The sequence below is a fragment of the Kaistia sp. MMO-174 genome, assembly GCF_037147815.1.
GTDB lineage: Bacteria > Pseudomonadota > Alphaproteobacteria > Rhizobiales > Kaistiaceae > Kaistia > Kaistia nematophila.
Genome location: NZ_JBBCUO010000009.1, coordinates 1 through 55,093 on the forward strand (window position 1 = coordinate 1; position 55,093 = coordinate 55,093).

The 55,093-nt window shown below is 66.0% G+C and carries 55 protein-coding genes, 1 tRNA gene and 1 pseudogene; 24 read left to right on the top strand and 33 right to left on the bottom strand.

All coding sequences use genetic code 11. The annotated features are described in order from the left end of the window. The first annotated feature begins 175 nt into the window (after positions 1-175). The 3 genes from WFK98_RS26250 to WFK98_RS26260 all read left to right on the top strand — a co-directional run bounded on the left by WFK98_RS26250 (position 176) and on the right by WFK98_RS26260 (position 3,037). Positions 176-1,606, top strand: coding sequence for a homospermidine synthase (locus tag WFK98_RS26250; RefSeq protein ID WP_266340157.1), 1,431 nt, complete (start codon positions 176-178; stop codon positions 1,604-1,606). Positions 1,607-2,010: 404 nt separating this feature from the next. Continuing rightward, the gene (locus WFK98_RS26255; protein WP_336802369.1) at positions 2,011-2,163 is read left to right on the top strand and encodes a DUF1127 domain-containing protein; all 153 of its coding nucleotides are present in this window, start codon (positions 2,011-2,013) and stop codon (positions 2,161-2,163) included. Positions 2,164-2,674: 511 nt separating this feature from the next. After that, entirely contained in the window at positions 2,675-3,037 is a 363-nt protein-coding gene (locus tag WFK98_RS26260) for a hypothetical protein (protein WP_336802370.1), read from the top strand. A 73-nt stretch (positions 3,038-3,110) separates the two neighbouring features. Here WFK98_RS26260 and WFK98_RS26265 read toward each other — a convergent pair whose 3' ends face one another. The 12 genes from WFK98_RS26265 to WFK98_RS26320 form a co-directional block, all read right to left on the bottom strand. Beyond that, positions 3,111-4,094, bottom strand: coding sequence for a WD40 repeat domain-containing protein (locus tag WFK98_RS26265; protein ID WP_336802411.1), 984 nt, complete (start codon positions 4,092-4,094; stop codon positions 3,111-3,113). A 119-nt stretch (positions 4,095-4,213) separates the two neighbouring features. Further along, on the bottom strand, positions 4,214-5,296 hold the full coding sequence (locus tag WFK98_RS26270) for a CobW family GTP-binding protein (RefSeq protein ID WP_266340159.1): 1,083 nt from the start codon (positions 5,294-5,296) through the stop codon (positions 4,214-4,216). Between the two features lie 291 nt (positions 5,297-5,587). Then, the gene (locus tag WFK98_RS26275) at positions 5,588-6,574 is read right to left on the bottom strand and encodes a dipeptide ABC transporter ATP-binding protein (RefSeq protein WP_266340160.1); all 987 of its coding nucleotides are present in this window, start codon (positions 6,572-6,574) and stop codon (positions 5,588-5,590) included. Continuing rightward, on the bottom strand, positions 6,571-7,578 hold the full coding sequence (locus WFK98_RS26280; protein WP_266340161.1) for an ABC transporter ATP-binding protein: 1,008 nt from the start codon (positions 7,576-7,578) through the stop codon (positions 6,571-6,573). Before WFK98_RS26280 ends, WFK98_RS26275 begins: the two co-directional genes overlap by 4 nt. 1 nt (position 7,579) lies before the next feature. After that, on the bottom strand, positions 7,580-8,485 hold the full coding sequence (locus WFK98_RS26285; RefSeq protein ID WP_336802371.1) for an ABC transporter permease subunit: 906 nt from the start codon (positions 8,483-8,485) through the stop codon (positions 7,580-7,582). Further along, positions 8,475-9,485 carry an ABC transporter permease subunit gene (locus WFK98_RS26290; protein WP_266340163.1) on the bottom strand — a complete coding sequence of 337 codons (1,011 nt, stop codon included), beginning with the start codon at positions 9,483-9,485 and terminating at the stop codon, positions 8,475-8,477. Before WFK98_RS26290 ends, WFK98_RS26285 begins: the two co-directional genes overlap by 11 nt. A 182-nt stretch (positions 9,486-9,667) precedes the next feature. Continuing rightward, on the bottom strand, positions 9,668-11,257 hold the full coding sequence (locus WFK98_RS26295; RefSeq protein ID WP_266340164.1) for an ABC transporter substrate-binding protein: 1,590 nt from the start codon (positions 11,255-11,257) through the stop codon (positions 9,668-9,670). 146 nt (positions 11,258-11,403) lie between these two features. Next, on the bottom strand, positions 11,404-12,330 hold the full coding sequence (locus tag WFK98_RS26300) for an NAD(P)-dependent oxidoreductase (protein ID WP_336802372.1): 927 nt from the start codon (positions 12,328-12,330) through the stop codon (positions 11,404-11,406). A 117-nt stretch (positions 12,331-12,447) separates the two neighbouring features. Continuing rightward, the gene (locus tag WFK98_RS26305) at positions 12,448-13,254 is read right to left on the bottom strand and encodes a creatininase family protein (RefSeq protein ID WP_266340166.1); all 807 of its coding nucleotides are present in this window, start codon (positions 13,252-13,254) and stop codon (positions 12,448-12,450) included. Between the two features lie 102 nt (positions 13,255-13,356). After that, a complete protein-coding gene (locus WFK98_RS26310) occupies positions 13,357-14,712 on the bottom strand; it encodes an 8-oxoguanine deaminase (protein ID WP_336802373.1) in 1,356 nt (451 codons plus the stop codon). A 60-nt stretch (positions 14,713-14,772) separates the two neighbouring features. Further along, complete coding sequence (locus WFK98_RS26315) at positions 14,773-16,128, bottom strand: 8-oxoguanine deaminase (protein WP_336802374.1); 1,356 nt, start codon at positions 16,126-16,128, stop codon at positions 14,773-14,775. An 83-nt stretch (positions 16,129-16,211) separates the two neighbouring features. Further along, a complete protein-coding gene (locus WFK98_RS26320) occupies positions 16,212-16,601 on the bottom strand; it encodes a RidA family protein (RefSeq protein WP_336802375.1) in 390 nt (129 codons plus the stop codon). Between the two features lie 366 nt (positions 16,602-16,967). On the opposite strand from WFK98_RS26320, the gene WFK98_RS26325 reads away from it, so the two are divergent. The 8 genes from WFK98_RS26325 (at position 16,968) to WFK98_RS26360 (ending at position 25,036) form a co-directional block, all read left to right on the top strand. Continuing rightward, positions 16,968-17,975 carry an ABC transporter substrate-binding protein gene (locus WFK98_RS26325; RefSeq protein WP_266340337.1) on the top strand — a complete coding sequence of 336 codons (1,008 nt, stop codon included), beginning with the start codon at positions 16,968-16,970 and terminating at the stop codon, positions 17,973-17,975. Between the two features lie 139 nt (positions 17,976-18,114). Continuing rightward, positions 18,115-18,933, top strand: a complete 819-nt coding sequence (locus tag WFK98_RS26330; RefSeq protein WP_336802376.1) for an ABC transporter ATP-binding protein — start codon at positions 18,115-18,117, stop codon at positions 18,931-18,933. Then, the gene (locus WFK98_RS26335; RefSeq protein ID WP_442907482.1) at positions 18,930-19,808 is read left to right on the top strand and encodes an ABC transporter permease; all 879 of its coding nucleotides are present in this window, start codon (positions 18,930-18,932) and stop codon (positions 19,806-19,808) included. Before WFK98_RS26330 ends, WFK98_RS26335 begins: the two co-directional genes overlap by 4 nt. Before the next feature lies 1 nt (position 19,809). Continuing rightward, a complete protein-coding gene (locus WFK98_RS26340; protein WP_336802377.1) occupies positions 19,810-21,123 on the top strand; it encodes a cytosine deaminase in 1,314 nt (437 codons plus the stop codon). A 2-nt stretch (positions 21,124-21,125) separates the two neighbouring features. Then, entirely contained in the window at positions 21,126-22,541 is a 1,416-nt protein-coding gene (locus WFK98_RS26345) for an FAD-binding oxidoreductase (RefSeq protein WP_336802378.1), read from the top strand. Position 22,542: 1 nt separating this feature from the next. Then, the gene (locus WFK98_RS26350) at positions 22,543-23,124 is read left to right on the top strand and encodes an NAD(P)H-dependent oxidoreductase (protein WP_336802379.1); all 582 of its coding nucleotides are present in this window, start codon (positions 22,543-22,545) and stop codon (positions 23,122-23,124) included. Between the two features lie 4 nt (positions 23,125-23,128). Further along, positions 23,129-23,716 (top strand): NAD(P)H-dependent oxidoreductase, encoded by a 588-nt coding sequence (locus WFK98_RS26355; RefSeq protein ID WP_266340174.1) that lies wholly within the window; start codon positions 23,129-23,131, stop codon positions 23,714-23,716. Between the two features lie 699 nt (positions 23,717-24,415). Next, positions 24,416-25,036 carry an ankyrin repeat domain-containing protein gene (locus WFK98_RS26360; RefSeq protein ID WP_336802380.1) on the top strand — a complete coding sequence of 207 codons (621 nt, stop codon included), beginning with the start codon at positions 24,416-24,418 and terminating at the stop codon, positions 25,034-25,036. A 163-nt stretch (positions 25,037-25,199) separates the two neighbouring features. Here the strand turns inward: WFK98_RS26360 and galU are convergent, their stop codons facing one another. Next, positions 25,200-26,078 carry a UTP--glucose-1-phosphate uridylyltransferase GalU gene (gene galU / locus WFK98_RS26365; RefSeq protein WP_266340176.1) on the bottom strand — a complete coding sequence of 293 codons (879 nt, stop codon included), beginning with the start codon at positions 26,076-26,078 and terminating at the stop codon, positions 25,200-25,202. A 148-nt stretch (positions 26,079-26,226) separates the two neighbouring features. Here galU and galE point away from each other — a divergent pair, with 148 nt between their 5' ends. From galE to WFK98_RS26380, 3 genes are all read left to right on the top strand, one after another. Continuing rightward, entirely contained in the window at positions 26,227-27,219 is a 993-nt protein-coding gene (gene galE / locus WFK98_RS26370) for a UDP-glucose 4-epimerase GalE (RefSeq protein WP_266340177.1), read from the top strand. 95 nt (positions 27,220-27,314) lie between these two features. Then, entirely contained in the window at positions 27,315-28,568 is a 1,254-nt protein-coding gene (locus WFK98_RS26375; protein ID WP_336802381.1) for a lytic murein transglycosylase, read from the top strand. Between the two features lie 59 nt (positions 28,569-28,627). Next, positions 28,628-29,935: an SGNH/GDSL hydrolase family protein gene (locus WFK98_RS26380; protein WP_336802382.1), complete on the top strand. Its 1,308-nt coding sequence runs from the start codon at positions 28,628-28,630 to the stop codon at positions 29,933-29,935. 229 nt (positions 29,936-30,164) lie between these two features. Here the strand turns inward: WFK98_RS26380 and WFK98_RS26385 are convergent, their stop codons facing one another. Then, on the bottom strand, positions 30,165-31,586 hold the full coding sequence (locus WFK98_RS26385) for a glutamate synthase subunit beta (protein ID WP_266340180.1): 1,422 nt from the start codon (positions 31,584-31,586) through the stop codon (positions 30,165-30,167). Between the two features lie 10 nt (positions 31,587-31,596). Next, positions 31,597-36,282 (bottom strand): glutamate synthase large subunit, encoded by a 4,686-nt coding sequence (gene gltB, locus WFK98_RS26390; RefSeq protein ID WP_442907483.1) that lies wholly within the window; start codon positions 36,280-36,282, stop codon positions 31,597-31,599. 696 nt (positions 36,283-36,978) lie between these two features. On the opposite strand from gltB, the gene WFK98_RS26395 reads away from it, so the two are divergent. Further along, a complete protein-coding gene (locus WFK98_RS26395) occupies positions 36,979-38,037 on the top strand; it encodes a threonine aldolase family protein (protein WP_336802413.1) in 1,059 nt (352 codons plus the stop codon). A 57-nt stretch (positions 38,038-38,094) separates the two neighbouring features. Here WFK98_RS26395 and WFK98_RS26400 read toward each other — a convergent pair whose 3' ends face one another. Beyond that, positions 38,095-38,559 carry an Hsp20 family protein gene (locus WFK98_RS26400; RefSeq protein WP_266340182.1) on the bottom strand — a complete coding sequence of 155 codons (465 nt, stop codon included), beginning with the start codon at positions 38,557-38,559 and terminating at the stop codon, positions 38,095-38,097. Positions 38,560-38,822: 263 nt separating this feature from the next. Between WFK98_RS26400 and WFK98_RS26405 the strand changes: the two genes are divergently transcribed. Beyond that, positions 38,823-39,227, top strand: a complete 405-nt coding sequence (locus WFK98_RS26405) for a hypothetical protein (RefSeq protein ID WP_266340183.1) — start codon at positions 38,823-38,825, stop codon at positions 39,225-39,227. Between the two features lie 205 nt (positions 39,228-39,432). Beyond that, positions 39,433-40,377 carry an alpha/beta hydrolase gene (locus WFK98_RS26410; protein WP_336802384.1) on the top strand — a complete coding sequence of 315 codons (945 nt, stop codon included), beginning with the start codon at positions 39,433-39,435 and terminating at the stop codon, positions 40,375-40,377. Here the strand turns inward: WFK98_RS26410 and WFK98_RS26415 are convergent. Then, positions 40,374-40,868, bottom strand: coding sequence for an Lrp/AsnC family transcriptional regulator (locus WFK98_RS26415; RefSeq protein ID WP_266340185.1), 495 nt, complete (start codon positions 40,866-40,868; stop codon positions 40,374-40,376). The genes WFK98_RS26410 and WFK98_RS26415 overlap by 4 nt on opposite strands. A gap of 128 nt (positions 40,869-40,996) precedes the next feature. Here WFK98_RS26415 and WFK98_RS26420 point away from each other — a divergent pair, with 128 nt between their 5' ends. The 3 genes from WFK98_RS26420 (at position 40,997) to WFK98_RS26430 (ending at position 43,440) form a co-directional block, all read left to right on the top strand. Continuing rightward, the gene (locus WFK98_RS26420; protein WP_336802385.1) at positions 40,997-41,314 is read left to right on the top strand and encodes a DUF1330 domain-containing protein; all 318 of its coding nucleotides are present in this window, start codon (positions 40,997-40,999) and stop codon (positions 41,312-41,314) included. Positions 41,315-41,368: 54 nt separating this feature from the next. Beyond that, positions 41,369-42,616 carry an aminotransferase-like domain-containing protein gene (locus WFK98_RS26425; protein ID WP_336802386.1) on the top strand — a complete coding sequence of 416 codons (1,248 nt, stop codon included), beginning with the start codon at positions 41,369-41,371 and terminating at the stop codon, positions 42,614-42,616. An 86-nt stretch (positions 42,617-42,702) separates the two neighbouring features. Next, positions 42,703-43,440, top strand: a complete 738-nt coding sequence (locus WFK98_RS26430) for an SDR family oxidoreductase (RefSeq protein ID WP_266340188.1) — start codon at positions 42,703-42,705, stop codon at positions 43,438-43,440. A gap of 92 nt (positions 43,441-43,532) precedes the next feature. Here the strand turns inward: WFK98_RS26430 and hisN are convergent, their stop codons facing one another. Together hisN and WFK98_RS26440 are read right to left on the bottom strand one after the other, a co-directional pair. Further along, positions 43,533-44,318, bottom strand: a complete 786-nt coding sequence (hisN, locus tag WFK98_RS26435; RefSeq protein WP_266340189.1) for a histidinol-phosphatase — start codon at positions 44,316-44,318, stop codon at positions 43,533-43,535. 368 nt (positions 44,319-44,686) lie between these two features. Continuing rightward, positions 44,687-45,577, bottom strand: coding sequence for an N-formylglutamate amidohydrolase (locus WFK98_RS26440; protein ID WP_442907484.1), 891 nt, complete (start codon positions 45,575-45,577; stop codon positions 44,687-44,689). 236 nt (positions 45,578-45,813) lie between these two features. Here WFK98_RS26440 and cpdR point away from each other — a divergent pair, with 236 nt between their 5' ends. Both cpdR and WFK98_RS26450 read left to right on the top strand, forming a co-directional pair. Next, entirely contained in the window at positions 45,814-46,176 is a 363-nt protein-coding gene (gene cpdR / locus WFK98_RS26445; RefSeq protein WP_244670002.1) for a cell cycle two-component system response regulator CpdR, read from the top strand. Between the two features lie 101 nt (positions 46,177-46,277). Next, positions 46,278-46,352 (top strand) — tRNA-Val (locus tag WFK98_RS26450). Positions 46,353-46,376: 24 nt separating this feature from the next. Here WFK98_RS26450 and WFK98_RS26455 read toward each other — a convergent pair. The 13 genes and pseudogenes from WFK98_RS26455 to WFK98_RS26510 form a co-directional block, all read right to left on the bottom strand. Then, positions 46,377-47,405 carry a tyrosine-type recombinase/integrase gene (locus WFK98_RS26455; RefSeq protein ID WP_336802388.1) on the bottom strand — a complete coding sequence of 343 codons (1,029 nt, stop codon included), beginning with the start codon at positions 47,403-47,405 and terminating at the stop codon, positions 46,377-46,379. A gap of 14 nt (positions 47,406-47,419) precedes the next feature. Next, positions 47,420-47,563: pseudogene (locus WFK98_RS27420) on the bottom strand (helix-turn-helix domain-containing protein); the annotation flags it as partial. Positions 47,564-47,926: 363 nt separating this feature from the next. Beyond that, on the bottom strand, positions 47,927-48,196 hold the full coding sequence (locus WFK98_RS26460; protein WP_336802389.1) for a hypothetical protein: 270 nt from the start codon (positions 48,194-48,196) through the stop codon (positions 47,927-47,929). A gap of 4 nt (positions 48,197-48,200) precedes the next feature. After that, the gene (locus tag WFK98_RS26465) at positions 48,201-48,521 is read right to left on the bottom strand and encodes a hypothetical protein (protein WP_336802390.1); all 321 of its coding nucleotides are present in this window, start codon (positions 48,519-48,521) and stop codon (positions 48,201-48,203) included. Further along, a complete protein-coding gene (locus WFK98_RS26470; RefSeq protein ID WP_336802391.1) occupies positions 48,518-48,817 on the bottom strand; it encodes a hypothetical protein in 300 nt (99 codons plus the stop codon). The genes WFK98_RS26465 and WFK98_RS26470 overlap by 4 nt, the downstream gene beginning before the upstream one ends. Further along, positions 48,807-49,670, bottom strand: a complete 864-nt coding sequence (locus WFK98_RS26475; RefSeq protein WP_336802392.1) for a hypothetical protein — start codon at positions 49,668-49,670, stop codon at positions 48,807-48,809. Before WFK98_RS26475 ends, WFK98_RS26470 begins: the two co-directional genes overlap by 11 nt. 1 nt (position 49,671) lies before the next feature. Beyond that, complete coding sequence (locus WFK98_RS26480) at positions 49,672-49,884, bottom strand: hypothetical protein (RefSeq protein WP_336802393.1); 213 nt, start codon at positions 49,882-49,884, stop codon at positions 49,672-49,674. Between the two features lie 2 nt (positions 49,885-49,886). After that, a complete protein-coding gene (locus WFK98_RS26485) occupies positions 49,887-50,045 on the bottom strand; it encodes a hypothetical protein (RefSeq protein WP_336802394.1) in 159 nt (52 codons plus the stop codon). Beyond that, a complete protein-coding gene (locus WFK98_RS26490) occupies positions 50,042-51,391 on the bottom strand; it encodes a DUF4942 domain-containing protein (RefSeq protein ID WP_336802395.1) in 1,350 nt (449 codons plus the stop codon). Before WFK98_RS26490 ends, WFK98_RS26485 begins: the two co-directional genes overlap by 4 nt. After that, positions 51,384-51,605, bottom strand: coding sequence for a hypothetical protein (locus WFK98_RS26495; protein ID WP_336802396.1), 222 nt, complete (start codon positions 51,603-51,605; stop codon positions 51,384-51,386). The genes WFK98_RS26490 and WFK98_RS26495 overlap by 8 nt, the downstream gene beginning before the upstream one ends. Positions 51,606-52,103: 498 nt before the next feature. Continuing rightward, positions 52,104-52,418, bottom strand: a complete 315-nt coding sequence (locus WFK98_RS26500; protein ID WP_336802397.1) for a hypothetical protein — start codon at positions 52,416-52,418, stop codon at positions 52,104-52,106. Beyond that, positions 52,415-52,735 (bottom strand): hypothetical protein, encoded by a 321-nt coding sequence (locus tag WFK98_RS26505; RefSeq protein ID WP_336802398.1) that lies wholly within the window; start codon positions 52,733-52,735, stop codon positions 52,415-52,417. Before WFK98_RS26505 ends, WFK98_RS26500 begins: the two co-directional genes overlap by 4 nt. Further along, the gene (locus WFK98_RS26510) at positions 52,735-52,977 is read right to left on the bottom strand and encodes a hypothetical protein (RefSeq protein WP_336802399.1); all 243 of its coding nucleotides are present in this window, start codon (positions 52,975-52,977) and stop codon (positions 52,735-52,737) included. Before WFK98_RS26510 ends, WFK98_RS26505 begins: the two co-directional genes overlap by 1 nt. Before the next feature lie 324 nt (positions 52,978-53,301). Between WFK98_RS26510 and WFK98_RS26515 the strand changes: the two genes are divergently transcribed. Next, positions 53,302-53,562, top strand: a complete 261-nt coding sequence (locus tag WFK98_RS26515) for a hypothetical protein (RefSeq protein WP_336802400.1) — start codon at positions 53,302-53,304, stop codon at positions 53,560-53,562. On the opposite strand, the gene WFK98_RS26520 is transcribed toward WFK98_RS26515, so the two are convergent. After that, positions 53,563-54,216, bottom strand: a complete 654-nt coding sequence (locus tag WFK98_RS26520; RefSeq protein WP_336802414.1) for a S24 family peptidase — start codon at positions 54,214-54,216, stop codon at positions 53,563-53,565. Between the two features lie 435 nt (positions 54,217-54,651). Between WFK98_RS26520 and WFK98_RS26525 the strand changes: the two genes are divergently transcribed. Next, positions 54,652-54,795 (top strand): hypothetical protein, encoded by a 144-nt coding sequence (locus tag WFK98_RS26525; RefSeq protein ID WP_336802401.1) that lies wholly within the window; start codon positions 54,652-54,654, stop codon positions 54,793-54,795. Positions 54,796-55,093 lie beyond the last annotated feature (298 nt).

Sequence of the window (55,093 nt, forward strand, 5' to 3'; positions counted from 1 at the left end):
GGGGGTGCCCCGCCGGGGGGGGCTGGCCCTACTCGATCCGCGCCTCTGGTTTTTCGCCGTGTTCGGTGGTGGGGTATGGGGGGGCTGCCGCCCCACCCTCCCCGACTGTTTGTCTGTCACGAAGGAAGGGTACGGTACCCCACTTGTTGATTTCGACTTTGAGGAGTGTCTCGCTATGACGAATTGGCCTGTCTACGGTCGCATCAACGGCCCCGTGGTCATCATCGGCTTCGGTTCGATCGGGCGAGGTTTCCTCCCGCTGATCAAGCGCCACTTCGCGCTGGACCAGCCGCAGATCACGGTCATCGAGCCGAGCAGTGAAAACGTCGGACTGATGGCCACCTATGGCGTGAAGCACGTCAAGGTCGCGCTGACGCGGGAAAACTACCGCGAGATCCTGACGCCGCTTCTCGGCGCGGGCGGCTTCTGCGTCAACCTCTCGGTCGACACCTCCTCGCTCGACATCATGAAGCTGGCCCGCGAGATCGGCAGCCTCTACATCGACACGGTGATCGAGCCGTGGCCGGGCTTCTATTACGACCACAAGGCCGATCCGGCCTCCCGCTCCAACTATGCGCTGCGCGAGGAACTGCTGGCCGAAAAGCGCGCCAGCCCGGGCGGCCCGACCGCGGTTTCCTGCTCGGGCGCCAATCCGGGCATGGTATCGTGGTTCGTCAAGCAGGCGCTGCTCGACGTGGCGCGCGACCTCAACATCGAGCATGACGAGCCGAAGACGCGGCGCGAATGGGCGGCGCTGATGCAGGCGACCGGCGTCAAGGGCATCCACATCGCCGAGCGCGACACCCAGCGCGCCCGCGTCGCCAAGCAGCTCGACACCTTCGTCAACACCTGGTCGGTCGAGGGCTTCATCTCGGAGGGCCTGCAGCCGGCCGAGCTCGGCTGGGGCACGCATGAGCGCTGGATCCCGGACCATGCCCGCACGCATGACACCGGCTCGGGCGCGGCGATCTTCCTGCTCGGCCCCGGCGCCGATACGCGCGTGCGCTCCTGGTGCCCGACGCCCGGTCCGCAGCTCGGCTTCCTCGTCACCCACAATGAGGCGATCTCGATCGCCGACCATTTCACGGTGCGCGAGGGCGGCGAGGTCGTCTACCGGCCGACCTGCCACTATGCCTATCACCCGTCGAACGACGCGGTGCTGTCGCTGCACGAGATGTTCGGCCGCGCCGGCCAGCGCCAGTCGAAGCAGCACATCCTCTCCGAGGAAGAGATCATCGCCGGTCGCGACGAACTCGGCGTGCTGCTCTATGGCCACGCCAAGAACGCCTACTGGTATGGCTCGCGGCTGACGATCGACGAGGCGCGCGAGAACGCGCCCTACCAGAACGCCACCGGCATGCAGGTGACGTCGGCGGTGGTCGCCGGCATGGTCTGGGCGCTCGAGCATCCGAACGCCGGCATCGTCGAGGCGGACGAGATGGACTATCATCTCTGCCTGCGCATCCAGCGGCCCTATCTCGGCACCGTCGAGGGCATCTACACCGACTGGACGCCGCTCACCGATCGGCCGGGCTTCTTCCCGGAGGATATCGACGAGAGCGATCCCTGGCAGTTCCGCAACGTGCTGGTTCACAACCTCGGCTGATCGCCGTTTCGCAACGCTGTTCACTATCGAGACCGGGCCACTGGCCCGGTCTTTTCTTGTGCGCTCGACGGAGCGGGGCGGGCGCGGCGTGCGCATCGCCCAGGAAATGGGCAGGCGGCCGTCGTGCCTCGACATGCGCCAGCGTCATGTCTTGACCGATTTGGCGCCCGCCTCCCGGCGCAATCGGCAGCCAGGTGCCGCAATCCGGCCATATCGCTTAATGGTGCGGCGCAATATGACACGAGAATTAATGCTGCTCTGCGTTGCGCGCATCGCTGGCATGAGCAATTTCGCAGTGCTCAATCCGGAAGCAGCAGCCTATATCAGCGTCAACAAGAACGGCGACAGAGAAATCCGGCGCCAGTTCGACAGAGATCACACCCTATCCCAAAAGGACGTCCGAAATGGCTATGAACATCCTCGCTTCCTACAAGACCTGGCGCAAGTTCCGCGAGACCTACAACGAGCTTTCCCGCCTGAACAACCGCGAGCTTGCTGACCTCGGCATTCACCGCGGCGAGATCGAGCGGGTCGCCAAGCAGGCTGTCGGCTACTAATACTTCCGACACCGAGCGATACTTCAGACTGCAAGGAATTCGCAGGGATCTTCCTCCCCTCCATGTCCCTGCGATCGGCGCCGAGCTGACCTCCTCCCCGGCAAGGCGCCACCCTTAAAACGCCCGTCGACCTCCTCCCCGACGGGCGTTTCCTATTTGACGCCATGCGTCAGACGCCGGCCGACGCGACCGAGTTCAGAGCCTTCTCCTTCGGCTCCCGGTCGCGCGCCGGCGTCATCTTTTTCGGCCTCCGCCTTTTGCCCTCGCGCGCATCCTTCGGGGCCTCCCGACTTCCGCCACCCGCCGATCGGCCAGATTGCTGATTGCGCCGAGGCGAAAGCATCGTCCAGGGGTTGAGGGCACGATCTTCCTGGGATCGACTGTCGATCTTCTTCCTTAGAATGATTTTGACTTGGCTTCCGTTACGTCGTAACCGCGTTCGGGGGGCCAGAGCCAAGAACGAGTCGGCCCCGTTTCGTCGGAGGGGTTCGACATGCCAAGAATAAGCCAGATGTTTATCGGCACGGCCGTGATCTATGTCATCGTCGGCATGATCGGCGGCATCATGATGGGCGCCAAGCAGGACTTCACGCTGGCCCCCGCGCACGCGCATCTCAATCTGATCGGCTGGGTGTCGCTTGCGCTGATGGGCTTCTACTACAACGCCAATCCCGCCAAGGCGGCGAGCCGGCTAGCCCTGATCCAGTTCTGGGTGTCGACGATCGGCCTCTGGATCATGATCCCGGGCCTCGTGCTGACGCTGAAGGGACTGCCTCCCGGCGAGGGAATCGTCATTCTCGGCTCGCTGATCACGCTGATCGGCATGGTGCTGTTCGCCGTGTCGATCTTCCGCCCGGTGCCCAGCACGCGCTGACGCGCAGGGCGCACTTCCTTAGCTCTCCCGGAGGGAGAGGTGAAGAAAGCCACGGACAAGCGCCTTGCCGGCCTCAGCCGGCGAGGTCGATCACGCCGGCTTCGCCGCCCTCGGTGCCGAAGGCGAGGCGGACGCCCTTCCGGTCCCAGGCGAGCGCGCTGACCGGGCCGCCCTCGGCCGGCTTGCGCAGGATCGCCTCGTCGCTGTCGGCGAAACGCACGGCCAGAACCATGCCGTCCTTGTAGCCGATCGCCACGACCTCTTCGGTGGGGTGACAGGCGACGAAGGTGACGATCTGGTCGCGGGTGCCGAGTTGCAGCGGCTGCTTGCCCATCGGGCCGTCCTTGAAGTGGAACGGCCAGAGCACGGCCATTTCCGCGCCCGACGTCGCCAGGAAGCGGCCCTTGGCCGACCACGACATCGACTTCACCTTGCCGGGATAGCCGGACATGCGCATGTGGCCGCCGCCATCGGCGACGCGCCAGCCATGCAGCGAATTCTCCTGCATCGAGGTGATGACGTTCTTGCCGTCCGGCGAGAAGGTGACGCCGAGATGCGAGCCCTTCCATTCGAACTCGGTCGGCTTCGCCTCCGTGCCGATCCACCAGAGCGACACGCCGTTGTAGCGCGCCACGGCGAGACGAAGCCCCTTCGGCGCAAAGGCGAGGCCGGCGGCGGTGCGCTCATGCTCGAGCACGCGCTCCTTGCCATTGGCGAAGCGGACGAAGACCTGGCGGCCGCTCGCATAGGCGATGACGCCGTCCGGGCCGCAGGCGACCTGGTCGATCCACTTCTTCGGCTGGACGGCGATTTCCTCGACATGGCCGCTGGCGTCGATCGCCATGACGCGGCCGTCATCGCCGGTGGTGATCAACCGCTCGCCATCCTGCGTGCGGGCGGCGGCGAGCAGGCCGCCGGAATGCACGCCGACCTTCTCGGCCGCGGGGCCGTCGACCCGCGCGACATGGCCGTCGCCGAGCGCAAAGACCGGCTCGTGACCGAGGAAATCGGCGGCGACGACATAGGCGCCGAGCGGGAAGGACTGGATGGTGGGCAAGAGACGGTTCCGGTCGATGTCGGGCGTGGTGTGGCGAGTGGTCATCCCGGCGGGCCGGGATGACGAAATGCTCGGGCCGGCGCGGAGTGCGCGCCGCCCCTCATGCCGGGCGTTCCGCCTCAGGCGGCGACGAGGCAGTCCTCGAAGCTCTTGCGAAGGGCTGCCTCATTCAGCTTGCGGCCGATGAAGACGAGGCGGCTCTCGCGCTTCTCGCCCTCGGCCCAGGGACGCTGGTGCGTGCCCTCGATGATCATGTGGACGCCCTGCACGACATAGCGGTCGGGGTCCTTGTCCATCGACAGGATGCCCTTCAGGCGAAGGATGTTCGGGCCTTCGGTCTGGGTGATTTCCTGGATCCAGGGGAAGAACTTGTTCGGATCGAGCGAGCCGCCGCGCAGCGAGACGCTGAACACGGATTCGTCGTGGCGCGGATGATGGTGGTGATGATCGTGGTCATGATGATGGTGGTGATCATGGCCATGATGGTCGTGGTCGTGATGGTCGTGACCGCAGCCGCAATTCTCGTCATGGACGTGATCGTGGTCGTGATCCTCGCCCTCGAGGAATTCCGGGTCGAGAGTCAGGATGCGCTCGAGATCGAAGGCGCCGCGATCGAGCACCTTGGAGAGGTCGATGGCGCAGCGCTCGGTCCGGTAGATCGTCGCATGCGGATTGATGTCACGGATGCGGTGCTCGACGGCGGCCAGCTTCTCGGCGTCGACCAGGTCGGTCTTGTTGAGAAGGATCACGTCGGCGAAGGCGATCTGCTCCTCGGCCTCCGGCGCGTCGTCGAGCCGGGTCAGCAGGTTCATCGCGTCGGCGACGGTGACGACCGCGTCGAGGCGCGACTTGGCGCGGACGTCGTCATCCATGAAGAAGGTCTGCGCGACCGGCGCCGGATTGGCGAGGCCGGTGGTCTCGACCAGGATGCCGTCGAAGCCGCCGGGGCGTTTCATCAGGCCCTCGACGACGCGGATCAGGTCGCCGCGCACCGTGCAGCAGACGCAGCCATTGTTCATCTCGTAGATCTCTTCGTCGCTCTCGACGATGAGGTCGTTGTCGATGCCGATCTCGCCGAACTCGTTGACGACGACGGCGTATTTCTTGCCGTGGTTTTCCGAGAGGATGCGGTTCAGCAGCGTCGTCTTGCCGGCGCCGAGATAGCCGGTGAGCACGGTGACCGGGATCTGGGTTTCCGTCATGAAATGTCTCCGGCGCGGAACGTCAGCCCGCGCAAAAGGGGGAAGAGGTTGCCGCCTGATATAAGGGATGTCGGCGCCGATTGCGATGGGGTGGAACGGATGCGGCAAAACGAGGGCCCTCACCCCGGCCCTCTCCCGCGAGCGGGAGAGGGGGCGCTGACGATCGGCCGCGAGGTCGATGACGGGGGCCGTTGGGCCGGCGTGACCGACAGCGTTGAGACGGGGCGCCATGGGCTCCCTCTCCCGTACCCGGGAGAGGGTTGGGGTGAGGGGCTCGTACCTCGTCGCCACCTATGAAGCGGCGGCGTCGCGTTCCACCGCCCAGCAGGCGACCTCCGTGTCGCCGTGGAAGCGCAGTTCCGGCCGGTCGACGCGGCATTTGTCGAAGGCGAGCGGGCAGCGCGGATGGAAGGCGCAGCCCTTGGGCGGGTTGAACGGGGATGGCAGCTCGCCCTTGAGGCGGATCCGTTCGCGCTGGCGTTCCGGATCGGCCATCGGCGTCGCCGAGAGCAGCGCCTGCGTATAGGGATGCAGCGGCTGCTCGAACAGCTTTTCCCGCGGCGCGCGTTCGACGACGCGGCCGAGATACATGACGAGGATCTCGTCGGCCATGTGCCGCACGACCGACAGGCCGTGGCTGATGAAGAGGTAGGACAGGCCGAGATTTTCCTGCAGCTCGACCAGCAGGTTGAGCACCTGCGCCTGCACCGAGACGTCGAGCGCGGAGACGGGCTCGTCGAGGACGAGAATCCTAGGCTTCAGCATCAGCGCGCGGGCGATCGCGATGCGCTGGCGCTGGCCGCCGGAGAACATGTGCGGATAGCGGTCGGCGTGTTCGGGACGCAGGCCGACCCGCTTCAGCATGTCGAGCACCGCCGTCTTGCGCTGGTAGGCGTTCATCTCCTTGCGGTTGATGATCAGCGGCTCGGCCAGCGCATCGAAGATCTTCTGGCGCGGATTGAGCGAGCCATAGGGGTTCTGGAAGACGATCTGCACCTCGGTGCGCAGCTTCCGCAGAGCCGCCTTGTCGGCGCCGACGATGTCCGTGTCGCCGATCACCAGCTGGCCGGCGCTCGGTTCCTCGATCATGGTGACGAGGCGGGCGAGGGTCGACTTGCCGCAGCCGGATTCGCCGACGACCGCCAGCGTCTTGCCGGCCTGAAGCGTGAAGCTCGCCTCGGCGAGCGCCCGGACGGTGGCGGCGGGCTTGAAGGCGCCGCGGGCGACCGAATAGTAGCGGGCCAGCTTGCTGGCCTCCAGGATGACGGGCGCGTTCATGCCGCGACCTCCCTGCCTTCGGGATGGGGATGGCCGATCGGGCGGCCATGCGTCAGCGGATAATGGCAGAGCGCGAAGCCCGCCATCGCGCCCTGGCGCGGCGGCGCCTTGGTGCGGCAGCGATCGGTGGCGAAGCGGCAGCGCGGCTCGAACAGGCAGGCCGGCGGCCGGTCGAACTGGCCGGGCACGACGCCGGGGATCGACGGCAGATGCCTGCCGGTCGCGCGCTCCGGCAGCGCCGCGAGCAGCGCCGCCGTGTAGGGATGATGCGGATCGGAGAACAGCGGGCCGACCGGCTGCTCCTCGATCTTCTGCCCGGCATAGTGGACGGAGACCCGCTCCGCCGTCTCGGCGACGACGCCCATGTCGTGGGTGATCAGCACGAGGCCGGTGTCGGTCTCGCGCTGCAGCGAGACGAGCAGCTCCAGGATCTGCGCCTGGATGGTGACGTCGAGCGCCGTCGTCGGCTCGTCGGCGATGATCAGCTTCGGCCGGCAGGCGAGCGCCATGGCGATCATCACGCGCTGGCTCATGCCGCCGGAAAGCTGATGCGGGAAGGCGGAAAGCCGGCGCTCGGGATCGGGAATGCCGACGGCGTTGAGGAGCTCGATCGAGCGCTGGCGGCGCTCGCTCTTCGACAGGCCGAGATGCACCTTCAGGCTCTCGCCGATCTGGTAGCCGACCGTGAAGCACGGATTGAGGCTCGACATCGGCTCCTGGAAGATCATCGCCATGTCCTTGCCGACCAGCCGGCGCCGCTCGCGCGGCGAAAGCGTCAGCAGGTCGCGGCCGTCGAAGGCGAGCGTCCTGGCGGTGACCGTGGCGGTCCAGGGCAGGAGCCCCATCACCGCCAGCATGGCGACGGACTTGCCGGAGCCCGATTCGCCGACGATCGCCAGGATCTCGCCGCGATCGACGGTGAGCGAGACGTTGTCGACGGCGCGGAACTGGCCGCCGGCGGTCTTGAAGTCGACGGAGAGGTCGGAAATTTCGAGAAGCGGCATGTCAGCTCCTCCGCATCTTCGGATCGAGCGCATCGCGCAGGCCGTCGCCGACGAGGTTGATGGCAAGCACGGTGATCAGGATGGCGAGGCCGGGTTCGGTGACGATCCAGGGCGCCGATTGCAGGAATTCGCGCGCCGAGGCGAGCATCGCGCCCCATTCGGGCGAGGGCGGCTGGGCGCCGAGGCCGAGGAAGCCGAGAGCCGCCGCCTCGAGGATGGCGTTCGAGATGGTGAGCGCCGCCTGCACGATGATCGGCGCCATGCAGTTCGGCAGCACCGTCCTGAACATGATGCGAACCGTGCCGGCGCCGCCGACGCGGGCCGCCGTCACATAGTCGCGTGTCTTCTCCTGCAGCGCCGAGGCCCGCACCAGGCGGACGTAATAGGGCAGGTAGACGACGGTGATGGCGATGATCGTGTTGGTCAGGCTGGGGCCGATGATGGCGACGATGACGATGGCGAGCAGCAGGCTCGGCACCGACAGGATGACGTCCATCGCCCGCATGATAACGATTGAAGGCCAGCCGGGGGCGAACGCCGCGACGAGGCCGAGCACGATGCCGACCACCATCGAGGCCAGCACGACGGAAAGGCCGATGAACAGCGACAGCCTGGCGCCGAAGATGAGGCGCGAGAGCATGTCGCGGCCGATCTCGTCGGTGCCGAGCAGGAAGGCGCGGTTGCCGCCTTCGACCCAGGCGGGCGGTATGCGGGTGAACTCGCGGAACTGCTCGGTCGGCGAATAGGGCGCCAGGAAGTTGGCGAAGATGGCGACGAAGACGAGCAGGCCGAGGATGATCAACCCGACCAGCGCGGCGCGGTTCTCCGAGAAGTCGCGGAAGAAGCTGGCGAAGGGGCCGGGCGGCGCCTTCGGCGCGGCGAGGGCGGCGGTTTTCTCAGCGGGCATGGCGGATCCTCGGGTTGAGCACGCCGTAGAGAAGGTCGACGATGATGTTGATCACGATGACGATGCCGGAAACCAGCAGGATGCCGCCCTGCAGCACCGGATAGTCGCGGCGCTGGATCGATTCGATCAGCCAGGAGCCGATCCCGGGCCAGGAGAAGATGTATTCGGTCAGCACCGCGCCGGCCATCAGCGCGCCGACCTGCAGGCCGATCACGGTGACGACGGGGATCAGCGCGTTGCGGAGCGCATGCACGCCGACGACGCGGAACGGCGACAGTCCCTTGGCGCGGGCGGTGCGGACGTAGTCCTCGCCGAGGATCTCGAGCATGGCCGATCGGGTCATGCGGGCGATGGTGGCGAGCGGGATGGTGCCGAGCACGATGGTCGGCAGGATCAGGTGCGACACGGCCGAGGCAAACGCGCCTTCCTCGCCGGACAGCCAGCTGTCGATCAGCATGAAGCCGGTGACGGGCTCGAAATAATAGAGCAGGTCGATGCGACCCGAGACGGGTGTCCAGCCGAGATCGACCGAGAAGAACAGGATCAGCAGCAGGCCCCACCAGAAGATCGGCATGGAGAAGCCGGTCAGCGCCGCGCCCATCAGCGTGTAGTCGACGAAGGAGCCGCGCCGCGTCGCCGCGATCACGCCGGCCGGAATGCCGAGCACGGTGGCGAAGATCATGGCGCAGATGGCGAGTTCCAGCGTCGCCGGGAACAGCGTCGTGAATTCGGTCAGGATCGGCGTCTGCGTCGAGATCGACGTGCCGAAATCGCCATGCGCGATCTGCCAGAGATAGTCGAGGAACTGCTTCCAGACCGGCTGGTCGAGACCGAGCTCATGGCGGAAATAGGCGAGGCGTTCGGCCGAGATGCCGCGCTCGCCGGTACGGGCTTCGACCGGGTCGCCGGGCACGAGCCGGATGGCGACAAAGGTCAGGAAGGCGATGGCCAGGAAGGTCGGGATGACCAGGAGCACGCGCCGGACAATGAAACTGAACATGGTGTTTACCGCCTGGAAGGCGAGGCAGGGAGCCGTGTCACTGCCGTCATCCCCGCGCGAAGGCGGGGATTCATCCGGCCCCGCGCGGGGCCGGATGAATCCCGGGGCAAGCGATCGCCTCAGCCATCGCCTTGTCCCGGGACGACGGAGGTGTGGTGCGCCTCCGTCCTCGTCGTCGCTTGCTACTCGAGACCGACTTCCGCGAATTCGCGGCGGCCGAGCGGGCTGACCTTGTAATTCGTCACGTTCTTGCGGATCGGTTCGTAGACGACCGAATGCGCGATGTTGAAGACCGGCGCTTCTTCATGCGCGATCACCTGCATCTGCTCGTAGAGCTTGGCGCGCTCGGCGACGTCGAAGGTCGACTTGGCCTTCTGGAAGAGTGCCTCGAAGTCCTTGTTGCACCACTTGGACAGGTTCTGGCCGCCGGGACGGGCGCCCTCGCAGCCGAGCAGGAAGAAGAAGTTGTCGGGATCGCCGTTATCGCCGCTCCAGCCGAGCTGGCCCATCTGGTGCTCGCCGGCCTGCATGCGCTTGCGGTATTCGCCCCATTCGAACGAAACGAGATGGGTCTTGATGCCGACCTTCTCGAAATCGGCCTGCATCAGCTCCGCGACGCGCTTGGCGTTGGGGTTGTAGGGACGCGTGACGGGCATCCACCACAGGTCGCTCTCGAAGCCTTCCTGGACGCCGGCGGCCTTCAGCATTTCCTTGGCCTTGGCCGGGTCGTACTTGTAGGGCTCGATGGCGTCGTTGTAGCTCCAGATCGTCGGCGGAATGAAGTTCTTGGCCGCCTGGCCAGCGCCGCCATAGACGTCCTTGATGATCGTCGCCTGGTCGATCGCCATCGTCAGCGCCTGGCGCACTTCCTTCTTGTCGAAGGGCGGCTTGGTCACGTTGAAGGCGAGATAGGCGATGTTGAGGCCGGGCTGCGACAGCAGGTTGACGTTCGGGTCCTTGCCCATGGCGTCGAGGTCGGCCGGGTTCGGGCCGATCATAACCTGGCACTCGTTCTTCTGCAGCTTGGCCCAGCGCGCCGTCGGATCCTTGGTGATCGCGAAGACGAGGTCGTCGATCTTGGCCTTCGGGCCCCAGAAGTCCGGGAACGCCTTGAAGCGGATGACGGCGTCCTTCTGGTAGGCGACGAAGGTGAACGGGCCGGTGCCGATCGGCTGCTGGTCGACCGTCTCGGGCTTGCCCGCCTTCAACATCTGGTCGGCATACTCGGCCGAATGGATGGTGGCGAAGTCCATGCCGAGATTGGCGAGGAAGGGTGCGTTCGGCTTGGTCAGCGTGAACTTGACCGTGTAGTCGTCGAGCTTGTCGATCGACTTCAGCAGCGTCGGCATCTCCATGTCGTTGAAGTAGTCATACGCGCCGCCCGACACCTTGTGGTAGGGATTGTCTTCCTTCCACATGCGATTGAACGAGAACAGCACGTCGTCGGCGTTGAAGTCGCGCGTCGGCTTGAAGATCTTCGACGAATGGAACTTCACGCCCTTGCGCAGATGGAAGGTGACTTCCATGCCGTCGGGCGACACTTCCCAGCTCTCGGCGAGGCCGGGGCGGATCTTCGTGGTGCCCGGCTCGAACTCGACGAGCTGGTTGAACACCGGCCGGGCGGCGTCGAAGGACGTGCCGGTGGTATTGACCTGCGGATTGAAATTCTCGGGGCTGCCTTCCGAGCAATAGACCAGCGTCTTGGCTTCCGCCATCGAAGCGATGCCGGTGACAAGCATGGTTGCCGCCAACAGGCGGGCAAATTTCTTCATTCCTCAACTCCCCTGGCACGCGCCATCCAAAGCGCTTTCAGCCCGCCCTGCAGTCGGGTTCCTTTTGCTGGAACCTCGGTTTGGCGGGAAAGCCCCAATCCAGCCGAGGCGCGTCACTATTGCAAGAGGGATTTTTTGCCGGATGATCAAGGACCGAGCGCGCCGCGCACCTTGGCGACGATCGCGGCCGAGGAGCGCAGGTGCGATTCGAGCGTCAGGTCGGCGATCCTCGGCGTCAGGATCAGGTTGGGGACGGCGGCGAAGATCGACCCGGCCTCGCTGTTGAGCGGCTCGATCTCGAAGCCGTCGAAGGCGGCGCCGCGCAGGCGGCCGATGGCGAGCATGTTGGCGACGGCCGCCTCGTCGACGACGCCGCCGCCGCCGACCGAGATCACCACCGCGCCCGATTTCATCCGCGCCAGCGCGGCTGTGCCGATCCGGCCGACGAATTCCGGCCGCGCCGGCAGATGCACGCTGACGACGTCGGAATCGCCGAGCAGGTCCTCGAAATCGACCCGCTCGACCTCGTTCCAGACCGGGTGCGCCGGCTTCAGGAACGGATCCCAGCTGATGACGCGCATGCCGAGCGCGCGGGCGCGGAGCGCGGCGGCGCGGGCGCCGAAATCGAGCCCGACCAGGCCGAGCGTCCGGCCGCCGATCTCGCGGCCGACGAGATGGCCGCGCGGCCACTTGCCCTGCATCACGTCGCGGGTGGCGAAGAAGGCGCCGCGCGTCAGCATCATCGCGCTGGCGACGACATATTCGCCGATGGCGTCGGCGATCATGTCGGGCGCGCGGACGATGGCGACGCCGCGCGCCTCGCAGGAAAGCATGTCGATATTGTCGGAGACGGGGCCGACCTGGCCGATGACGCGCAGGTGCAGCGCCTTGGCGATCAGCGGCACGTCGACCACTGTGCGGTCTCGGATGATCAGCGCGCGCGCCTGGCGCACCAGCCGCGACAGGCCCGTCAGGTCGCTGCCGAGCGTCGGCTCATAATGAACCTCGAAGTCGCGGGAGAGATCCGCGACCGCGTTCTTGTGGATGAATTCGGAAATGACAATGTCGACCACGCCCGCCCCCGGGACAAACGCTGGGGCCGATGCCGTCGCGCTGCGCCTTCATGCTAGCAACAGACACGGGACATTCCCAAGCGTTTTCCCGAGTGTTTTCGGTCGAATTTCGTCGTGTCAGGCAGGCGCCTTCCAGAGTCGGCCGAGGTCGAAACGCGCCATTTCCTCGAGCAGCTCGACGAAGGCCGCCGCCTGGTAGTCGACCATCTGCCGGCCGCGATCTGCGGTTGCCCGCGTGGCGTTGCCGACCGCGCCCTTCGGGTTCAGATCCTGCGCCTTCCAGGCGGCGCGCGCCGGCGCGCCGTGGAAACGCAGGCGCTTGAATTCCTTCAGCAGGTCGAGCTGGGTCGAGCGGAAATCCTCGGCCTTCGACATGTCGACCAGGTCGGGGCGGAAGTGCAGCATGATCGAGGTTTCAACGTCGCCGCCATGGATGCCGTAGAGATATTCCTCCTCGGGCACCATGCCTTCCGGCTCGCCGACATTGGTCCAGCCGGTCGAGACGACCAGCATCTCGTACTTGATGCGCAATTCGCGGGCGAGGATATCGGCAACCGGGACATTGCCGCCATGCGAGGTGACGATGACGAGCTTGCGGACGCCGGCGCGGGCGATGCTGTCGCCGATCTCCATCCACATGCGGATGGCGGTTTCCCACGTGAAGGTGAGCGTGCCGGGCGAGGAGATGTGCTCGTTCGACTTGCCGATCGACTGCAGCGGCAGGAAGGTCGCCGGCAGGCCGTCGGGCAGCATCTCGACGACGCGCTTCACCATGCCTTCGCCGATGCAGGCATCGGTGAAGACGGGCAGATGCGGGCCGTGCTGCTCGATGGCGCAGACCGGCAGGACCGCGATCCAGTCCTTTTCACCGCCCTGGAAAGCCGGGGCCTGCATCTCGTGCCAATAGGGGCGGGGAAGGGTCATTCCGATGGTCTCTCTCAAGGATCGTTTCGCGGCGGCGTCTAGCCGTGCGCTGCGGTTAGGATCGGGGACGGGCCGGGTGGCCGTCGGCAGGGATGCTTGCTGTCATAGCGCTTCCAGGAAGGCGCGCGAAGCCTGATGATGCTCGTGGCGCAGCCTTGCGACGTCGACGCCGACCGGCGCGCCGTCCTCGACCCGCCATTCGCCCTTGACCATGACGCGGTCGGCGGCATGGGCGCCGCAGAGCACGAGCGCGGCGATCGGGTCGCCGGCGCCGGAGAAGCGCAATTCGTCCAAGGACCAGAACGCCATGTCGGCCTGCCTGCCGACCGCGATCGCACCGATATCGTCGCGGCCGAGGCAGCGGGCCGAGCCGGCCATGCCCCAGCGCAACGCATCGAGATGGGTGACGCTGGCGGCGTCATATTTGAGCCGGCCGATCATCAGCGCGTGGCGAACGGCCTCCATCAGGTTGGAATTGTCGTTGGACGCGCCGCCATCGACGCCGAGGCCCACCGCCACGCCGGCCGCTTCCAGTTCCTTGGTCCGGCACATGCCGGAGGCGAGCACCATGTTGGAGGTTGGGCAATGGCAGACGCCGACGCCGTGGCGGCCGAGCTTGGTGATCTCCGCATCGTCGAAATAGATGCCATGCGCCAGCCAGGTGCGGTTGGAGAGCCAGCCGCAATCCTCGAGATAGTCCACCGCCGTCATGCCGTGCTTGTCGCGGGCGAAGTCGGCCTCCTGCTTCGTCTCGACGAGGTGGGTATGCAGGCGGCAATCGTGCTTTTCGGCAAGCGCCGCCGTCTCGCGCATCAGCCGCTTGGTGACGTCGAACGGCGCGTTGGGGGCGAGCGCGACGCGGGTCATCGCCCCGTCGGAAAGGTCGTGGTAGCGGCCGATGATGCGCTCGCAATCGGCGAGGATGACGTCGTCGTCCTGGATGGCGCCGCCGGGGGCGAGCGCCTGGCTGTCCTCGGCGCCGGAGAGATCGAGCGCGCCGCGCGTCAACGTCATGCGCAGGCCGATCCGCGCTGCCTCCTCCGCCTCGATGTCCATCGCGTCCTCGAGGCCGCGGGGAAAGAGATAGTGGTGGTCGGAGGCGCAGGTGCAGCCCGACATCAGCAGTTCGGTCATGGACAGGCGGGCGGCGAGGCGGAAATTCTCCGCGTTCACGTATTTCGTCCAATAGGGATAGATCGAGGCGATCCACGGCCAGAGCGACTTGTTGATCGCCGCTGGATGCGCCCGCGTCATCGTCTGGAAGAAGTGGTGATGCGTGTTGACGAGGCCCGGCGTGACGACATGGCGCGAGGCGTCGAAGATCTTCTGCACGGGATGGACGGGCTCGGCGCCGCGGCCGACGCCTTCGACGATCCGGCCGCCTTCCACGACGACGCCGCGCTCGGCGCCTTCGGCGAGGATGGCGATGGGGTCGCGGATCCAGATGCGTTCGGTCATGGCGGACTGCCTATCCCTTTCCCGCCAGGCGGGAGAGGGTGGGGTTGAGCTCGATGCCACCTATAGCGACTCCAAGAACGCCTTCGCCGCCTCGCCATGCTCGTAGCGAAGCTTCGCGAGGTCCATGCCGACGGGCACGCCGTCCTCGACGCGCCAGTCGCCCTTCACCATCACGCGGTCGGTCTTGTAGGCGCCGCAGAGCACGAGGGCGGCGAGCGGGTCGCCGGCGCCGGAGAAGCGCAGTTCGTCGAGCGTGTAGAGCGCCATGTCGGCCTGCTTGCCGACGGCGATCGCGCCGATGTCGTCGCGGCCGAGGCAGCGCGCCGACCCTTCCGTCGCCCAGCGGAACGCGTCGAAATGGGTGACGCTCTCGGCATTGTAGGTGAGGCGGTTGATCATCAGGGCGTGGCGCACGCCCTCCATCAGGTTGGAGTTGTCGTTCGAGGCCGAGCCGTCGACCCCGAGGCCGACCGGCGATCCCGCCGCTTCCAGTTCCTTGGTGCGGCACTGGCCGGAGGCGAGCACCATGTTCGAGGTCGGGCAATGCGAGACGCCGACGCCGTGGCGGCCGAGCCGCATCACCTCCTCGTCGTTGAAATGGATGCCATGCGCCAGCCAGACCCGGTCGTTGAGCCAGCCGCATTCCTCGAGATAATCGACCGGCCGGTAGCCGAAATGCTCCATGCAGTAGTCGTTCTCGTCGCGAGTCTCGCCGAGATGGGTGTGCAGCCGGCAGCCGCAGCGCTCGGCCAAGGCCGCCGTCTCGACCATCAGCCGCTTGGTGACGTTGAAGGGCGCGCAGGGGGCGAGCGCCACCTGCAGCATCGCGCCTTCCGACCGGTCGTGGTAGCGGCCGATCACCCGCTCGCAATCGGCGAGGATGACGTCGGTATCCTGCACGGCGCCCTGGTCGGCATTGCCGCCTTCCGCGGTCGTGAGGTTGAGCGCGCCGCGCGTCAGCGTCATGCGGACGCCGAGCTTGCCGGCTTCCTCCGCCTGGATGTCCATGGCGTCGTCGAGGCCGGGCGGGAAGAGATACTGGTGGTCCGAGGCGGTGGTGCAGCCGGAGATCAGGAGTTCGGTCAGGGCGAGGCGGGTGGCGAGGCGCAGATTGTCGGGATTGACGTTTTTCGCCCAGATCGGGAACAGCGCCTGCAGCCAGGGGAAGAGTTCCTTGTTGATCGCCGCCGGATGGGCGCGCGTCAGCGTCTGGAACATGTGGTGATGCGTGTTGACGAGGCCGGGCGTCACGACATGGCGCGAGGCGTCGAACACCTTGTGGACCGGGTGGCTCGGCTCGGCGCCCTTGCCTACCAGCTCGGTGATCCGGCCGTCCTCGACGACGACGCCGCGCTCGGCCCCTTCGGCCAGCACGGCGATCGGATCCTTCAGCCAGGTTCTTTCGCTCGTCGTCATGTCGCTCCCCGTCCTGTCGCGCGCCGTCCGGCGCAGGCTGTCGGCTGCGAGGCTCGCAAGATGCGCGCCAGCGCGCCCGGCCTTCAGTCCGCCTTGGCGGCCACGGCCTCGATCTCGACCAGGAATTCCGGCCGGGTGAAGCCGGTGACGATATAGAGCGTCGAGGCCGGCAGGGGCTCGCTGACGAAACGGTCGCGGACGTTCATGTAGCGGCGCATGTCCTCGCGCCGGGTGACGAAGGCGTTGAGGCGGACGATGTCGGAGAGTTCCATGCCGCCGGCGGTGAGGATCGCGCGGATGTTCTCGAAGCAGATCTCGGCCTGCTCCTCGACGCTGTCGGGAACGCTGTCGTCGGCGCGGACCCCGAGCTGGCCGGAGGTGTAGATGAAGCGGCTGCCGGCCGGCGCCCCGACACCGTGGCTGTAGCGGCCGAAGGGCGGGCGGATGTCCTTGGGGGAGAGCGGCTGGTTCACCGTGCGAAGCTCCGGGGCTGGAATGAGATCCCGGAGGGTAGGGGGCGGATGGCGGCACTGGCAAGGCCGGGCGGTCGCGCCGCGCGCCTGTCAGCGGGCGCGTTTTGCCGGGAATGCTCAATTTCCTGGCCGCTGCCGCTATCTTGAGCAGGGTTCGTCGCATAATATGGCGCCACTTCCCGAAATCGGGGCGGATGGCTAGGCGGCGGGCGGATGGTGGCGCTTCGCAGGGCGCCTTGGCATATGTCTTGCGAATGGGAAGCTCGATTTCAGGCCAGGGAGGCCGCGAACCGAGGCAATGCGGTTCGGGAGAAACGCGTTTTGGCGACCGCGGGGGCTGTCGCGACAAGGAAAGGCGGAGTGTTTATGACTTCCATCCGGACGAAGTTCATCGGCTTGGCGGCCGGCGCGGCGGCAGTGGCCTTTTCCGGCCAGGCCTTCGCGCTCGACGAGGTCTCCTTCGGCACCAACTGGCTGGCGCAGGCCGAGCATGGCGGCTTCTACCAGGCCGTCGCCGACGGCACCTACGAGAAGCACGGCCTCAAGGTGACGATCGTGCAGGGCGGCCCGCAGGCGGCCAACCGCCAGCTGATGCTGGCCGGCAAGACCAACTTCAACATGGCCGGCAACCTGGTCGAGACCTTCGCGGCCGCCGACGAGGGCATTCCGCTGGTCGAGGTCGCGGCGATCTTCCAGAAGGAGCCGCAGGTCATCATCGCCCACCCGCAGGTGGAGAAGTTCGAGGACCTCGCCAAGCTCGACACGCTGCTGCTGTCGAAGGACGGCTATGCCTCCTATTTCCAGTGGATGAAGTCGGCCTTCCCGGGCTTCCGCGACGAGCAGTTCAAGCCCTACACCTTCAATCCGGCGCCGTTCCTGGCCGATCCGAACTCGGCCCAGCAGGGCTACATCACCTCCGAGCCGTTCGAGATCGCCAAGCAGGCCGATTTCAAGCCGAAGCTGTTCCTGCTTGCCGATCAGGGCTTCAGCACCTATTCGACGCTGATCGAAGCCACGCAGGAATATGCCGAGGCGAACCCGGATATCGTCCAGCGCTTCGTCGATGCCTCGATCGAGGGCTGGTACAACTATCTCTACGGCGACAACTCGGCCGCCAACGCCCTGATCAAGAAGGACAATCCGGAGATCACGGACGAGCAGATCGCCTATTCGGTCCAGACCATGAAGGATTACGGCCTGGTCGATTCCGGCGACACGCTGGAGAAGGGCATCGGCTGCATCACCGATGCGCGCGTGCATGATTTCTACGACAAGATGGTCAAGGCGGGCGTCACCAAGGCCGGTCTGGACCTGTCGAAGGTCTACACCACCAAGTTCGTCTGCAAGGGCGTCGGCAAGGACCTGAAGAAGTAAGATCGCGAAAAGGGAGCCGCGCGGCTCCCGGCATTGCCGGGCTCGTCCCGGCAATGCCATTTCCACTTGCCGGCCGCGGCTGATAGGGCCGGGCCGGGATCGTGGCATGCCAGGCCACGCAGTTGAGGAAACGGAATACTTGTCTCTCGCAACCAGCAGCCCGCCTTCCGCTGAGTCCGGACGGCCCATCGTGCGTCTCGAGCATGTCTCGAAGACGTTCTCGAACGGCACCATCGCGCTGAAGGACATGTCGCTGTCGATCCGCGCCGGCGAGTTCATCAGCCTGCTCGGTCCGTCGGGCTGCGGCAAGTCGACCGCGCTCAGGATGCTGGCCGGGCTCGGCGAGCCTTCCTCCGGCAGCATCGTCTGGCCCGACGGCTCGCATGTCCCCGGCGACAAGAAGGGCGGCGACATCGGCTTCGTGTTCCAGGAGCCGACGCTGATGCCCTGGGCGACCGTGTTCAAGAATGTCTGGCTGCCGCTGCGGCTGAAGGGCATCTCGCAGGCCGAGGCGCGGCCGCGCATCATGGAAGCGCTGGAGATGGTCGGCCTCGACAAGTTCGCCGATTCCTATCCGCGCGAGCTTTCCGGCGGCATGAAGATGCGCGTCTCCATCGCCCGCGCGCTGGTGACCCGGCCGCGCATCCTGCTGATGGACGAGCCCTTCGCGGCGCTCGACGAGATCACCCGCCAGAAGCTCAATGACGACCTGCTGCGGCTCTGGGAACAGTTCGGCTGGACCATCGTCTTCGTCACCCACTCGGTTTTCGAATCCGTTTACCTGTCGAGCCGGATCGTCGTCATGGCCGCCCGTCCGGGCCGCGTGATCGACGAGATCGAGGTCGATGCGCCGCATCCGCGCGGCATCGGCTTCCGCACCTCGCAGGCCTATGGCGACTATTGCCGCCGCGCTTCGGAATCCCTTCTTTCCGCTATCGGAGCGGCTGACCACCTATGACCAGCATCGATCACGGCCCCGCGGCGGGCGACACAGCCGCGCCGGCGGCGCACCAGGACGCCGCGCCCGTTCCCGCGCCGGCGATGCCGGTCAGCGAGCGCGTCCTGCGCGTGCTCATCCCGCTCGTCATGCTCGCCATGCTGATCGGCCTCTGGGCCTGGTATGTCGCCGCCTACAATATCCCGAAATACATCCTGCCCGGCCCGAACCTGGTGGCGCAGTCGCTCGTCAACGACTGGCCGATCCTCGGCATGGCGCTGCTGGTGACGCTGAAGATCACCTTCGCCGCGCTTGCGATCGCGCTGGTCGGCGGCGTGTCGCTCGCGATCCTGCTCACCCAGTCGAAATGGATCGAGCTGGCGCTGTCGCCCTACATGGTCATCCTGCAGGTGACGCCGGTCGTCGCCATCGCGCCGCTGATCCTGATCTATGCGCCGTCGACGCAGGCGGCGCTGCTGATCTGCGCCTGGATCGTCGCCTTCTTCCCGGTCCTGTCGAACACGACGCAGGGCCTGAAGAGCACCGACCACAACCTGCTGAACCTGTTCGAGCTCTACGGCGCCAGCCGCTGGCAGACGATGATCCACCTGAAGCTGCCGGCGGCGCTGCCCTATTTCCTCGCCGGCCTCCGGATCGCCGGCGGCCTCGCCCTGATCGCCGCCGTGGTGGCGGAGTTCGCGGCCGGCTCGGCCGGCGCCGGTTCCGGCCTCGCCTTCCGCCTGCTTGAATCGCAGTATCGCCTCAACATCCCCCGCCTGTTCGCCGCCCTCATCCTGCTGTGCGCGACCGGTGTCGTGATCTATGGCGCCACCAGCCTGATCTCGCACCTGCTGCTGCGCCGCTGGCACGAGAGCGCGATCCGACGGGAGAACTGAGATGGCGAAAGGCTTCGCCGCGATCCCGGAGGCGGATCGCTATGTGCTCGCCAACGCGACCTTGCCGGCGGTCACGGTCGACGGGTTCGACGGACAGGACGTCGGCGAGGGCCTGATGCGGGCCGACATCGTCGTCGCCGGCGGCAAGATCGAGGCGCTCAAGCCGGCAGGCAGCGTCATCGATGCGCCCGTCGTCGACATGGACAAGGGCCAGGTCTGGCCCTGTTTCGTCGACATGCACACGCATCTCGACAAGGGGCATATCTGGGCCCGCCGTGAAAACCCCTCGGGCAGCTTCGCCGACGCACTAGCTGCCGTCGATGCCGACCGCGACGCCAACTGGACCACGGCCGATGTGCGGGCGCGGATGGAGTTCTCGCTCCGCTCCGCCTATGCCCATGGCACCAGGCTGATCCGCACCCATATCGACTGCGTGCCGCCGCAGTTCCCGGCCTCGTGGCCGGCCTTTGCCGAGGCGCGCGATGCCTGGGCCGGCCGCGTCGACCTGCAGGCCGTGGCGCTGTCGCCGATCGACCTGTTTCTCGACGCGACGGTGCGGGCGCGCCTGACCGACACGCTGCGGACCTATGGCGGCGTGCTCGGCGGCTTCACCTATATGAGCCCCGGGCTAGAGGCCGGGCTCGACCACCTCTTCGCCATGGCGTCGGAGAATGGCTTCGACATCGACCTGCATGTCGACGAGACCGCCGATCCGAACGCCCGCTCGCTGAAGGCGATCGCGGAAGCCGCGATCCGCACCGACTATCAGGGCCAGGTCACGGTCGGCCATTGCTGCTCGCTCGCCCGCCAGGACGAGGACGAAGCCGACCGCACGCTGGATCTCGTCGCCGAGGCGGGCCTCGCCGTCGTCTCGCTGCCGATGTGCAATCTCTACCTGCAGGATCGCCACCCCGGCCGCACGCCGCGCTGGCGCGGCGTGACGCTGCTGAACGAGATGGAGGAGCGCGGCATCCGCGTCGCCGTCGCCTCGGACAACACGCGCGATCCGTTCTACGCCTATGGCGACCTCGACGCCGTCGAGGTGTTCCGCGAGGCCGTGCGCATCCTGCATCTCGACCATCCGCTCGATGGCGCCGCCCGCGTCGTCACCACCAATCCGGCGGCGGTCCTGCGCCGCCCCGACGTCGGCCGCATCCGCGCCGGCGATCCGGCCGACCTGGTGCTGTTCCGCGCCAGGACCTGGTCGGAATTCCTGTCGCGGCCGCAATCCGATCGCACCGTTTTGCGCTATGGCAATGCGATCGACCGGACCTTGCCCGATTATCGCGAACTCGATTCCCTGTTTGGAAACTGATCATGGCTCACCAATTCAGAAACGACCTCGCCGCGCTGAAGGCCGACTTGGACGGCATCGCGCTCGAGGAAAATCCGGCGCTGGTGAAGCAGAAGAGCCGTGACTTCTTCTGGTATTCGCCCGTTCTGAAGGCGCAGCTCGATCACATCACCGCCGACCTGGTGGCGACGCCGAAGGACGAGGCGGAGGTGATCCGCATCCTGAAGGCCGCCTTCCAGCATGAGGTGCCCGTCACGCCGCGCGGCACCGGCACCGGCAATTACGGCCAGGCGATGCCGCTCTCCGGCGGCCTGATCCTCAATCTCGCCGAAATGAACAAGGTCAAGGCGATCTTCCCCGGCCGCGTCATCGCCGAGCCCGGCGCCGTGATCGCCCAGCTCGACGCCGAGACGAAGGCCCACTCCGGCCAGGAACTGCGCCTGCATCCCTCCACCGCCAAGACGGCGACGATCGGCGGCTTCATCGCCGGCGGCTCCGGCGGCGTCGGTTCGATCCGCTGGGGCGGCCTGCGCGACATCGGCAACGTGCTGCGTCTGCGCGTCGTCACCATGGAGGCCGAGCCGCGCATCCTCGAGCTGACCGGCTGGGAACTGCACAAGGTGATGCACGCCTACGGCACCAACGGCATCATCACCGAAGTCGAGATGCCGCTGACGACGGCCTATGACTGGGTCGACGTCCTCGTCGGCTTCGACGATTACATGGACGCGGTGCGCTACGCCGACGGCGTCGGCAATGCCGACGGCCTGCTCGTCAAGGAACTCGCCACCGTCGCGGCGCCGATTCCCTACGACTACTTCCTGCGCCACCAGAAGTTCCTGAAGCCCGGCCAGTCGCTGGCGATCGTCACGGTCGCCGCGCATGCGGTCGACGCCTTCCTGGCGCTCACCTCGCGCAGCAAGGGCGAGGTGGTGTTCCGCTCGGATACGGCGGAGGACCTCAAGGGCATTCCGCCGAACTACGAGCTCGGCTGGAATCACACGACGCTGCGCGCCATCCGCGTCGACCCGTCGATCACCTATCTGCAGTCGATGTATCCGCCGCCGCACCACATCGAGAAGATCGAGGCGCTGACCAGGCTGTTTGGCGACGAGGTGCCCGGCCATCTCGAATTCGTCCGCTTCGACGGCAAGATCACGCCGATGGGCCTGCCGATGGTGCGCTACACCACCGAGGCGCGGCTGGAGGAGATCATCCGCATCCACGAGGAACATGGATGCCCGATCTTCAATCCGCACCGCTACACGCTGGAGGAGGGCGGCATGAAGCAGACCGACCTGACCCAGCTCGCCTTCAAGCGCGAGGCCGATCCGAAGGGCCTGCTCAACCCGGGCAAGATGATCGCCTGGGAAGACCCCGAATTCGACTTCACCTCGACCAAGACCTTCCTGTTCCCGGGCCTGCAGCAGGCCAGCTGACATGCGCGTGCTGGTGCTCTATGCGCATCCCGTCGAGACGAGTTTCCAGGCGGCGCTGCACGGCGCCGTCGTCGGCGCGCTGACGCGGGCAGGGCACCAGGTCGATGATTGCGACCTCTATGGCGAAGGCTTCGATCCGGTGCTGTCGCGGCAGGAGCGGATCGACTACCACGACCTCGCCGTCAACCGGCGCAATGTCGATCCCTATGTCGAGCGGGTGATGCGGGCCGAGGCGCTCGTCCTGGTCTATCCGGTCTGGAATTTCGGCTTCCCGGCGATCCTGAAGGGCTTCTTCGACCGGGTGTTCCTGCCCGGCGTGTCGTTCCGGATGGAAAACGGCAAGGCGGTCGGCAATCTCGGCCATATCCGCAAGCTCGCGGCCGTGGCGACCTATGGCGGCGCGCGCTGGCGGGCGCTCCTCGTCGGCGATCCGCCGCGAAAGAGCGTCACGCGCGTGCTGCGTGCGCAGGTCGGCAGGCTCGGCCGCGTGCCCTACCTCACCCATTACGACATGAACCGCTCGACGGAAGCGACGCGATCGGCGTTCCTGGAGCGCGTCACGAAAGAGATGGAACGCTTTTAGCCTCATGCGCGCGCTTGTCGTCTTTGCCCATCCCGTGCCGGAAAGTTTTGGCGCCGCCGTCCGTGACACCGTCGTCGGCGCGCTGAAGCGGTCCGGTCACGAGGTCCGCCTGCTCGACCTCTACGCCTCCGGCTTCAATCCGGTGATGGGCGCCGACGAGCGGCGGGTCTACAACGACCCCGTCGTCAACGAGGTGCCGATCGCCGACCATCTCGCGCATATCAAGTGGTGCGAGATCCTCGTCTTCGTCTATCCGACCTGGTGGTTCAGTCCGCCGGCCATGCTGAAGGGCTGGCTCGAGCGGGTCTGGGTTCCGCATGCCACCTTCATCATGCCGACGGCGACGCGCGGCTCGCGCCCGGGCATGAAGAACATCCGCAAGCTCGCCGTGGTGACGACCTGCGGGGCGACCTGGTGGCTTTCCAAGCTGATCGGCGAGCCGGGCCGGCGCATCCTGCTGCGCGGCATCCGCACGCTCTGCCACCCGCTCTGCCGCACCAGCTACATGGCGCACTACAAGATGGACAGCTCGACGCCGGAGAGCCGGGCGCGCTACCTCGCCAGGGTCGATCGCAAGATCGGCAAGCTGTAGCCCGCGCACATCCTGACCATTGCGAGCAGCGGGGCGTTGCTTCATTTTCATGGAATGAGCGCGAGCCTGACAAAGCACGAGCGGATGGTACTGCGGAAAGCCATCGGCAACCGTTCCGTCCCCGGCCCGGTCATCCGACCCTACTTCCGGGGGCCGGACTATCTGATTTCGCACGCGTGCTTTGCTTGTCGGAAATCGTGGAAATGCAGTGGCGACACAGATCATGCGTGTCCCCAATGCCAGAGACCTCTCGCCTTGATGGGGCGCTCCTTCCGCCCGCCGAGAAAGCGCGACGTCGATCAGTGGGAAAAGCTCAGCAGGCTGTGGGCGGCGGGGTTCCGATTCTGGAGCTATCGAAGCTTCCCCGGTGCCGAGCCGTATCCCGACGATCTCCGAGACGTCGATGCATGGATCCGTCGCAACCCCGTCCATCCCATGCGGATGCCGGGCTTGGCGGATAGGCATTGCGAGGCGGCTCCGACTGGCCCGGCGCAGGATCCATGAGGAGACTGCGGTTCGCGATGACCGCCGCGGTGTTCTACAAGGGAAGCTCCTGACGGGCGGCACGCGCTCGTCGTTTCCCGAGTTTGAGGACCGCTGCCCATGCCGATCCGTCACCCGTCCCGGCGAACGCTTCTGAGCGGCAGCGGCGCCGCCGCCGTTGCCGGGATCGCAACCCTTTTCATGGTGTCCGGTGTCATGACCGCTTCCGCCCAGACCGCCCCGAATGCGGCCGCCCTGTTCGAGGCCGTCGAGCGCAACGACGCGGCCGCCGTCGCCGACCTCCTTGCCAAGGGCGTCGCGATCGATGCCCGCAACGCCGAGGGCGAGACGGCGCTGCTGGTCGCGACGCATCGGGACTTCGTCGAGGTCGCGCGGCTGCTGATCCTGGCCGGCGCTGACGTCAACGCCAAGGACCGCATCCAGGACAGCCCCTATCTCTATGCCGGCGCCCGCGGTCATCTCGAGATCCTGAAGCTGACGCTGGCGCATGGGGCGGACCTCGGGAGCACCAACCGCTATGGCGGCACCGCGCTCATTCCGGCGTCGGAACGCGGCCATGTCGAAACCGTGCGCACGCTCATCGAGGCGGGCGTCGCGGTCGATCATGTTAACAATCTCGGCTGGACGGCGCTGCTCGAGGCGATCCTGCTCGGCGACGGCGGCGAGCGCCATGTCGCGATCGTCGGGCTCCTGCTCGACGGCGGAGCCGATGCGTCGCTGCCGGATGGCAATGGCGTCACGCCTTTGCGGCACGCCAGGGAGCGCGGCTTCCAGCCGATCGTCGAACTCCTGACGAAGGCCGGCGCGCGCGGATAGCCGCCCGGTTGCGAGGGCTGGGGTAAAGTCGCCGGCGGCGGCGAACATGAAAACGGCGGCCCGATCGCATCGGAGCCGCCGCTTTCGTATTCCCTTCAGGCGAAGCCTGGGGCCGTAACCGTCACCTTCCCGCAGGGAGAGGCGAAGGCAGGTGCCGGTCGCCTCAGCGCGCCAGGAGCTTTTCGAGTTCCGGGCGGAACTCGTCGGCGATATCCGGGCGGTCGAGCGCGAAGGCCACGTTGGCGGCGAGGAAGCCGACCTTGTTGCCGCAGTCATAGGTCTGGCCGTCGAAGCGGCAGCCGTAGAAATACTGGCGGTCCATCAGCTTCAGCATGGCGTCGGTCAGCTGGATCTCGTTGCCGGCGCCGCGCTCCTGCTTCGACAGGAAGTCGAAGATCTGCGGCTGCAGGATATAGCGGCCGTTGATGTAGAGGTTGGACGGCGCCACTTCCGGCTTCGGCTTCTCGACCATCGCGTTGATGCGGAAGGCGGGGCCGCCGACTTCCTGGCCGATGCCGACGATGCCGTACTGGTGCGTCTGGGCCGGGTCGCATTCCTCGACGGCGAGGACGTTGCCGCCCCATTCCTCGTAGACCTTGACCATCTGCTTCAGGCAGCCCGGCTCGCCCTTCATCACCATGTCCGGCAGCAGCACGGCGAACGGCTCGTTGCCGATCATCTCGCGCGCGCACCAGACGGCATGGCCGAGGCCGAGCGGAACCTGCTGGCGGGTGAAGCTGGTCGAACCCGGCTTCGGCAGGTCTTTGGCGAGGAGGCTCAGGGCCTCCTTCTTGCCGCGGTCGGAAAGCGTCGCCTCGAGTTCGTACTGGACGTCGAAATGATCCTCGATGACCGCCTTGTTGCGGCCGGTGACGAAGATCAGGTGCTCGATGCCGGCCTCGCGCGCCTCATCGACGGCGTATTGGATCAGCGGACGATCGACGACCGTCAGCATCTCCTTCGGCATGGCTTTGGTCGCGGGCAGAAAGCGGGTGCCAAGGCCTGCAACAGGAAATACGGCCTTGCGAATCTTCGGGTTCATGGACGCCTCACAGATGCATCGGTACGGGCAGCATATCGACAGATTCCTAACAAGAATACCAATGAAAAGGTAGCGTTTTGGCCTTCATCAAGACTTCGTTTACCTATTCATAGTTCATTAACAATCGGAATATGCTTGGAGTTTTGAAGTGGCGGTCTTGGTGACTGGCGGAGCCGGCTATATTGGTAGCCACATGGTGTGGCGTCTTGTTGACGCTGGTGAGGCAGTGGTCGTGCTTGACCGCCTGTCCACCGGCTTTCAATGGGCCGTTGCGCCGGAAGCCGTCTTCGTCGAGGGCGACATCGCCGACGAGGCGCTGGTCGGGCGACTGGTCGCCCAACATTCGATCGACGCGGTGATCCATTTCGCCGGTTCGATCGTCGTGCCGGATTCGGTGGCCGACCCGCTCGGCTACTATCTCAACAACACCGTCAAATCCCGCGCGCTGATGGCGGCGGTGATCGGCGCCGGCGTGCGCCACTTCATCTTTTCCTCGACCGCCGCCGTCTATGGCGATACCGGCACCGAACCCGTCATCGAGACTGCGCCGACCGTCCCGCAATCGCCTTATGGCCGCTCCAAGCTGATGACGGAGATGATGCTGGAGGACGCGGCCCGGGCGCATGATTTCCGCTATGTGGCGCTGCGCTATTTCAACGTCGCCGGCGCCGATCCGCGCGGCCGCACGGGCCAGTCGACCCGGGGCGCGACCCACCTGATCAAGGTCGCCTGCGAGACGGCGCTCGGCAAGCGCGACGGCATCGACCTCTATGGCACCGACTACGACACGCCGGACGGCACCTGCGTGCGCGACTACATCCACGTCGCCGACCTCGCGAGCGCGCATGCCGATGCGCTCGCCTATCTGCGCGCCGGCGGCGACAGCCTGGTCGCCAATTGCGGCTATGGCCACGGTTATTCGGTGCGCGAGGTGCTGGCGTCGGTGCGGCGCGTCTCCGGCCGGGATTTTTCCGTCATCGAGCGCGGTCGTCGCGCCGGCGATGTTCCCGCCGTGGTCGCAAATTCGACACGTGCGCGCATCACGCTTGGCTGGACGCCCATGCATGACGATCTCGACCAGTGCGTTGCGACGGCGCTGGCCTGGGAGGAGGCGCTCGGCCGGCGCAACCAGCGCGACTGAGCGAAAGGACCGGGCAAGACCCGGCCGGAGCTTGAGAACGAACCGGACGGGGGCCCGGACTTGCATTGACACGAAGACAAGGAGACCTCTGAGACATGGCATTTTTGAGCCCGCCCGTTTCCGCCGTACGGCCGTTCGCGCCTGCCGGAACCCGCGTTGTGCTTCTGTTCCTGATGCTGCTGGCCGGCCTGGTGCCCGCCATGGCGGATGTGGCAGGCGCGCGATGGGTGGCGAGCTTCTGGCCCACGGCTCAGAAGGCCGGCATTTCGCGCAGCGTCTACAACAGCGCCCTCGGCAACTTCACCCCCGATCCCGACGTGCTCGCCAAGGCGAGTTCGCAGGCCGAGTTCGTCAAGCCGCTCTGGGACTATCTCGATAGTGCCGTTTCCGCCAAGCGGCTGGAGAACGGCCGCGAGGCGATGCGCCAGTATGGCCGGCAATTGCAGCAGATCGAGCAGACCTTCGGCGTCGACCGCAGCGTGGTGGTCGCGATCTGGGGCATGGAATCCTCCTATGGCCAGATCCTGACCAACGACAAGATCGTCAAGAACACCATCCGCTCGCTGGCGACGCTCGCCTATCAGGGTGGCTCGCGCGCGAAGTATGGTCGCCAGCAGTTGATCGCGGCGCTGAAGATCCTGCAGCGCGGCGACGTTGATGCTCGCCACATGGTCGGCTCCTGGGCCGGCGCCATGGGCCACACCCAGTTCATCCCCACCACCTACCAGGCCTATGCCGTCGACTTCGACGGCGACGGCAAGCGCAATGTCTGGACCTCGGAGGTCGACGCGCTCGCCTCGACCGCCAATTATCTCGCCAAGATGGGCTGGCGGCATGGCCAGACCTGGGGCTACGAGGTCGAGCTGCCGGCCGGCTTCGACTGGCGCCACGCCGATTCCGGCAAGGCGCTGTCGCTCGACCAGTGGCGCAAGCTCGGCATCCACCGCGTCGCGGGTCGGCCGTTCCCTGCCTCGAACGAGACGGCGACGCTCTATGCGCCCGCGGGCGCCGGCGGGCCCGCCTTCCTGCTCCTGCATAACTTCAAGGTGATCAAGCGTTACAACAACGCCGATGCCTATGCGCTGGCCGTCGGCCACCTGTCGGACCGGCTGCGCGGCGGCGGCGAGTTCGTTTCGGGCTGGCCGCGCGACGTGCGGCCGCTTTCGGCGGCCGAGCGGGCCGAATTGCAGCAGCTGCTCGGTCGCCACGGTTACTATTCAGGCTCCGTCGACGGCAAGATCGGCGCCGGCACGCGCCTCGCCATCCGCCAGTACCAGGCGGCCGCCGGCGACATTCCGGACGGCTACGCCTCGACGGGCCTGTTGCAGCAATTGCGGTCTGGCAGGTAAGATCGCCCCCTCAGGAAAGGTCGCGAGGGCAGGCGACCCCCAAATGGCGGGATGTCGTCATGCTGGCTGGTATGCTTCGAAGTTGGGTCGCCCTTATCCTGGCTGCCGTCGCGCTGGCGAGCGCGACGGAGCCCGCCACCGCGCAGTTCCGCGGCGGACCGGCCGGATTCCTCGACCGCCTCTTCGGCATTGAGCGGCCGCCGCCGCAGGACCTGTATCCCGTGCCGCCGGAGGAACTCGGTCGTCGTCGTGGACCGGGCATGCAGCGGCCGCCGCGTCAGTCGAACGATCAGGCGCCGCCGGTGCGCAAGAAGCGTCCGGCCGCGCCGGCCGAACCGATCTATCCGGCGCTCGAGGTCCAGCCCAAGAACCCGGACGCGCGCAAGGTGCTCGTCGTCGGAGATTTCGTCGGCAGCGGCCTCGCCTGGGGGCTGGACCAGGCTTTCGCCGAGGAGCCGCGGCTTGTGGTTATCGACCGCTCCGACGGCTCGTCAGGCTTCGTGCGCGACGATTACCTGGATTGGGCCAGCCGGATTACCGAGCTGCTCGACAGCGAGAAGCCCGACATCGTCGTCGTCGAAATGGGCGCCAATGACCGTCAGCAGATCAAGACCGCGGAGGGCAGGCTTTCGCCCGGCTCGGACGAATGGCGCAAGGCCTATCAGCAGCGCGTCGAGCGTTTCCTGCTGGCGCTGAAGGTTTATGGCAAGCCGGTCTACTGGGTCGGCGCGCCGCCGCTCCGCTCGTCGGACGCCTCGGCCGACATGGCCGAGCTGAACCAGCTGTTCAAGGCGCGGGCCGACGCGGTCGGGGCGCATTTCATCGATGTCTGGGACGGTTTTGCCGACGAGAGCGGCAAGTTCATCGCGCGCGGGCCGGACGTCGATGGCCAGATGCGCAATCTGCGCCTCGGCGACGGCATCAATTTCAGCAAGGCCGGCAAGCGCAAGCTCGCCTTCTTCGTCGAGCGCGACATCCGTCAGAGCAGCGGCCTCGGCCTGCCGATGAGCTCGATCACCCCGACCAATCCGAACGCGGCGACCGAGATCGGTCCGGACGGCAAGGAGCGCAAGGTCGGGCCGGTGGTGTCGCTGACGGAGCCGGATCCGGGCGCCGCCAGCGCCAAGCTCGTCGGCGCCGCCAACGAGGCGGGTCCCGGACCCGCGGCCGATAGCCTGCAATATAAGCTGACCGTCCGCGGCCAGGCGCCGGCGCCGCAGCCGGGCCGGGTCGACGATTTCGCCTGGAAGCCGCCGCATGCGGAGGACGACGGCGCCGCCACGTCCTCGTCCAGCATCGTCGACGGCATCGTCATCCTGCCGGCGCCTACCGCCGCCGTGCCGACCCTGGCGCCCTCGGTGCAGTAGGGGAAGCCCGCACCCCAGCCCTCTCCCGCGCGCGGGAGAGGGGGCCGCATGTGCCCCTCGCCAAGCCGCGAGATCGATGAGGAGCGCTGACCGGAACCCTTGCCCGCTTGCGGGAGAGGGCAGGGTGAGGGGCCTGCCGAATCCCATCGCGGAACGCCGCCACCAAAGAAAAAAGCCCCCGCCGGCGACCGGCGGGGGCTTTTCGTTTCGTGGGGGGAACCGTCCCGCCTTACCAGGCGAGGTTGGTCGCGCCCATCAGCTGCTTGTCGATCGCATGCGCGGCCTGGCGACCCTCGCGGATCGCCCAGACGACCAGCGACTGGCCGCGGCGCATGTCGCCGGCGGCGTACACCTTGTCGACGGAGGTCTGGTAGTTCTTCGTATCGGCGGCGAGGTTGCCGCGCTTGTCGAGCGTGGCGCCAAGCTCGGCCAGCATGCCCTCATGCACCGGATGGGCAAAGCCGATCGCCAGGAAGACCAGGTCGGCGCGGATGATGAATTCCGTGCCCTCGATCGGCCGACGCTTCTCGTCGACCCGGGCGCATTCGACGCCCGTGACCTTGCCGTTCTTGCCGACGACGCGCAGCGTCGCGCAGGCGAACTCGCGCTCGGCGCCCTCGGCCTGCGAGGACGAGGTGCGGAACTTGGTCGGCCAGTAGGGCCAGACGCTCAGCTTGTCTTCCCTGAGCGGCGGCATCGGGCGGATGTCGAGCTGGGTGACGGCGAGCGCGCCCTGGCGGAACGAGGTGCCGACGCAGTCCGACGCCGTGTCGCCGCCGCCGATGACGACGACGCGCTTACCGGTGGCGATGATCGGCTCCTCGTGGATCTCCTCGCGGCCGACGCGCCGGTTCTGCTGGACCAGGAACGGCATGGCGTAGTGCACGCCTTCCATCTCGGCGCCCGGCAGCTTCGGATCGCGCGGAGCCTCGGCGCCGCCCGTCAGCAGCACGGCGTCGTGCCCGTCCACCAGCTCGGCCATCGGCTTGGTGACGCCGATGTTCTGGCCGTAGTGGAAGGTCGCGCCCTCGGCCTCGATCTGCGCCACGCGCCGATCGATGAAGTGCTTCTCCATCTTGAAGTCCGGAATGCCGTAGCGGAGCAGGCCGCCGGCCTTGGCCTCGCGCTCATAGACATGCACGTCGTGGCCGGCGCGGGCGAGCTGCTGCGCAGCCGCCAGGCCCGCCGGGCCGGAGCCGACGATCGCGATCTTCCTGCCGGTCTTGACCGAGGCGATCTCCGGCTTGATCCAGCCTTCGTCCCAGGCCTTGTCGGCGATCGATTGCTCGACCGTCTTGATGGCGACCGGCGTGTTCTCGAGGTTCAGCGTGCACGCTTCCTCGCACGGGGCGGGGCAGATGCGGCCGGTGAACTCCGGGAAGTTGTTGGTCGAATGCAGGTTGCGCGCGGCCTCCTGCCAGTCGCCCGAATAGACGAGGTCGTTCCAGTCCGGGATCTGGTTGTGCACCGGACAGCCGGTGTCGCCATGGCAGAACGGAATGCCGCAATCCATGCAGCGCGCCGCCTGCCGAACGACGTCCTGGTCGTTCAGCGGCAGGGTGAATTCCCGGAAGTGCCGGATGCGGTCCGCAGCCGGCTGGTACTTCTGGTCCTGGCGGTCGATCTCGAGGAAACCCGTTACCTTACCCATTTCTTCCCCCTTACTCGGCCGCCACGCCGTAGCGCGCGCGTTCCATCTCGATCAGTGCGCGCCGATATTCGACCGGCATGACCTTGCGGAATTTTGGACGATAGCTCTCCCAGTTCTCCAGGATCTCCTTGGCGCGGGTCGAGCCCGTGTAGTGGAGATGCTGCGAGATCAGGCGGTGCAGGCGCTCGTCATCGAAGCGGTTCATGTTCGACGTGATGTCGATCCGGCCCTTGTGCTCGATGTCGCCGCCATGGTGATGCAGCTTCTCGAGCAGGTCGTCCTCTTCCTGGACCGGCTGGATCTCGACCATCGACAGGTTGCAGCGCTGCGCGAAGGTCTCGTCCTCGTCCAGGACATAGGCGATGCCGCCGGACATGCCGGCCGCGAAGTTGCGGCCGGTCTGGCCGATGACGACGACGATGCCGCCGGTCATGTATTCGCAGCCATGGTCGCCGCAGCCCTCGACGACGGCGATCGCGCCCGAGTTGCGGACGGAGAAGCGCTCGCCGGCGACGCCGCGGAAATAGGCCTCGCCCTCGGTCGCACCGTAGAGCACGGTGTTGCCGACGATGATCGACTGCTCCGGCACGATGCGGGTCGCCTCGGGCGGACGCACGACGATGCGGCCGCCGGACAGGCCCTTGCCGACATAGTCGTTGCCTTCGCCGATCAGGTCGATCGAGACGCCGCGCGCCAGGAAGGCGGCGAAGCTCTGGCCGGCCGTGCCGCGCAGGGTGATGGCGATCGTGTCTTCCGGCAGGCCGTCATTGCCGTAGCGCTTGGCGACCTCGCCCGAGAGCATCGCACCGGCCGAACGGTCGGTGTTGTGGATCTCGGCCTCGATCTTGACCGGCTTGCCGGTGGCGAGCGCGGGCGCCGCCTCGGCGATCAGCTTGCGGTCGAGCACATGCTCGATCGGGTGCTTCTGCAGCTCGGTATGACGGATCTCTTCCGGCCCGGCCTCCACCTTGTGGAACAGCTTGGTGAAGTCGAGACCGGCCGCCTTCCAGTGGTTGACCGCCGCGACCTTGTCGAGCCGGTCGGACTGGCCGATCAGCTCCACCAGGGTGCGCGCGCCCATGGCCGCCATCAGCTGGCGCACTTCCTCGGCGACGAAGAAGAAGAAGTTGATGACGTTCTCGGGCGTGCCCTTGAAGCGCTTGCGCAGCACCGGATCCTGGGTGGCGACGCCGACCGGGCAGGTGTTCAGGTGGCACTTGCGCATCATGATGCAGCCGGCCGCGATCAGCGGGGCCGTCGAGAAGGCGAACTCGTCCGCGCCGAGCAGCGCGCCGATGATGACGTCGCGACCCGTGCGGAAGCCGCCATCGACCTGCAGGGCGATGCGCGAGCGCAGGCCGTTCAGGACCAGCGTCTGCTGCGTCTCGGCCAGGCCGATTTCCCACGGGCTGCCGGCATGCTTGAGCGAGGTCAGCGGCGAAGCGCCGGTGCCGCCCTCGAAGCCGGAGATGGTGATGTGGTCGGCGCGCGCCTTGGCGACGCCGGCGGCGACCGTGCCGACACCGACTTCGGAGACGAGCTTGACCGACACATCGGCCTGCGGGTTGACGTTCTTCAGGTCGAAGATCAGCTGGGCCAGATCCTCGATCGAGTAGATGTCATGGTGCGGCGGCGGCGAGATCAGGCCGACGCCCGGCGTCGAATGCCGGACCTTGGCGATGGTCGCGTCGACCTTGTGGCCGGGCAGCTGTCCGCCTTCGCCGGGCTTGGCACCCTGCGCCACCTTGATCTGCATCACGTCGGAGTTGACGAGATATTCCGTCGTCACGCCGAAGCGGCCCGAGGCGATCTGCTTGATCGACGAACGCAGCGAATCGCCGTTCGGCAGCGGCTGGAAGCGCTCCGGCTCCTCGCCGCCCTCGCCGGTGTTCGACTTGCCGCCGATCCGGTTCATGGCGATGGCGAGCGTGGTGTGCGCCTCGCGCGAGATCGAGCCGAACGACATGGCGCCGGTGGCGAAGCGCTTGACGATCTCGGCCGCCGGCTCGACTTCCTCGAGCGGCACCGGGGCCAGGCCGACTTCCTCCGCCATCTTGATCTCGAACAGGCCGCGCAGCGTCAGCAGCGCCTTGGACTGCTCGTTCATCGCCTTGGCGTAGTCTTCGTAGCGATCCCACGAGCCGGTGCGGACGGCATGCTGCAGCGTCGCCACCGAGTCGGGCGACCAGGCATGCTTCTCGCCGCGGATGCGGTAGTTGTACTCGCCGCCGATATCGAGCGTGTTGCGCAGGATCGCGCCGTTGCCAAAGGCCTCGGCGTGGCGGCGCACCGTCTCCTCGGCGATCTCGGCGAGCCCGATGCCCTCGATGGTGGTGGCGGTGCCGAAGAAGTAGCGCTCGACGAATTCCGACGCCAGGCCGACCGCGTCGAAGATCTGCGCGCCGCAATAGGACTGGTAGGTCGAGATGCCCATCTTGGACATGACCTTGAGGATGCCCTTGTCGATCGACTTGACGTAGCGATGCACGATCTCTTCGTCGTCGACCTCCTCGGGGAAGTCCTTCTTCATGTCGGTCAGCGTCTCGAAGGCGAGATAGGGATTGATCGCCTCGGCGCCGAAGCCGGCCAGCACGCAGAAATGATGCACTTCACGCGCCTCGCCCGTCTCGACGACGAGACCGACGGAGGTGCGCAGACCCTTGCGGATCAGGTGATGGTGCACGCCAGCGGTGGCGAGCAGGGCCGGAATCGGGATCCGGTCCGGCCCGACCATGCGGTCCGACAGGATGATGATGTTGTAGCCGCCATGCACGGCCGCCTCGGCGCGCTCGCAGAGCCGCTCCAGCGCGTCGGCCATGCCTTCGGCGCCCTGCGCCGAGGCGTAGGTGATGTCGAGCGTCTTCGACTGGAACGGATTGTCGTCCAGCTCGCCGATGGCGCGGATCTTCTCCAGGTCCGGGTTCTCGAGGATCGGCTGCCGCACTTCCAGCCGCTTGCGGCGGCCGGCGCCCTGCAGGTCGAACAGGTTCGGCCGCGGTCCGATGAACGAGACGAGGCTCATGACGAGCTCCTCGCGGATCGGGTCGATCGGCGGGTTCGTCACCTGGGCGAAGTTCTGCTTGAAGTAGGTGTAGAGCAGCTTCGACTTGTCGGAGAGCACCGAGATCGGCGTGTCCGTGCCCATCGAGCCGACCGCTTCCTGACCGGTGGTCGCCATCGGCGCCATCAGGAGCTTCAGGTCCTCGCCCGTGTAGCCGAACGCCTGCTGGCGATCGAGCAGCGTCACGTCGGTGCGCGGCGCGCGCGGCGGCACCGGCGGCAGGTCTTCCAGCACGATCTGGGTGCGCGCCAGCCACTCCTGGTAGGGGAGCTTGGTGGCGAGCTCGGTCTTGATCTCCTCGTCCGAGACGATGCGGCCCTGCTCGAGGTCGATCAGCAGCATGCGGCCGGGCTGCAGCCGCCACTTGGTGATGATCTTCTCCTCCGGAACCGGCAGCACGCCGGATTCGGAGGCGAGCAGCACGTCGCCATCCTCGGTGACGAGGTAGCGGGCCGGGCGCAGGCCGTTGCGGTCGAGGGTGGCGCCGATCTTCAGGCCGTCGGTGAAGGCGACGGCGGCGGGGCCGTCCCAGGGCTCCATCAGCGCGGCGTGATACTCGTAGAAGGCGCGCCGCTGCTCGTCCATGAGCGGGTTGCCCGCCCAGGCCTCGGGGATCAGCATCATGGCCGCGTGCGGCAGCGAATAGCCGCCCTGGACCAGGAATTCGAGCGCGTTGTCGAAGCAGGCGGTGTCCGACTGTCCCTCATAGGAGATCGGCCACAGCTTCGAGATGTCGTTGCCGTAGAGCTCCGAATCGACCGAGGCCTGCCGCGCCGCCATCCAGTTGACGTTGCCGCGCACCGTGTTGATCTCGCCGTTATGCGCGACCATGCGGTAGGGATGCGCCAGGCGCCAGGACGGGAAGGTGTTGGTCGAGAAGCGCTGATGCACGAGCGCGAGCGCGCTCTCGAAGCGCTCGTCGTGGAAGTCGCAATAATAGGCGCCCAGCTGCTCGGCCAGGAACATGCCCTTGTAGACGATGGTGCGCGACGACAGCGACACGACGTAGAAGTCGTTGTCGAGGCCGGAATAGGCCGTGTAGATGCGGTTCGAGATCACCTTGCGGATGATGAACAGCCGCCGTTCGAACGCCTCGTCGCTCGCCATGCCCTTGCCGCGGCCGATGAAGACCTGGCGATGGTAGGGCTCGGTCGCCGCGATGTCGGGTGCCTTGGACAGCGACGAGTTGTCGACCGGCACGTCGCGCCAGCCGAGCAGCTCCTGGCCCTCGGAGACGACGACTTCCTCGACGATCTTCTCCATGCCGGCGCGGATCTCCGCGTCCTGCGGCAGGAAGAGGAAGCCGACGGCGTAGCTGCCGGGCGCGCCGATGGCAAAGCCCAGCCGGTCCGCTTCCTCGGAGAAGAAGCGGTGCGGGATCTGGACCAGCATGCCGGCGCCGTCGCCCATCAGCGGATCCGCGCCGACCGCGCCGCGATGCTCGAGGTTGCGGACGATCTGCAGGCCGCTCTGGACGATGCGGTGCGACTTCTCGTTCTTCAGGTTGGCGATGAAGCCGACGCCGCAGGCATCGTGCTCATTGCGCGGGTCATAGAGGCCTTGGGCGCCTATTCCGCCGGCCTTGTTGCGTACGGCAGTGCTTTTGGCGGCGCGGGTAGTCGCCGCTGCTGCCATCTGCATTTCCGTCTCGCGCAAGTCCTTCGGCATCTGAGTGCCCTCTCATCCTCTATGGTTCATCATTCGACGATCCAGCCGGCCGCCCGTCCGCCCGTTCCCTCGGGAACGTCTGGACCGGCAACCGGCGCATCGCCGTATTCACTATAAGACGCATCGCGCCCAAACCGCCGCGCCCCGCCGAACCGGCGTTCGCAACCCCGGCCGTCCGGCCGCATCCTCTTGCAAGCAAGGTTCATTCCGAACCTGCCTGCCCGCTTCCGCAATTCGCGAAACCGTCCTGCCGTTACCCTACGATGGGACAGCAAGGCTGTCCTAATTCAAGGCGCGCCAAAATGCCAGAACTCTCTCGCTGCGGCAAGCGTTTCGCTGATCACGCATTATGTTTGTTACGAAACGAACGAGGCCAACAAACTTTAGGTGATGGATCGGCGGTCGCAGCGCAAGAAAATTTCGAATGCCGGTCGTGCGGGGCCGTCGGTCGGGGAAGTGTTTTGCCGCAGAAATGCGCCGGTTTCCGCCGGTCCGGCGGCCTGTTGCACAGGCTGGCAGATTCGACCGATTCCAGCCTCGCTCCTTCCGGCGGGCAGCCAGGCCGCGTCGCGACAAGGCTGTCGAGCGCTTTTAGCGGCCCGCCAGGCGGGGAATCGCCGCGGAGGGCTTGCGCTTCCCGGCCCGCCGCCGCGATATGACGCCATGATCTTTGCAAGCGACAACTGGATGGGCGCGTCCGACCGCGTGGCGGCCGCACTCGTCGAAGCGGCGGCGGGCCATGCCCCCGCCTATGGAAACGATCCGCTGACGGCGGCCGTCGAGGCTTCGTTCTCGCGGGTGTTCGAGCGGGAGGTGGCGACATTCTTCGTCGCGACCGGCACGGCGGCGAATGCGCTGTCGCTCGCGCAGTTCGCCAAGCCCGGCGGCGTGGTTTTCTGCCATCGCGACGCGCATATCGCCGTCGATGAATGCGGAGCGCCGGAATTTTTCGGCGGCGGTTCTCGGCTGCATCGCATCGATGGCGCCGGCGGCAAGCTGCTGCCCGCGGATCTCGCCGCCGCCATCGCCGCCTATCCGGCCGAGGCGCTGCATCACGGCCAGCCGGCGGCCGTCTCGATCAGCCAGCTGACGGAGGCGGGCACTGCCTATACGCCGGCGGAAATCGCTGAGATCGCCGCCGTCGCCCATGGCGCCGGCCTGCCGCTGCACATGGACGGCGCCCGATTCGGCAATGCCGTGGCGGGGCTCGGCGTATCGCCGGCGGAAGCGAGCTGGCGCTCCGGCGTCGATGTGCTGTCCTTCGGCGGTTCCAAGAATGGCTGCTTCGCCGCCGAGGCTGTGGTGTTCTTCGATCCCGGGAAGGCGCGCGGCTTCGAGTTCCACCGCAAGCGCGCTGGCCAGCTGTTCTCGAAGAGCCGCTTCGTTTCGGCCCAGTTCGCGGCCTATCTCGATGGGGATCATTGGCTGGATATGGCGGCGCACGCCAATGCGATGGCGCAGCGCCTCGCCGACGGTCTCGTGGCGGCCGGTTCGGCCGTCCCGCTGCGGCCGCTGGGCAACGAGATCTTCGCTACGCTTTCAAAGGCTGCGGACGGGCGGCTGCGCGCGGCCGGTGCGAGCTACTATGAATGGCCGCCGGCAGGACTGATTGCCGCACCCTTGGACAATGACACCATTTTTGTGCGGCTGGTGACCAGTTTTCGTACTGACGAGGCCGATGTGGAGCGCTTCGTGCAAATAGTTTCGGCAGTTGATGCCTAAAATAAAGGCGCCCCACTGGCGTGGGGCGCCCGGTCAATGGAGTGCGCGGGTCGCCGTTCAGGCGGCCTTGGCCTCGATCTGCTGGCTGGTTTTCTTGCCGCTGGTGATGGCGATCGTGCGCGGCTTCATCGCCTCCGGGATCTCGCGGACGAGATCGACGTGGAGGAGGCCGTTCTCGAGGCTGGCGCCCTTCACTTCCACATGGTCGGCGAGCTGGAAGCGGCGCTCGAACGAGCGTCCGGCGATGCCGCGATAGAGCACTTCCGATTCCTTGCCGTCCTCGGGCTTCTTCTCGCCCTTCACGGTCAGCGTGTTCTCACGCGACTCGATCGACAGTTCGCTGTCGCCGAACCCGGCTACCGCCATGGTGATGCGGTAGGCGTTCTCGCCGGTGCGCTCGATGTTGTAGGGCGGGTAGCCCGGCACGCCGGCGTCGACGCCAGAGGCCTGGTCGAGAAGGGAAAAGAGCCGGTCGAAGCCGACGGTGGAGCGATAGAGCGGGCTCAGGTCAAACGTACGCATGGGTGTCCTCCTTGGAGCGACGGGGTTCGAAATTCACGCCGGCTCCGCCATCTCGGCCGGGCCGCGTGTCTCACTCGCGGACCCGGTATCGGCATCCGCTGATTGGATGTGGGGATGGGGCAAAAGCTGTTCAAGGGCCGGTCCATTTCGGCTGAACGCCACATGAACGACCCATTCCAATGGCGTTCAGGCGGCTGCGGATAGCTTCACCATCAAGACCGGCGATGCACAGATCGTCCGGCTCATCCGCTGGAGAAAGACCCATGATCAAGGCCATTCTTGCCACCTCTGCTCTGATCGGCGCGCTGGTCCTGCCGATCGCCGCGCAGGCCCAGGACTATCGCTTCGAGGGCGGCCGCGGCGGATACAATGACGACCGCGGCTACCGGGACGATCGCGACTATCGCCGCCCGCCGCCTCCCCGCCGCCAGCTCGACGGCCGCCAGATCTACCGCGTGCTCGCCCGCCAGGGTTATGCCCGCATCGACATCGTCAACCGCCGCAGCGACGTCTACATCGTCCGCGCCATCGGCCCGCGCGGCCGCGACGTGATGCTGGTGGTGGATTCCTGGTCCGGCGAGATCCTGCGCCGCCGCGTGATCGAGAATGACTGGCGCGGCGATCGCGGCTGGCATGGCGGCTGGGGCAATGACTGGCGCCGCTGGTAAGCGCAGGGCGCCCTGACCTGCTGGTCGATCTCGAATCCGCCCCCCGCGCGAGGTCGGCCTGTCAGCCGGCGACATCCCCGGATGTCGCCGGTTTCTTCGTTTCGGCCTTCGCACCGGTGCGCAGCCGTCGCTTGTCGCCTTCCGGTTGCTCGGCTAAGACCGGAGGACCCACGATGCCATGCTCGAATGCGGAACTGCGCGGCGGATGAGTCTGCAATCCTTTCCCGACAACCCCGTCCCGACAGGCGCTGCCGAACAGACGGTCATGACCGCCGACGGGGTCAGGCTGCGCGCGGCCGTCTGGCGGCCGGAAGGACGCCTCAAGGGCACCGTCTGCATCGTCCATGGCCGCGCCGAGGCGATTGAGAAATATTACGAGGTCGTCGGCGAACTGCTGGAGCGCGGCTTCGCGGTCGCGAGCTTCGACTGGCGCGGGCAGGGTGCTTCCGAGCGCCGCCTGCAGAATCCGCGCAAGGGCCATGTCGATGACTTCGTCGAATATGAGCGCGATCTCGAGGCCTTCATCGAAACGGTGATGCTGCCGGACTGTCCGCCGCCCTATTTCGTGCTGGCGCATTCGACCGGCGGGCTCGTCTGCCTCCGACTCGCCAGGCGCCGGCCGCAGGCCTTCTCCCGCATGGTGCTGGTGTCGCCGTTGCTCGATTTCGGTGGCTTCGCGCCGTCGCGCGGTTTCATCAATTTCGCCGCCGGCGCCTTTTCGCTGCTCGGGCTCGGCGACGCCCTGCCGCCCGGCGCCCGCATCGCCGAGGTCGACGAGCGCGGCTTCAAGGGCAACCCGCTGACGAGCGACCCGCGCCGCTTCGACCGAACGATCGCGATCGCCAAGGCGCGGCCGGAGTTGACTGTCGGCGCGCCGACCATCGCCTGGCTGCATGCCGCCTGCCGGGCGATGAACGAGGCCTCCAATCCCGCCTTCGCGGCCGAAATCCGCATTCCGACGCTGATGATCGCCGCCGGCGAGGACAAGGTCGTGTCACCGCTGGCGATCGAGCGCTTCGCGCGCGAGATGCGGATCGGGTCGCAGATCGTCATCCCCGGGGCGCGGCACGAGATCCTGATGGAGCGCGACCCGATGCGCGGCCTGTTCTGGGCCGCTTTCGACGCGTTCGTTCCCGGCTCCGACAGCTAGCGCTGCTCGCGGCCGGGGCGCGCGGCGGTGTCGGCCGTCGACAGGCCATTCGATTTCGTCGTGTCGAGAATCACCATGGTCGAGGTCTCGGCGACGCAGGGGATCGCTTGCAGCGCGGCCGAGATGAACTGGCGCAGCGCCTCGATATCCTTGACCCAGACCCGCAGCAGATAATCGACGCTGCCGGTGACCAGCAGGCACTCGGTGATTTCCGGCCGGTCTTCGATCGCGCTCAGGAACTGGCTGGCGGCGTCCGGCGTCTGCTTGGCGAGGCGGACGGAGACGACGACGCAGATCGACAGCCCCAGCGCCAGCGGGTTTATCCTTGCCGAATAGCCCTGGATCACGCCGCTATCTTCCAGCCGCTTGATGCGCCGGCTGCACGGCGTCGGCGACAGGCCGACGCGCTCGGCCACCTCCAGGTTGGAGATGCGTCCGTCCGCCTGCAGCACGGCCAGGATGCGGCGGTCGATCGAGTCGAGTTCGACCATTGGCGTTTTTCACTCCCAGGGCGACGTTTCAGAGCGAGTTCTTGCAGGGATGCCCCGTCGAGGGTTGAAAATTGCACGGATTCACTCGGCATTCGAGCGCTAATGTCTAGCAAACAAGGGAGATGACGATGACGGCCTATGTGATCGCGACCATGTCGATCCACGATCCCGCGACCTACAAGAAATACACCGACCGCACGCCGCCGATCGTCAAGCGGCACGGCGGGCGCTTCCTGACCCGCGGCGACGAGGTTTTCACGGCCGAGGGGACGCCCTTCACCGATCGCATGGTGATCCTCGAATTCCCGAGCAAGGCGCATGTCGACGCCTGGATCAAGGATCCCGACTATGTCGAGGCCTGCCAGTTCCGCTACGCCGCCTCGACCGGCCGGATGATCGTTCAGGAAAGCCGCGGCAATACCGAGGATCCCGATCCCCGGCTCTAGCCGCCGGGGCTGGCGCTCCGCCTTTCGATTTCCGACATTCGAGGATTCATGACTATGGCGAGCGCCAAGACCAACAAGGCCCGGCCCGCGACGGCGCAGTGGCTTCGCTCGAGCAACGACATCTCGCAGCAGTTCCTCGCCTTCGGCGGGCGGGCGGATGTCGTCAGCCTCGCCGGCGGGCTGCCGGCGGCCGAGCTCTATCCGGTCGCCGATGTCGAGGCGGCGGCGCGTTCGGCGATCGCCCGCCACGGCTCGACCATCATGGAATATGGCCCGGTCGAGGGTCTGCCGGCGCTCCGGCAGCTGATCGCTGCGCGCGTCGCGGCCGAGACGGGCGGCAATTTCACTGCCGCCAACGTGCTTCTGACCACCGGCTCGATGCAGGCGCTCGACCTGATCGGCAAGGTGCTGGTCGATCAGGGCGAACTGATCGTCGCGCAGGCGCCGACCTATCTCGGCGCCCTCGACGCCTGGCGTCCGCGCGCGCCGAGCTATCTGCCGCTCGACTGGACGCTGCAGGATCCGGGCTTCGATGCCGCGCTCGAAAAGGCGAAGTTCGTCTATTCGGTGCCGAACTACTCCAACCCGACCGGCGTGCTGGTATCGCAGGAGCGCCGTGTCGCCCTGCTCGACAAGGTGCTCGCGGCGGGCACCTGGCTGGTCGAGGACGATCCCTATCTCTCGATCCAGCTCGATGGCTCGCCCGGGCCGAGTATCCTGAGCCATTCCGTCGCTCGCTCGACCAGCCCGGGTCCCTATGACGGCCCGGTGATCTATCTCGGCACGGTGTCGAAGAGCCTGGTGCCGGGCCTGCGCGTCGGCTGGGTGGTCGCCGAGGCCGGCATGATCCAGAACCTGGCGCTGACCAAGATGGCGAGCGACCTGAGCGGCAGCCTGCTGACGCAGGCGATCGCGCTCGAACTGATGCAGCGCGACTTCGACCACGAGCATTCGAGTGCCATCGTGCCGGTCTATCGGGAGCGTCGCGACGCGCTGCTTCGCGAGGCGGCGCTGCGGCTCTCCGACTGGTTCGAGTGGGAGGTGCCGGTCGGCGGCATGTTCGTCTGGATGCGCTCGAAAGACAGCGCCATCGATACCGACGCGCTCTACAAATTCGCCGTCGAGGAGAAGGTCGCCTATGTGCCGAGCAGCGTCTTCGACTTCACCGGCGAGAACCGCTTCGCCATGCGGGTCAATTTCACCCGCAGCTCGCCCGAGGTGATCGCCGAAGGCGTGCGCCGGCTCGCGCGCGCGGTCGAGCATTATCTGTCGGCCCGCCAGCAGCTCGAAGGCGCCGCCTAGGGCGTTTTCCCGGCGAGCTCCCCTGTGGCAATGGCGGCCTGTTTCTGCGAGCCTGCCCATCTTTCAAGGAACAGGACTACTCGGCCATGGATCTGAAACTGAACGACAAGACCGCGCTCGTCTTCGGCGGCTCGCGCGGGCTTGGCCGCGCCGTCGCCGCGGAGCTCGCGGCCGAGGGCGCGACGGTGGTGATCGTCGCCCGCGACGCCGCCCGCGTCGAGAAGACCGCTGCCGAGCTCGGCGTGATCGGCCTCGCCGGCGATGTCTCGAAGCCGGGCGCGAGCCGCGTCCTGGTCCGCCAGGCGGCGGAGAAGCTCGGCCGCGGCGTCGACATCCTCGTCACCAATACCGGCGGGCCGGCGCCCGGCAATTTCGAGCAGATCACCGACGCCGCCTGGCAAGCCGGCTTCGACAATCTCTGGATGAGTTTCGTCGAGAGCGTCGGCGAGGCGCTGCCGTCGATGAAGGCGAAGGGCTTTGGCCGCATCCTCGCCGTCACCTCGGTCGCGGCGCGCGAGCCGCAGCCGGGCCTCGTCGTCTCGAACGGCCTGCGCGCCGGCCTGCTCGGCCTTGTTAACGCGCTCAGCCGCGACGTCGCGGCGGCGGGCATCACGGTGAACGCGCTGCTGCCCGGCTACACCAATACCGACCGGATGAAGGAAGTCGGCGTCACCAGCGCCTCCATGGGCTCGAAGATCCCGGCCGGCCGCATCGGCGAGCCGGAGGAATTCGCGGCGCTTGCCGCCTTCCTCGCCTCCGAGCGCGCCAGCTACATCACCGGCCAGGCGATCGCCGTCGATGGCGGCCTGCTGCAGTCGATCTGACGGCGGTCGGAAGCGGTTTCGCGAGGGGCGCCGGCCTCGCGGTCCTGCTAACCTTCACCTCTCCCTGAGGGAGAGGTGAAGCGTTTCCTGCCTCAGCCGGCGCGGTTCAGCATTTCGAGGATCTGGTCGTGCAGGCGCGGATCGCCGCTGGCGACCACGCGGCCGCCGGCTGCTGCCGAGCCGCCGTCCCAGCTGGTGACGCGGCCGCCGGCGCCCTCGATCACCGGGATCAGCGCCACGATGTCATAGGGATGCAGGCCGACCTCGATGACGGCGTCGACGAAGCCGGCCGCCACCATGCAATAGGCGTAGCAGTCGCAGCCATAGCGCACGAGCCGGACCTGGCTCTCGACGCGATCATAGGCCTCGCGGTCGGCGCCCTTGAACAGCGCCGGGGTGGTGGTGAACAGCACGGCATCCGGCAGGCCGCCGCATGGGCGCGTCCGCAGCGTCCGCTCGCCCTCCGGACCGCGATACCAGGAGCGCGTGCCATCGCCGGCGAAGCGCTCGCCGGTGAAGGGCTGCGCCATCATGCCGAGCGATGGCGTGCCGCCGGTGGTCAGCCCGATCAGCGTCCCCCAGACGGGCAGGCCGGAGATGAAGGCGCGGGTGCCGTCGATCGGATCGAGCACCCAGACATTTTCGGCGTCGAGCCGCTCATTGCCGAACTCCTCGCCCATGATGCCGTGCTCGGGATAGTGCTCGTTGATCAGCGCCCGCAGCGCCTGTTCGGCTGCGCGGTCGCCGACGGTGACGGGATCGAAGCCGGTAGCCGCCTTGTTCTCGATCGAATCGAGCGCCCGAAAATGCGGCATGATTGCTTTTCCGGCAGAATCTGCCAGCCGGTCGAGGAAGGCGATCAGGTTCGGATCGGTCATCAGGCGGGCTCCCAGGGGCTCTGCATGCGAGCCATGCGCTGTCCGCATAGCATCGCGCCATTCGATTTCGGATATCTAACAGGCTGATTTTAAATGTCTATTTCAATCGCATCCGGGGCGCTTCCGCTGCTGCGCGGCGTTCGACCGCCCTCGCGGAAGGGTGCGACATCGGTCACGTTGCAAAGCCTCTTGATCTTTTTGCAGTGCAAGCGCAACTTATTGCGGTGCGGTACATCGATTGGCGTCGATCTACCGCTGCCCTTCTTGGGCGTTTCCTCCCTAGACTTGGGCCGCCTCGTTTGACGAGCGGCCCTTTTTTCTGTCCGCAGCGTAGCGTCGATCCGTTCGGGCTTTCCGTTCCGGTCGGCCTATTCGGCCGCCTCGGCGAGCGGATAGAACGGCGCGTCGGGCAGGCTCGACAGCGCGGCTGCGAAGTTCGCCAGGTCGGCGGCGAGCCGGTCATAGCCGGCATTCGGCTGCAGCGTCCGCTCGTTCATGTAGAGACCGCGATTGATCTCAATCTGCAGCGCATGCAGGCCGCGGCCCGGCCGGCCGTAATGCTCGGTGATGAAGCCGCCGGCATAGGGCTTGTTGCGGGCGACGGCATAGCCGGCGTCGGTCAGGAGCGCATAGGCGGCTTCCGATATCTCCGTCGCGCAGCTGGTGCCGTAGCGGTCGCCCAGCACGATGTCGGCCCGCGCCCGCCCGGGCAGGGTCCGCACCGTGGACGGCATCGAATGGCAATCGACCAGCACGCAATAGCCGAAGCGCTCATGCGTCGTCGCCAGCGTCTGGCGCAGCCGCTCGTGATACGGCTTGTAGATCGTCTCGATCCGGAGCAGCGCCTCGGCCACCGGCATCGGCTCGGCATAGATCTCGACGTTCTCCGAGACGACGCGGGCGATGGTGCCGAGGCCGCCTGCGACCCGCAGCGAGCGGATATTGGCATAGGGCGGCAGGTCGCCCTCGAACATGCGCGGATCGAGCTCGTAGGGCTCGCGGTTCACGTCCAGCCAGGCGCGCGGGAAATGCGCGCGCATCAGCGGCGCGCCGAGCGGCACGACCGAGGCGAACAACTCGTCGACGAACGTGTCTTCCGATCGGCGCAGCGTCCGCTCGTCGAGCTTCGACGCCTCCAGGAAGGCGGTCGGATAGACGCGGCCGCTATGCGGCGAATTGAACACGAAGGGAATGCGCTGCTCGGCCGGGGCCACAACCTCGAAGGGCAGCGCATTCTCGAAATCCGGCGCGGCGTCGATGGTCGTTCTCCTTGAAGTTGCGGCGGGCGGGCCCCGATTCCATACGAAGGAGGCCAGCTTATGTCGTCCGGAGCGGTTCGGGCAGCGAAGTTTCGCGCCATTCACCCGATCTTTACTTCGTTCAGCCGTAATTCAATAACCAAATCGCCAAGAACCCAATCGCCAAGCGCCGCACCGCCGACCAGTTGTCCCCGGTCCCGCTGGCGAACGAGATCGACCGTCCAGCCATGGATTTCCTGATGAACCGCATCCTGCTTGCCGAAGACGACAACGACATGCGCCGCTTTCTGGCGAAGGCGCTGCAGAATGCCGGCTATGATGTCGTGTCCTTCGACAATGGCCGCAGCGCCTATGAGCGCATCCGCGAAGAGCCCTTCACCCTGCTCCTGACCGACATCGTCATGCCGGAGATGGACGGCATCGAACTGGCCCGCCGCGCCACCGAACTCGACCCCGACCTGAAGGTGATGTTCATCACCGGCTTCGCCGCCGTCGCGCTCAATCCGGATTCGAACGCGCCCAAGGATGCCAAGGTGCTGTCGAAGCCGTTCCACCTGCGCGACCTCGTCAACGAGGTGGAGCGGCTGCTGGCCGCCTGAGGAGTTTTCAACAGGGTCGAAAAACGAGGCTTGAAGCTTCGGAAATCGCCCTGTATACCCTCGCTCACGCCGCCGGTCCCGCCGGTCGCGACGAAAAGGATGGGCGTGTAGCTCAGCGGGAGAGCACTACGTTGACATCGTAGGGGTCACAGGTTCAATCCCTGTCACGCCCACCATCCTTCTTCTACTAAATCAAATACTTAGCCAGCCTTCGACGTAGTGGGCTTTTGGTTCACTGAACCTAGATCGTCGAATTCGAGGGCTGAAGCAGCGGTTCGCAGGTGGTTCGGCGAGAAGCGCGCATAGACCTTCCGCGTCACGTTCACGTTGCTGTGCCCGAGGAACTGGGCAATCTCCTCCATCGAAATCCCGGCCTCGGCCATATGCACCGCCGCTGAGTGGCGAAGCATGTGCGGCGTCACCATCGGGAGGCCGGCCGCTCTCGCTGCGGAGTGAATGCCGGTCTTGATCGAGACGACAGGCCGGCCTGCCCACTCAATAACGTATGGCGACAGCGCGCCGGCACGAGCCTCTTGCAGTGCCGCCCTGACCGTCCGGTTCATCGGAACAATCGCTCGGCCCTTATGGGGCGTGGTGACCAACGGATTCCGTAAGTCGATCATCCCGCGCACGAAGTCGCATCGGTCCCATGTTAGTTGCAGGAGCGCACTCGTCCGCGCCCCCGTTCCCAGACCGAGGATGATGTATAGGCGCATGTGCGGTGTCGTCGCCGCGTTGATCAGATCTCTGGCTTCGTCTCGTGATAGGTGCGCTTCCTTCGGCGCCGGCTTGGACGGTCGTTCAATCGAGGGCGCGCGATCAATCAGTTTGTGCTTCTCGGCCCAGAGCAGGACCATCCGAAGGTGCCCCAGTTCCGTGTGGATTGTGCCGTCCTTGATCCCATCGCGGCGTCGTGAATCCGTATGTGCGCGGCAGTCCTCGATCGTGATGTCTTCGCCGGACATCTTCCCAAAGCGGGCTTCAAGAGCCTTCCAGGTGAATTTCATGGTCACCAGAACGGCACGACCGTCCTTGTCTGCCCGGTAGGCGTTCCACAGTTCCTGGACGGTCTTTCCCAGCGGCCTAGTCAGCTGCGCGTAGAGCGCTGGCGCAAGCCGTTCAGCCTCGCTCGCGTCAGCGGTTCCAAGCGTGTAACGCCTTCGCTTTCCGTCGACGCGGAAGACAAGACAGAGTTCACCTCGATATCGCCCGATGTCGTATTCCGGCATTGAAATTCCTCCACGGCGTCGGCCGGAATCCTGAGCAGTTTCCCGCCGAGACGAAACGCACGAAGCTCACCCCGCGCTACCAAATTGCGCACATGGCGCTCCGAGCAGCCCCACTCTCGAGCGAGCGTTGACGACGAGTATACTGCAGCTCCCATCATCCCTCTCTCACTTCGATGCCGGCCGGCTCATGAGCAGCCTCAAAGTCTTCTGGCTTCAGAGGCCGGAATTCCCCGTCCACCCCTTTGACAATCCAGTCTCCGGGGCGCGCGTATCGGCACTCCCGCATCGACTGGATAATGATCCCGCCCTCGCATGTAACGAGCCCGCTCCCTCCAGCTTCGAGGAACTTTCGCAACTCCTTTGATGGCCCCCAGCGTTTGGAGGCCGCTCCCGGTTGCCCGTACTGAACCGCCTCGACAAGAATGGGCAATTGTCGGGAAAGGGCCATCATCCCTCCTGCACTGGAATGCCGGCGGGATTGGCGCGGAGATGACCCTTGCCAACGTTGTTTGCCGCCATGGTCATTCTCCGTCGTGCTCGATGAACTGCTCGGTCGGGTCCGCGTCGTCGCCAATGAGGTAGAGGTAGAACCCTCCATGCTCATTGATCGCGTGCTGCACCACATCTGGCGTGGTGTTGAAGGCTAGCGCCGCCTCCGCAACCGAGACGCTGCGAAGTTGCATGCATGACCACGTTGCGACGGATTGGCAGAAGTCGGCGATGGACAGGCCGCCCTCGTCGCTGTCGTCGTCAAAATCACGGGAGGTCCATGGCGTCGAATTCTCGCTCATCCTCTTACTCCTTTGCCGCAGTCGGCGGGGCGGGGAGGGGCGGTATCGGTGCCCAATGGGTCGGCTTGAACTCGTACAGCCTCGACCAGATTGTCCACTCACTGGACCACCGCTCCTCCGCCTCGGCATAAGCCTCATCCTCGCGTAGGAGCATCTCGTTGCCGACCTGCACATACTGAAAGCTTCGTGGCGTGTGGAGGTGGTTGGTTCGATAGTTGAGCTGGTCGCCCGAGCCGAAACGCGCTACCCAGATCTCGCCATCATGATTGAGGGCGAAGAACTTGCCCTTCCTCGGCGCGGACTCTATAGGCTGCCACTCGCTCATGTCTGCGGCTCCTTCATCTGCTCTATGCGGGCGCGGAGCGGGGCGACCGTGATCTGGCCATCCTCGACCTCCAGCGTGATCGATCTGCGGACGAGGACAATGCGGAACTTCGAGAGGCTGGCCTTCGAGATGTCCTTCCAGAAGTTGCGGAGGTAGCTCTCGGCTTCTGCGGGCGATTCGAACGCTTGGTCGGTCCATAGCGAACCATACGGATTCATGATGCCCCACAGGGCACGTGTCTCGTACGGGCCCGGGTCTCGCTTCAGGGGGACCCTCTCCCATGCTTCAGTGCTCATCGCCGGGCTCCTTCAGCGCGCGGATGGCGGTGGCGTTTTCAACGAATTGTCGGCCCGCCTCCGTAATGATCGCCTCCCCGTGGTCGCGGTCCCCATCGTAGTATGAGGTCATGAACCCTCGCTCGATGGCGAGGTTGAACGTATCGCTACCGCTCGGTCGGTCGTCGCAGAAGCTGGCCAGCCACTCATAAGGACGGTCCAGAACCTCTGTTCGGCCCCTCATTCCAGCAAGGATCGACAGGAACCAGAAAAGTCGCTCGTCAATCTCGATCCTCTCATTGCGGATCTCGGCTTCGTGGCGGGTGGCGGGAGGGCTCCGGTACAGGGCGACTTCAGTCGGGCCGCCCGAAGGTTCAATCCAGAATGACCCGCAGCCCAGTTTGCGCTTCGCCGTGTCGATCCAGCCTTCGGTGGTGTATCCGAACGGCTCTTCGCTCCGGGTGGCGGGAGGCTCGGGCGCGGCGGCGAGGGCGGCGACATAGCCCTTCACAAAGCCCTCGTCGACTGCCGCGTAGTAAGCCTGTTGCATCTCAACAGTGGGAAGCAAGGGGGCAAGCTTCCACCCCTCCGGCACCGCCACGGCTGGCGCGGGCAACTCTCCGGTATTTCCGGATAGTTGGGGCGCGGGCTCCCCCACTACCTCGGCGCGGCGGTTCCAAGCGACCACACGATGTCCACCGCCGGCGGTGCTGATCATGACGTGCTCGACTACGCAGTAATGCGCGGTCTCCGGGTGTACGAAGATCTTGCTGGTCCGGGTCGATAGATCGGGACTATGCACCAAGTGCTCGCCGCAGAACGGGCACGGCTTCAGCTCGATCTCCTCGGCGCTCGGCTCAATTGCGGTCGTCATGTTAGCGGTGTCCATGTTGGCCATACTTGGCGCGGCGGGTTTCCCATGCGCGGGCGCGGATCTCGCGGATTTCGTCGGCCGACTTGGGCGGGGCGGTTCTCGTGTAGGGTTTGCGGCCGAGCGGCGGGCCATCATCCAAGCCGGATAGGTCCGGCTGGTGATCGTGCGCCCAGGTGAGCGGTTGACCGCAGACAAGGCAGTAGTCGTCCGCCATGCTCAGCGCCCTTCCTGTTCGAGGGCGGGAGCATCGAAGGAGAAGGAGGTCGGGTGAGCCTTCCACCCCCATGCGGCTGCGATAGCGATGCAGATCACCGCCAGATACACGGACGCAGCAGGCGCATCTGCCAGCCAGGAGAGAAGGGTGGAGCGGGTCATGCTGCGATCCTTATCTTGGCTACGGTGGTGCAGACGCGGGTTCCGCTTTCGGCGAACGAGCCGACAGGGAGGTCGTGCCAGTCGGGCCGGAGGTCGTCCAGCAGGCCGTGGTCGTAGCGTGCTGTGGCGGGGAGGACGGCGACGATCTGCCCGCCCGGCTTCAGGAACCTGACGGCGTGCCGGACATGCTTCTCGTAGTGGCGCCCGTAGAACGGCGGGTTCATCACGACGAGATCGAACGGCTCCCCGCTGGGCGGAACTTCCAGGAAGTTCGCCGCCATGACCGCGTGCCCCTTGGCGCGCGCCTCGGCCGCCCGCGCGGGGTCGACCTCGATCCCGATCGCATCGACGCCTGCGGCTTTCAGGCCATCCAGGAAACGGCCGCAGCCGCAGGAGGGCTCCAGAGCGCGGATGCCAGGCTTGAGGTAGATGTCGGCCAGAACGCGCTCCACGACCGCGACAGGGGTCGGGTAGTACTGCAAATCCCTAGCGACCGCCGTGCTGGCGCGTGGCACCGGACGGTCTACCTCTTCGTGGCAATCGGGCAGGACGTCACCATAGAACTCGGCGAGCGCCATGTTGATGTCGCGCAGGGCCTCGTTGCCGAAGAATAGGTGGCCATTGCCGTTATGGAACCGGCGAAGCCAGACGCCGCGGCCGATGACAGTAAACGTATCCTGCCGATAGGGACTGTTGTGTGGGTGTGGGAAGGTGCCCCCTTCCTTGAGGGCGTCGCCATCCTGCAAGAGCAGCTGGAGCTCAGCATAGTCGAGTAGTGGCTTGCCTTGGTAGGAGGCGAGCGCGTTGAGGATGTCGCGCAGTCTGTCGCGGCCCCACCCGCCGATCCCTAGGTTGCTGAGGATGATCCGCTTAGGCAGCCCTTTGACGCCAATCTTCACCTTCTCGTGGCTCTTGTAAGCCGGGTCCAGGTCCGCGAAGACCTCAGCCAAACCGCGTAGGATGGTAAGGCGCGGATTTTCGAGGTAGGGCCAGAAGGTGGCGCGGACGGTGTCGAGGTCGAACGGTGGAGGATCTGCCAACGCCCGCTCAAACGACTGCTTGTCCTTGGCGCTGGCTATTTCCGGCAGGCGCAGCGCTTTCCAAACGTTCTTCCATGCCGAGCGGCGGAGGCTGCGCGCTAAGATATGTTCCGACGCGCTGCCGGTTTCGATGCGCTCATCACCCCATTCACCGCCAACGCACGCGGCCGACTTCAAGGCGCTCCCAGCTTCCAGGAAGGACGATATTGCTTCTGGCAGCGAAGCCATCTTGCTCTCGTACTCGGCCACCATGTCGTGGATCCGGCGTGCTGGCGCGATATCGGTTCCGTATGACTGCTCACCCATTTGCGCCCCCTACATCGAGGCCCATCTGGCGGGCGCGGGCGGCAAGCATGGCGTCGGCGAACCCGTAGGCGTCTATGGCGAGCTTCTCCCAAGGGGCACCTTGGAAACCGGCGCCAGTTGCCATGCCAGCCAACGCCTGTCCGGCGAACCAGTCCCGGAGGTCAGCCAGCGCGACGGGCACGATGCTCTCGTTGTTTCGCATTGTAGTGGTCACGATTGTTGAGCCTCCATTGGGTGTGGGCGGTGTGCGAGCACGGCTTGCACCAGCTCTTGAGTTTCATCGGGCCACTTCGACTGTTGTCTGCCGCGTAGTCCGAGAACGGGCGGAACTGCTCGCACTTTGGGCAGAACTTGTGATGCCTCGGGGCGTCGCGAAAACTGTCGCCAGGGGAGTAGGCGTGCCGCGTGTTGCACGAGCGACAAACAATGCCGAAAGTCCCGTCACGGTAATGCTGCAGTGTCGCCGTGAAAGTCTGGCCGTCTCTGGCTAGTCAGTTCATGGCGGCGTTACAGTCAGGGCATCTCATCCCGTTCGGGACGAGCGAGTGCAGATCTTCATGAGAAGGAACGAGCTTTCCGCGACGCTTTGCTAAAGCTCGCATTTGCCCGAACCGGTAATGCTTTGGGCAAAGCCATTGGTGCCCTTGGTAGTGACTGGCAGCGTCATCGCACCGTGCGCAGACGGCCGGCCCGCCGTCTTCAACGCGCTCCGTCATGCTGCCACCTCATAGTGGCCATCGGGGTCGTTGCCACCGAGGCCGACGTAGACGATGTTCTCGCTCGCCATCATCTGCTCGATGACCCACTCGTCGGTCTCGGCCTTCTCGGCGATCATCACTCCCAGACGCTTGAAGGCTGGGTCATGGCTCTGGAGCAGGTCGACGTCGTTGACGACCACCGAGGTGACGGAGATGTCGAAATCAGCCGACGAAATCTCGGTCGAGATGGCCAGCTCGCACTCCACGTCAGGGAACACGACGGCGCCGCAGTCAGAGAGCGTGACCGTGTAGTCGAGGTGCGTGCTCATGCTGCAGCCTCCCCGGTGGCCTTGGCGATGGCGGCGAGAACCAACTCAAGCGCCGTATACCCATCGGATGCCATGCGGCGCTCACTGTCGTCCGCGCAGACGTCCGCGACGGCTTGGCAAGCCTTCAGCAGATCAGGCGCAGCCGCGATCAGGCAAGCATCGGGGTCGCTGACTTCTGTTTCTGCCCCCGCCTCGTAGCCATAGGTTGGCGCCAACACCGTCTTCCCGAAGCGATACGGCTCTTCTCCAACCTGATGCAGCGAACCGCTTTTCCCGCGCCAAACCCAAGGCCCCGGCGTGTGCTTATGCTCGGCCATCACGCAGCCTCCGTCTCGGCGTCGGCCTGAGCCAGCGCCTTGCCCAGCCACGAGTGCATCTGGCGGGCCTGCTCGATGGAGAGGTTCGCGTTCAGATACCCGCCGTACCGGGTGCCGATGGAGGCTGCGAACGGCAGGTGCCATGCGTCAGGGCCGGCGTTAGCGGCTAGCAGGAAGTCGTTGTGCGTCCCGAAGAGACGTTCGGGGCCATGGTTGCGGAATTCGAGCTTGGGGGTATCCACGTCGGTCCCTCATCGGCTTGGTGGGTGCTGATGGGGAGGGTGGGATTGAAGCCCGGCCATCCTCCCCGGTGTTCCGGGCACTGATCACATGGTGGCCTCCTCTGCGGCGGGCCGAACCTCAGCTCGACACGCTTTGTCTTCGCTGATGACCTGTTATAGGAATAGTCCTACACCCTCGTCAATAGGAATTATCCTACGAGAGCATTTTTCTCCTATTCTCGATTCGATTGGTCGACTCAGGTCGTTAACCATTTGTCAATTTGTTCTTGATTTGTTCTCTTCGCCTGAGTCAGTCTGACGCATCCGCAGCGATGGAGATCGGAGATGACGAGTAAGGTTGTGTACGCCGTTCAGTCGTTTGGGCTGACAGAGAATGGGAAGATTACCCCGGACGCCCCGCAGGTGGCGAAGGACCGCGGGCAGGCCGAACGCCTAGCTGAGGCGCTGGCGCAGAAGCGCCATATGGTCGTCGCCTTCTCGCGGCGATGCGACCCTGAATTCGATATCTACGGAGATCCGGTTGTCATCGCGAAGCACGGCCCGGTGCCGGCCGCGCTGATCCGGGATTTAGCCGGGCTGACCTGACTAGAGGCGCCGGCCGTACCAGACAACGCGGCCGGCCACCGAAATCAGTTCGGCCTTAACCGGATAGCTGTTGTGCTTGGGATTGTCGCTGATCAGCATTAATTCGAGTGGGTCGGAGCCAGGAATGGTTTCGACCCTTTTCACGACGGTCGCATGGCCATCAAAGATAGCAAAGACGCCACCTTGGCTGACTGCAGTGTCGCCGTGGTCGACCATCACCTTGTCGCCTGACTTTAGCGTCGGCTCCATGCTGTCGCCGCGCACATCGATCAGGCTCAGGTCGCCGGAACGGAGCGCCAGCACCTCGTTGATATAGGCGCGAGGGAAGGGCCACTGCCCGACGACGCTCTCTTCCTCGATAAAGGTGCCCGGCCCGGCCGAAGCTCGGACATCACGCTCTGGGACTAGGATTGTAGGTCGTCCGAAATCTTCCCTGGGCTCTCTGCGCGAAGGGGCTGCACCGAGTGCTACCTCATCGACGCCAAGAGCTTCGGCAACCCTCGACCGCACATCCTCCGGTAGCTTTGCAGGGATGTTCCGGGTGAGGAACTGCTGGATGTAGGCATGGTTTCGGCCGATCGCGCGCGACAGCTCGGCGGAATTCATCCCCCGGTCGATCAGCATCTGCTTAATGAGCGCGCGCACAGCATCCATACGCAAAGCGGTATCCGGCAAAATAGGATATGGCGAATAGGATTTCGCCTCTTGCGTTATAGGAATAGGCCTATTATAAGTGGCCTATGAGCGAAATCGACGCCTTCAAATCCTCAGTCGAGCAATTCATCCGGGACCGTAACTGGCCCCCGACCCGCTTCGGCAAAGAGGCCGCCAACGACCCTCTGTTCGTGTTCCAGCTTCGGAACGGGCGAGAGCCCCGGAAGAGCACACGCGAACGGGTTGAGCGCTTCATCGCATCCGCGGCCGAACAGGCGAGGGCGTCATGATCACTCCCCGTCTCCTTGTTCTCTGCGCCGCCGTCATCTTGATGGACCTCACTGCGCCCACGGGCTGGCAGAACGGTTGGCTGGCTGCTTGCGCAGCATTGATTATCAGCGACTTCGTTGAGGTGCTTCTCAGCCGGAGGCGCGCATGACCTTCGTCTTCCTCGCCCTAGCCCTCATCGCCGCCTGCTTCGGCTACGTCATGATCCGCATTGGCGTGAACGCCCTTGCAGCCGCCGAACAGCGTCACTCCGACGACCAGCACGAGCATGTGCATGGAGGGTGGCAATGAGCTGGCCCGAGGCGTTTGTCGCCGTAACTGCGATCATCGGCTTTGTCGTCCTGTCTTGGGTGATCAACCGATGACCGCACTTCTTCCCCTGACTAGCCAGAGACCCCCTGGGTTCAGGACGTCGAACAGGGCAAACACGCGAGCGCTGCGTGGGCGGGGCCAGTCAGGGCCTGCGAAAGCGGGGCTATTGCATTCCGCCCAAGCGCTCGAAGCCGTCACGGATGCCGAACCGGGGAAACTCGGTTCGGCTCCGGACGCCACCTCATTCCAGATTGCCGAGCGGTACTTCCTCCCGCCC

Bases quoted from the DNA above. Each gene is read 5' to 3' on its own strand.
- WFK98_RS26250 (WP_266340157.1), top strand. From the start codon at position 176: ATGACGAATTGGCCTGTCTACGGTCGCATCAACGGCCCCGTGGTCATC.
- WFK98_RS26255 (WP_336802369.1), top strand. From the start codon at position 2,011: ATGGCTATGAACATCCTCGCTTCCTACAAGACCTGGCGCAAGTTCCGC.
- WFK98_RS26260 (WP_336802370.1), top strand. From the start codon at position 2,675: ATGTTTATCGGCACGGCCGTGATCTATGTCATCGTCGGCATGATCGGC.
- WFK98_RS26270 (WP_266340159.1), bottom strand. From the start codon at position 5,296: ATGACGGAAACCCAGATCCCGGTCACCGTGCTCACCGGCTATCTCGGC.
- WFK98_RS26275 (WP_266340160.1), bottom strand. From the start codon at position 6,574: ATGAACGCGCCCGTCATCCTGGAGGCCAGCAAGCTGGCCCGCTACTAT.
- WFK98_RS26280 (WP_266340161.1), bottom strand. From the start codon at position 7,578: ATGCCGCTTCTCGAAATTTCCGACCTCTCCGTCGACTTCAAGACCGCC.
- WFK98_RS26285 (WP_336802371.1), bottom strand. From the start codon at position 8,485: ATGCCCGCTGAGAAAACCGCCGCCCTCGCCGCGCCGAAGGCGCCGCCC.
- WFK98_RS26290 (WP_266340163.1), bottom strand. From the start codon at position 9,485: ATGTTCAGTTTCATTGTCCGGCGCGTGCTCCTGGTCATCCCGACCTTC.
- WFK98_RS26295 (WP_266340164.1), bottom strand. From the start codon at position 11,257: ATGAAGAAATTTGCCCGCCTGTTGGCGGCAACCATGCTTGTCACCGGC.
- WFK98_RS26305 (WP_266340166.1), bottom strand. From the start codon at position 13,254: ATGACCCTTCCCCGCCCCTATTGGCACGAGATGCAGGCCCCGGCTTTC.
- WFK98_RS26310 (WP_336802373.1), bottom strand. From the start codon at position 14,712: ATGACCGAACGCATCTGGATCCGCGACCCCATCGCCATCCTCGCCGAA.
- WFK98_RS26315 (WP_336802374.1), bottom strand. From the start codon at position 16,128: ATGACGACGAGCGAAAGAACCTGGCTGAAGGATCCGATCGCCGTGCTG.
- WFK98_RS26325 (WP_266340337.1), top strand. From the start codon at position 16,968: ATGACTTCCATCCGGACGAAGTTCATCGGCTTGGCGGCCGGCGCGGCG.
- WFK98_RS26335 (WP_442907482.1), top strand. From the start codon at position 18,930: ATGACCAGCATCGATCACGGCCCCGCGGCGGGCGACACAGCCGCGCCG.
- WFK98_RS26340 (WP_336802377.1), top strand. From the start codon at position 19,810: ATGGCGAAAGGCTTCGCCGCGATCCCGGAGGCGGATCGCTATGTGCTC.
- WFK98_RS26345 (WP_336802378.1), top strand. From the start codon at position 21,126: ATGGCTCACCAATTCAGAAACGACCTCGCCGCGCTGAAGGCCGACTTG.
- WFK98_RS26350 (WP_336802379.1), top strand. From the start codon at position 22,543: ATGCGCGTGCTGGTGCTCTATGCGCATCCCGTCGAGACGAGTTTCCAG.
- WFK98_RS26355 (WP_266340174.1), top strand. From the start codon at position 23,129: ATGCGCGCGCTTGTCGTCTTTGCCCATCCCGTGCCGGAAAGTTTTGGC.
- WFK98_RS26360 (WP_336802380.1), top strand. From the start codon at position 24,416: ATGACCGCTTCCGCCCAGACCGCCCCGAATGCGGCCGCCCTGTTCGAG.
- galU (WP_266340176.1), bottom strand. From the start codon at position 26,078: ATGAACCCGAAGATTCGCAAGGCCGTATTTCCTGTTGCAGGCCTTGGC.
- WFK98_RS26375 (WP_336802381.1), top strand. From the start codon at position 27,315: ATGGCATTTTTGAGCCCGCCCGTTTCCGCCGTACGGCCGTTCGCGCCT.
- WFK98_RS26380 (WP_336802382.1), top strand. From the start codon at position 28,628: ATGCTGGCTGGTATGCTTCGAAGTTGGGTCGCCCTTATCCTGGCTGCC.
- WFK98_RS26385 (WP_266340180.1), bottom strand. From the start codon at position 31,586: ATGGGTAAGGTAACGGGTTTCCTCGAGATCGACCGCCAGGACCAGAAG.
- gltB (WP_442907483.1), bottom strand. From the start codon at position 36,282: ATGGCAGCAGCGGCGACTACCCGCGCCGCCAAAAGCACTGCCGTACGC.
- WFK98_RS26395 (WP_336802413.1), top strand. From the start codon at position 36,979: ATGATCTTTGCAAGCGACAACTGGATGGGCGCGTCCGACCGCGTGGCG.
- WFK98_RS26400 (WP_266340182.1), bottom strand. From the start codon at position 38,559: ATGCGTACGTTTGACCTGAGCCCGCTCTATCGCTCCACCGTCGGCTTC.
- WFK98_RS26405 (WP_266340183.1), top strand. From the start codon at position 38,823: ATGATCAAGGCCATTCTTGCCACCTCTGCTCTGATCGGCGCGCTGGTC.
- WFK98_RS26410 (WP_336802384.1), top strand. From the start codon at position 39,433: ATGAGTCTGCAATCCTTTCCCGACAACCCCGTCCCGACAGGCGCTGCC.
- WFK98_RS26415 (WP_266340185.1), bottom strand. From the start codon at position 40,868: ATGGTCGAACTCGACTCGATCGACCGCCGCATCCTGGCCGTGCTGCAG.
- WFK98_RS26420 (WP_336802385.1), top strand. From the start codon at position 40,997: ATGACGGCCTATGTGATCGCGACCATGTCGATCCACGATCCCGCGACC.
- WFK98_RS26425 (WP_336802386.1), top strand. From the start codon at position 41,369: ATGGCGAGCGCCAAGACCAACAAGGCCCGGCCCGCGACGGCGCAGTGG.
- WFK98_RS26430 (WP_266340188.1), top strand. From the start codon at position 42,703: ATGGATCTGAAACTGAACGACAAGACCGCGCTCGTCTTCGGCGGCTCG.
- hisN (WP_266340189.1), bottom strand. From the start codon at position 44,318: ATGACCGATCCGAACCTGATCGCCTTCCTCGACCGGCTGGCAGATTCT.
- WFK98_RS26455 (WP_336802388.1), bottom strand. From the start codon at position 47,405: ATGCCGGAATACGACATCGGGCGATATCGAGGTGAACTCTGTCTTGTC.
- WFK98_RS26460 (WP_336802389.1), bottom strand. From the start codon at position 48,196: ATGAGCGAGAATTCGACGCCATGGACCTCCCGTGATTTTGACGACGAC.
- WFK98_RS26465 (WP_336802390.1), bottom strand. From the start codon at position 48,521: ATGAGCGAGTGGCAGCCTATAGAGTCCGCGCCGAGGAAGGGCAAGTTC.
- WFK98_RS26470 (WP_336802391.1), bottom strand. From the start codon at position 48,817: ATGAGCACTGAAGCATGGGAGAGGGTCCCCCTGAAGCGAGACCCGGGC.
- WFK98_RS26475 (WP_336802392.1), bottom strand. From the start codon at position 49,670: ATGACGACCGCAATTGAGCCGAGCGCCGAGGAGATCGAGCTGAAGCCG.
- WFK98_RS26480 (WP_336802393.1), bottom strand. From the start codon at position 49,884: ATGGCGGACGACTACTGCCTTGTCTGCGGTCAACCGCTCACCTGGGCG.
- WFK98_RS26485 (WP_336802394.1), bottom strand. From the start codon at position 50,045: ATGACCCGCTCCACCCTTCTCTCCTGGCTGGCAGATGCGCCTGCTGCG.
- WFK98_RS26490 (WP_336802395.1), bottom strand. From the start codon at position 51,391: ATGGGTGAGCAGTCATACGGAACCGATATCGCGCCAGCACGCCGGATC.
- WFK98_RS26500 (WP_336802397.1), bottom strand. From the start codon at position 52,418: ATGAGCACGCACCTCGACTACACGGTCACGCTCTCTGACTGCGGCGCC.
- WFK98_RS26505 (WP_336802398.1), bottom strand. From the start codon at position 52,735: ATGGCCGAGCATAAGCACACGCCGGGGCCTTGGGTTTGGCGCGGGAAA.
- WFK98_RS26515 (WP_336802400.1), top strand. From the start codon at position 53,302: ATGACGAGTAAGGTTGTGTACGCCGTTCAGTCGTTTGGGCTGACAGAG.
- WFK98_RS26520 (WP_336802414.1), bottom strand. From the start codon at position 54,216: ATGGATGCTGTGCGCGCGCTCATTAAGCAGATGCTGATCGACCGGGGG.
- WFK98_RS26525 (WP_336802401.1), top strand. From the start codon at position 54,652: ATGACCTTCGTCTTCCTCGCCCTAGCCCTCATCGCCGCCTGCTTCGGC.